The 57,671-nt window shown below is 50.8% G+C and carries 52 protein-coding genes; 37 read left to right on the top strand and 15 right to left on the bottom strand.

The features are described 5' to 3' along the window. The first annotated feature begins 423 nt into the window (after positions 1 to 423). From mraZ to lpxC, 16 genes are all read left to right on the top strand, one after another. Positions 424 to 882 (top strand): division/cell wall cluster transcriptional repressor MraZ, encoded by a 459-nt coding sequence (gene mraZ, locus IEV89_RS11210; protein ID WP_188473580.1) that lies wholly within the window; start codon positions 424 to 426, stop codon positions 880 to 882. Positions 883 to 884: 2 nt separating this feature from the next. Further along, positions 885 to 1,826, top strand: a complete 942-nt coding sequence (gene rsmH / locus IEV89_RS11205) for a 16S rRNA (cytosine(1402)-N(4))-methyltransferase RsmH (protein ID WP_188473577.1) — start codon at positions 885 to 887, stop codon at positions 1,824 to 1,826. Then, positions 1,823 to 2,143, top strand: coding sequence for a cell division protein FtsL (ftsL, locus tag IEV89_RS11200; protein WP_188473575.1), 321 nt, complete (start codon positions 1,823 to 1,825; stop codon positions 2,141 to 2,143). The genes rsmH and ftsL overlap by 4 nt, the downstream gene beginning before the upstream one ends. 27 nt (positions 2,144 to 2,170) lie before the next feature. Beyond that, complete coding sequence (gene ftsI, locus IEV89_RS11195) at positions 2,171 to 3,934, top strand: peptidoglycan DD-transpeptidase PBP3 (protein ID WP_188473573.1); 1,764 nt, start codon at positions 2,171 to 2,173, stop codon at positions 3,932 to 3,934. Further along, positions 3,921 to 5,408 (top strand): UDP-N-acetylmuramoyl-L-alanyl-D-glutamate--2,6-diaminopimelate ligase, encoded by a 1,488-nt coding sequence (murE, locus tag IEV89_RS11190; protein ID WP_188473571.1) that lies wholly within the window; start codon positions 3,921 to 3,923, stop codon positions 5,406 to 5,408. The genes ftsI and murE overlap by 14 nt, the downstream gene beginning before the upstream one ends. After that, positions 5,405 to 6,766: a UDP-N-acetylmuramoyl-tripeptide--D-alanyl-D-alanine ligase gene (gene murF, locus IEV89_RS11185; protein ID WP_188473569.1), complete on the top strand. Its 1,362-nt coding sequence runs from the start codon at positions 5,405 to 5,407 to the stop codon at positions 6,764 to 6,766. Before murE ends, murF begins: the two co-directional genes overlap by 4 nt. Beyond that, complete coding sequence (gene mraY / locus IEV89_RS11180) at positions 6,760 to 7,842, top strand: phospho-N-acetylmuramoyl-pentapeptide-transferase (protein WP_188473567.1); 1,083 nt, start codon at positions 6,760 to 6,762, stop codon at positions 7,840 to 7,842. Before murF ends, mraY begins: the two co-directional genes overlap by 7 nt. 2 nt (positions 7,843 to 7,844) lie before the next feature. Beyond that, entirely contained in the window at positions 7,845 to 9,161 is a 1,317-nt protein-coding gene (gene murD / locus IEV89_RS11175) for a UDP-N-acetylmuramoyl-L-alanine--D-glutamate ligase (RefSeq protein ID WP_188473565.1), read from the top strand. After that, positions 9,161 to 10,363: a cell division protein FtsW gene (ftsW, locus tag IEV89_RS11170; protein WP_188473563.1), complete on the top strand. Its 1,203-nt coding sequence runs from the start codon at positions 9,161 to 9,163 to the stop codon at positions 10,361 to 10,363. The genes murD and ftsW overlap by 1 nt, the downstream gene beginning before the upstream one ends. After that, entirely contained in the window at positions 10,360 to 11,427 is a 1,068-nt protein-coding gene (gene murG, locus IEV89_RS11165; protein ID WP_188473561.1) for an undecaprenyldiphospho-muramoylpentapeptide beta-N-acetylglucosaminyltransferase, read from the top strand. Before ftsW ends, murG begins: the two co-directional genes overlap by 4 nt. A 79-nt stretch (positions 11,428 to 11,506) precedes the next feature. Continuing rightward, positions 11,507 to 12,982 carry a UDP-N-acetylmuramate--L-alanine ligase gene (gene murC, locus IEV89_RS11160; protein ID WP_188473560.1) on the top strand — a complete coding sequence of 492 codons (1,476 nt, stop codon included), beginning with the start codon at positions 11,507 to 11,509 and terminating at the stop codon, positions 12,980 to 12,982. Then, positions 12,975 to 13,895 (top strand): D-alanine--D-alanine ligase, encoded by a 921-nt coding sequence (locus tag IEV89_RS11155; protein WP_188473559.1) that lies wholly within the window; start codon positions 12,975 to 12,977, stop codon positions 13,893 to 13,895. The genes murC and IEV89_RS11155 overlap by 8 nt, the downstream gene beginning before the upstream one ends. Continuing rightward, positions 13,895 to 14,731 carry a cell division protein FtsQ gene (ftsQ, locus tag IEV89_RS11150; protein WP_188473558.1) on the top strand — a complete coding sequence of 279 codons (837 nt, stop codon included), beginning with the start codon at positions 13,895 to 13,897 and terminating at the stop codon, positions 14,729 to 14,731. The genes IEV89_RS11155 and ftsQ overlap by 1 nt, the downstream gene beginning before the upstream one ends. After that, positions 14,728 to 15,984, top strand: coding sequence for a cell division protein FtsA (ftsA, locus tag IEV89_RS11145; protein ID WP_188473557.1), 1,257 nt, complete (start codon positions 14,728 to 14,730; stop codon positions 15,982 to 15,984). Before ftsQ ends, ftsA begins: the two co-directional genes overlap by 4 nt. Before the next feature lie 71 nt (positions 15,985 to 16,055). Next, entirely contained in the window at positions 16,056 to 17,207 is a 1,152-nt protein-coding gene (gene ftsZ / locus IEV89_RS11140) for a cell division protein FtsZ (RefSeq protein WP_188473556.1), read from the top strand. Between the two features lie 105 nt (positions 17,208 to 17,312). Further along, a complete protein-coding gene (gene lpxC / locus IEV89_RS11135) occupies positions 17,313 to 18,230 on the top strand; it encodes a UDP-3-O-acyl-N-acetylglucosamine deacetylase (protein ID WP_188473555.1) in 918 nt (305 codons plus the stop codon). Between the two features lie 15 nt (positions 18,231 to 18,245). Here lpxC and IEV89_RS11130 read toward each other — a convergent pair whose 3' ends face one another. After that, a complete protein-coding gene (locus tag IEV89_RS11130) occupies positions 18,246 to 18,770 on the bottom strand; it encodes a DUF721 domain-containing protein (protein ID WP_188473553.1) in 525 nt (174 codons plus the stop codon). Positions 18,771 to 18,796: 26 nt separating this feature from the next. Between IEV89_RS11130 and secM the strand changes: the two genes are divergently transcribed. The 3 genes from secM to mutT all read left to right on the top strand — a co-directional run bounded on the left by secM (position 18,797) and on the right by mutT (position 22,634). Continuing rightward, a complete protein-coding gene (gene secM, locus IEV89_RS11125) occupies positions 18,797 to 19,321 on the top strand; it encodes a secA translation cis-regulator SecM (RefSeq protein WP_188473551.1) in 525 nt (174 codons plus the stop codon). A gap of 96 nt (positions 19,322 to 19,417) precedes the next feature. Beyond that, complete coding sequence (gene secA, locus IEV89_RS11120; protein WP_188473549.1) at positions 19,418 to 22,141, top strand: preprotein translocase subunit SecA; 2,724 nt, start codon at positions 19,418 to 19,420, stop codon at positions 22,139 to 22,141. A gap of 91 nt (positions 22,142 to 22,232) precedes the next feature. After that, on the top strand, positions 22,233 to 22,634 hold the full coding sequence (mutT, locus tag IEV89_RS11115) for an 8-oxo-dGTP diphosphatase MutT (RefSeq protein WP_188473546.1): 402 nt from the start codon (positions 22,233 to 22,235) through the stop codon (positions 22,632 to 22,634). Between the two features lie 65 nt (positions 22,635 to 22,699). Here mutT and yacG read toward each other — a convergent pair whose 3' ends face one another. The 3 genes from yacG to coaE are packed head-to-tail and all read right to left on the bottom strand — an operon-like array spanning position 22,700 to position 24,283. Then, entirely contained in the window at positions 22,700 to 22,900 is a 201-nt protein-coding gene (gene yacG / locus IEV89_RS11110) for a DNA gyrase inhibitor YacG (protein ID WP_140472796.1), read from the bottom strand. 8 nt (positions 22,901 to 22,908) lie between these two features. After that, positions 22,909 to 23,661, bottom strand: coding sequence for a cell division protein ZapD (gene zapD / locus IEV89_RS11105; RefSeq protein ID WP_188473544.1), 753 nt, complete (start codon positions 23,659 to 23,661; stop codon positions 22,909 to 22,911). Then, positions 23,654 to 24,283, bottom strand: a complete 630-nt coding sequence (gene coaE, locus IEV89_RS11100) for a dephospho-CoA kinase (protein WP_188473542.1) — start codon at positions 24,281 to 24,283, stop codon at positions 23,654 to 23,656. The genes zapD and coaE overlap by 8 nt, the downstream gene beginning before the upstream one ends. A gap of 253 nt (positions 24,284 to 24,536) precedes the next feature. Here coaE and IEV89_RS11095 point away from each other — a divergent pair, with 253 nt between their 5' ends. Continuing rightward, entirely contained in the window at positions 24,537 to 25,580 is a 1,044-nt protein-coding gene (locus IEV89_RS11095; RefSeq protein WP_188473540.1) for a GMP reductase, read from the top strand. A 68-nt stretch (positions 25,581 to 25,648) separates the two neighbouring features. On the opposite strand, the gene hofC is transcribed toward IEV89_RS11095, so the two are convergent. From hofC to nadC, 4 genes are all read right to left on the bottom strand, one after another. Continuing rightward, positions 25,649 to 26,872, bottom strand: a complete 1,224-nt coding sequence (gene hofC / locus IEV89_RS11090) for a protein transport protein HofC (protein ID WP_188473538.1) — start codon at positions 26,870 to 26,872, stop codon at positions 25,649 to 25,651. Then, positions 26,869 to 28,341, bottom strand: coding sequence for a type II secretion system protein GspE (gspE, locus tag IEV89_RS11085; protein WP_188473536.1), 1,473 nt, complete (start codon positions 28,339 to 28,341; stop codon positions 26,869 to 26,871). The genes hofC and gspE overlap by 4 nt, the downstream gene beginning before the upstream one ends. Continuing rightward, entirely contained in the window at positions 28,338 to 28,811 is a 474-nt protein-coding gene (ppdD, locus tag IEV89_RS11080) for a prepilin peptidase-dependent pilin (RefSeq protein WP_188473534.1), read from the bottom strand. The genes gspE and ppdD overlap by 4 nt, the downstream gene beginning before the upstream one ends. A 291-nt stretch (positions 28,812 to 29,102) precedes the next feature. Next, positions 29,103 to 29,996 (bottom strand): carboxylating nicotinate-nucleotide diphosphorylase, encoded by an 894-nt coding sequence (gene nadC, locus IEV89_RS11075; RefSeq protein ID WP_188473531.1) that lies wholly within the window; start codon positions 29,994 to 29,996, stop codon positions 29,103 to 29,105. Between the two features lie 94 nt (positions 29,997 to 30,090). On the opposite strand from nadC, the gene ampD reads away from it, so the two are divergent. Both ampD and ampE read left to right on the top strand, forming a co-directional pair. Further along, positions 30,091 to 30,660, top strand: coding sequence for a 1,6-anhydro-N-acetylmuramyl-L-alanine amidase AmpD (gene ampD, locus IEV89_RS11070; RefSeq protein ID WP_188473529.1), 570 nt, complete (start codon positions 30,091 to 30,093; stop codon positions 30,658 to 30,660). Between the two features lie 68 nt (positions 30,661 to 30,728). Further along, positions 30,729 to 31,583 (top strand): beta-lactamase regulator AmpE, encoded by an 855-nt coding sequence (gene ampE / locus IEV89_RS11065; protein ID WP_188473526.1) that lies wholly within the window; start codon positions 30,729 to 30,731, stop codon positions 31,581 to 31,583. A gap of 56 nt (positions 31,584 to 31,639) precedes the next feature. Here ampE and IEV89_RS11060 read toward each other — a convergent pair whose 3' ends face one another. The 3 genes from IEV89_RS11060 to aroP form a co-directional block, all read right to left on the bottom strand. Beyond that, positions 31,640 to 32,614 carry a glycoside hydrolase family 43 protein gene (locus tag IEV89_RS11060; protein WP_188473524.1) on the bottom strand — a complete coding sequence of 325 codons (975 nt, stop codon included), beginning with the start codon at positions 32,612 to 32,614 and terminating at the stop codon, positions 31,640 to 31,642. Then, complete coding sequence (locus tag IEV89_RS11055) at positions 32,607 to 34,043, bottom strand: glycoside-pentoside-hexuronide (GPH):cation symporter (RefSeq protein WP_188473521.1); 1,437 nt, start codon at positions 34,041 to 34,043, stop codon at positions 32,607 to 32,609. Before IEV89_RS11055 ends, IEV89_RS11060 begins: the two co-directional genes overlap by 8 nt. A 225-nt stretch (positions 34,044 to 34,268) precedes the next feature. Next, on the bottom strand, positions 34,269 to 35,639 hold the full coding sequence (gene aroP, locus IEV89_RS11050; protein WP_188473519.1) for an aromatic amino acid transporter AroP: 1,371 nt from the start codon (positions 35,637 to 35,639) through the stop codon (positions 34,269 to 34,271). Between the two features lie 424 nt (positions 35,640 to 36,063). On the opposite strand from aroP, the gene pdhR reads away from it, so the two are divergent. From pdhR to yacL, 6 genes are all read left to right on the top strand, one after another. Further along, complete coding sequence (pdhR, locus tag IEV89_RS11045) at positions 36,064 to 36,834, top strand: pyruvate dehydrogenase complex transcriptional repressor PdhR (protein ID WP_188473516.1); 771 nt, start codon at positions 36,064 to 36,066, stop codon at positions 36,832 to 36,834. A gap of 161 nt (positions 36,835 to 36,995) precedes the next feature. After that, positions 36,996 to 39,659 (top strand): pyruvate dehydrogenase (acetyl-transferring), homodimeric type, encoded by a 2,664-nt coding sequence (gene aceE, locus IEV89_RS11040; protein WP_188473515.1) that lies wholly within the window; start codon positions 36,996 to 36,998, stop codon positions 39,657 to 39,659. A gap of 14 nt (positions 39,660 to 39,673) precedes the next feature. Beyond that, the gene (aceF, locus tag IEV89_RS11035; RefSeq protein ID WP_188473513.1) at positions 39,674 to 41,566 is read left to right on the top strand and encodes a pyruvate dehydrogenase complex dihydrolipoyllysine-residue acetyltransferase; all 1,893 of its coding nucleotides are present in this window, start codon (positions 39,674 to 39,676) and stop codon (positions 41,564 to 41,566) included. A gap of 212 nt (positions 41,567 to 41,778) precedes the next feature. Then, on the top strand, positions 41,779 to 43,203 hold the full coding sequence (gene lpdA / locus IEV89_RS11030) for a dihydrolipoyl dehydrogenase (RefSeq protein WP_188473510.1): 1,425 nt from the start codon (positions 41,779 to 41,781) through the stop codon (positions 43,201 to 43,203). 419 nt (positions 43,204 to 43,622) lie between these two features. Further along, positions 43,623 to 46,220, top strand: a complete 2,598-nt coding sequence (gene acnB / locus IEV89_RS11025; protein ID WP_188473508.1) for a bifunctional aconitate hydratase 2/2-methylisocitrate dehydratase — start codon at positions 43,623 to 43,625, stop codon at positions 46,218 to 46,220. Positions 46,221 to 46,306: 86 nt separating this feature from the next. Continuing rightward, positions 46,307 to 46,672: a protein YacL gene (gene yacL / locus IEV89_RS11020; RefSeq protein ID WP_188473506.1), complete on the top strand. Its 366-nt coding sequence runs from the start codon at positions 46,307 to 46,309 to the stop codon at positions 46,670 to 46,672. 3 nt (positions 46,673 to 46,675) lie between these two features. Here yacL and yddG read toward each other — a convergent pair whose 3' ends face one another. The 4 genes from yddG to IEV89_RS11000 form a co-directional block, all read right to left on the bottom strand. Next, on the bottom strand, positions 46,676 to 47,554 hold the full coding sequence (yddG, locus tag IEV89_RS11015; RefSeq protein ID WP_188473504.1) for an aromatic amino acid DMT transporter YddG: 879 nt from the start codon (positions 47,552 to 47,554) through the stop codon (positions 46,676 to 46,678). Positions 47,555 to 47,713: 159 nt separating this feature from the next. Next, positions 47,714 to 48,508 (bottom strand): adenosylmethionine decarboxylase, encoded by a 795-nt coding sequence (gene speD, locus IEV89_RS11010; protein ID WP_188473498.1) that lies wholly within the window; start codon positions 48,506 to 48,508, stop codon positions 47,714 to 47,716. A gap of 28 nt (positions 48,509 to 48,536) precedes the next feature. Beyond that, the gene (speE, locus tag IEV89_RS11005; protein ID WP_188473496.1) at positions 48,537 to 49,412 is read right to left on the bottom strand and encodes a polyamine aminopropyltransferase; all 876 of its coding nucleotides are present in this window, start codon (positions 49,410 to 49,412) and stop codon (positions 48,537 to 48,539) included. Between the two features lie 197 nt (positions 49,413 to 49,609). Further along, positions 49,610 to 49,957, bottom strand: a complete 348-nt coding sequence (locus IEV89_RS11000) for a YacC family pilotin-like protein (protein WP_188473493.1) — start codon at positions 49,955 to 49,957, stop codon at positions 49,610 to 49,612. A 174-nt stretch (positions 49,958 to 50,131) separates the two neighbouring features. Here IEV89_RS11000 and cueO point away from each other — a divergent pair, with 174 nt between their 5' ends. The 9 genes from cueO to hpt all read left to right on the top strand — a co-directional run bounded on the left by cueO (position 50,132) and on the right by hpt (position 57,598). Next, positions 50,132 to 51,739: a multicopper oxidase CueO gene (cueO, locus tag IEV89_RS10995; protein WP_188473491.1), complete on the top strand. Its 1,608-nt coding sequence runs from the start codon at positions 50,132 to 50,134 to the stop codon at positions 51,737 to 51,739. Between the two features lie 258 nt (positions 51,740 to 51,997). Continuing rightward, on the top strand, positions 51,998 to 52,546 hold the full coding sequence (srlA, locus tag IEV89_RS10990) for a PTS glucitol/sorbitol transporter subunit IIC (RefSeq protein ID WP_188473488.1): 549 nt from the start codon (positions 51,998 to 52,000) through the stop codon (positions 52,544 to 52,546). 14 nt (positions 52,547 to 52,560) lie between these two features. After that, positions 52,561 to 53,550: a PTS glucitol/sorbitol transporter subunit IIB gene (gene srlE / locus IEV89_RS10985; protein ID WP_188473486.1), complete on the top strand. Its 990-nt coding sequence runs from the start codon at positions 52,561 to 52,563 to the stop codon at positions 53,548 to 53,550. 9 nt (positions 53,551 to 53,559) lie between these two features. Then, positions 53,560 to 53,922, top strand: a complete 363-nt coding sequence (gene srlB, locus IEV89_RS10980) for a PTS glucitol/sorbitol transporter subunit IIA (protein WP_188473484.1) — start codon at positions 53,560 to 53,562, stop codon at positions 53,920 to 53,922. A 21-nt stretch (positions 53,923 to 53,943) separates the two neighbouring features. Beyond that, on the top strand, positions 53,944 to 54,723 hold the full coding sequence (gene srlD / locus IEV89_RS10975; RefSeq protein ID WP_188473483.1) for a sorbitol-6-phosphate dehydrogenase: 780 nt from the start codon (positions 53,944 to 53,946) through the stop codon (positions 54,721 to 54,723). Positions 54,724 to 54,773: 50 nt separating this feature from the next. Continuing rightward, on the top strand, positions 54,774 to 55,136 hold the full coding sequence (gutM, locus tag IEV89_RS10970) for a transcriptional regulator GutM (RefSeq protein ID WP_188473481.1): 363 nt from the start codon (positions 54,774 to 54,776) through the stop codon (positions 55,134 to 55,136). An 81-nt stretch (positions 55,137 to 55,217) separates the two neighbouring features. Further along, positions 55,218 to 55,991: a glucitol operon DNA-binding transcriptional repressor SrlR gene (gene srlR, locus IEV89_RS10965; RefSeq protein WP_188473478.1), complete on the top strand. Its 774-nt coding sequence runs from the start codon at positions 55,218 to 55,220 to the stop codon at positions 55,989 to 55,991. Further along, the gene (gene gutQ, locus IEV89_RS10960; RefSeq protein ID WP_188473476.1) at positions 55,984 to 56,949 is read left to right on the top strand and encodes an arabinose-5-phosphate isomerase GutQ; all 966 of its coding nucleotides are present in this window, start codon (positions 55,984 to 55,986) and stop codon (positions 56,947 to 56,949) included. Before srlR ends, gutQ begins: the two co-directional genes overlap by 8 nt. Before the next feature lie 112 nt (positions 56,950 to 57,061). Further along, entirely contained in the window at positions 57,062 to 57,598 is a 537-nt protein-coding gene (gene hpt / locus IEV89_RS10955) for a hypoxanthine phosphoribosyltransferase (RefSeq protein WP_188473473.1), read from the top strand. Positions 57,599 to 57,671: the final 73 nt, after the last annotated feature.

Here is a 57,671-nt window from a genome sequence, read left to right as displayed (position 1 = left end):
TAACGTTTTTTGGTCCTATTAAAACCTGGTTAAAGGCTTGCAGCATACGGCCTGGCAACGTGAGTCATGTCGTTTTAGCAGTCAGCATCGAAATGAGGCCAAAATTTCATTTCGACGAGAAACAGGTTAAGAAATGAAAGATCGATGGCAGAAGAATATAAATAGCTAAATAATGTTCAATTTGATTTTTTTTTAATCATCATTATTTTTCCTACAAAATTTCCTCAACTAATCATGATGTTATTTTCTATTCCGCAGCTAAAAACTCCTACCTCATTGAGAAGCATCTTAGTGATGCTTGGTAAATATTACCAAACCGCCTCCGCTCTGGCTTGACAAGGTTTTAAAACCATCCGTAAACTCTTTCAAGTGGGAATTTGTGGAGGAAAGTGGTGATTATGGTCATAGAGGGGTAGATCGGTCATGTTTCGTGGCGCGACGATGGTTAACCTCGACAGCAAAGGGCGACTTGCAGTACCCACCCGATATAGGGATTTGCTGAGCGAAGAATCTCAAGGTCAAATGGTTTGTACCATAGACCTCCATCACCCGTGCCTCCTCCTGTACACCTTGCCTGAATGGGAAGTTATCGAACAAAAATTATCCCGTCTGTCGAGTATGAACCCTATTGAGCGCCGTATTCAGCGACTACTTTTGGGCCATGCAAGTGAATGTCAGATGGATAACGCCGGGCGATTGCTAATCGCAACCACATTGCGTCAACACGCCGGGCTTGCCAAAGAAGTGATGCTGGTTGGGCAGTTCAACAAGTTTGAACTGTGGGATGAACAGACATGGTATCAACAAGTTAAAGAAGATATTGACGCTGAACAGTCGTCTCAGGAACCACTTTCTACACGATTACAGGACTTGTCACTATAAGCATGGTTGAAAATTATAAGCACACATCCGTATTGCTGGATGAGGCCGTGAATGGCCTGAACATTCAGCAGGATGGAATTTACATCGATGGAACTTTTGGCCGTGGTGGTCATTCCCGTCTGATTCTGTCCCAACTTGGGCCGGACGGACGCTTGCTTGCGATCGATCGCGACCCTCAAGCCATTAAAGCCGCCGAAGCGATAGACGATCCTCGTTTTTCCATTATTCATGGCCCTTTCTCTGATTTGGCGCAATACGTCAAAGATCGTGGCCTTGAAGGCAAGATTGACGGTGTATTACTGGATCTTGGTGTCTCTTCGCCGCAATTAGACGACGCCGAACGTGGTTTCTCGTTTATGCGCGACGGGCCACTGGATATGCGCATGGACCCCACGCGAGGTTACTCTGCCGCCGAATGGTTAATGAAAGCAGAGGAAGAAGATATTGCCTGGGTGCTGAAAACTTTTGGTGAAGAACGGTTTGCCAAACGTATTGCACGGGCCATCGTTGAGCGTAATCGCGAGCAACCGATGACTCGAACCAAAGAACTGGCAGCTCTGATCGCTGATGCATCGCCGTTTCGCGAAAAGCATAAGCACCCGGCGACACGTAGTTTTCAGGCGATCCGTATTTACATCAACAGTGAATTGGAAGAGATCGAACGCGCGCTGGATGGCGCACTGGAGATCCTGGCGACTGATGGACGTCTTTCAGTGATCAGCTTCCATTCCCTGGAAGATCGCATCGTGAAACGTTTCATTCGTCAGCATAGCCGCGGCGCACAAGTGCCGGCAGGGATCCCAATGACTGAAGCGCAGATTGCTGAACTGGGTGGTCGTTCACTTAAGCCCGTTGGGAAAATGAAGCCTTCGGATGCCGAAGTCTCTGAAAACCCACGTGCACGTAGCTCAGTCTTACGGTTTGCCGAGAGAACGGCATCGTGATGGGTAACGAGAGGCATGGATTAGTGGGTGTCATCACCAGTGACATTCTACGTAATGGCAAAATCCCAATGATTTTGATGATTGCGGTTCTGGTGAGTGCCATTTTAGTAGTGACCACCTCTCACCGAACCCGTTTGCTGACGGCGCAAAGAGAACAGTTAGTGCTGGAAAGGGATGCGCTGGATATTGAGTGGCGCAACCTTATCCTTGAAGAGAATGCCCTCGGCGATCACAGCCGGGTAGAACGTATCGCAACGGAGAAATTGCAGATGCAACATGTTGATCCATCGAAAGAAAACATCGTGGTTCAACCCTAGAATACTCATGGAGAAGATAAGCAACAGATGAAAGCAGCGCACAAAACGAAGTTAAAACGTCCTGAAGATCAAACCAGCTTTATTAGCTGGCGTTTTGCGTTGCTGTGCGGTTGTATTCTTCTCGCGCTGGTGGGGTTGATGCTGCGGGTGGCTTATCTGCAAGTTATCAATCCGGAACGTCTGGTTAAAGAGGGTGATCTGCGCTCGCTACGGGTGCAAACCATTGAAACATCAAGAGGTATGATCACTGACCGTGCTGGACGACCTTTGGCGGTGAGTGTGCCGGTAAATGCTATCTGGGCCGATCCGAAAGAGATTCATGATCGCGGGGGGATCACGGTAGACGCCCGCTGGAAAGCGCTATCCGATGCGTTAAACATTCCTCTCGATCAACTTTCCGCCCGTATTAATGCCAACCCGAAAGGACGCTTTGTTTATCTGGCGCGTCAGGTCAATCCATCGATCGGTGAATACATCCATAAGCTGAAACTTCCCGGCATATCGTTGCGCCAGGAATCTCGCCGTTATTATCCTGCGGGGCAGGTTACTGCACATGTCATCGGTGTGACCAACATCGATAGTCAGGGTATCGAAGGTGTAGAGAAGAGCTTTGATCGTTGGCTAACCGGAAAACCGGGTGAACGTACCATTCGTAAAGACCGTTTTGGACGTGTTATCGAAGATATCTCTTCAGTAGATAGCCAGGCTGCGCACAATCTGGCACTCAGTATCGACGAACGCTTACAAGCACTGGTCTATCGCGAATTGAGCAATGCTGTGGCGTTCAATAAAGCTGAATCAGGGACTGCCGTGCTGGTGGATGTGCAGACCGGTGAAGTGCTGGCTATGGCAAACAGCCCTTCTTACAATCCAAATAATTTGCCGGATACGCCTAAAGAAGCCATGCGCAACCGTGCTATTACAGACATTTTCGAGCCGGGTTCTACCGTCAAACCGATGGTGGTTATGACTGCGCTTAGAAACGGTGTGGTGAAAGAGAACAGCGTTCTCAACACGTTGCCGTACTACATTAATGGTCACGAAATCAAAGACGTGGCCCGATATCCGGAGCTTTCAGTGACGGGTGTCTTGCAGAAGTCGAGTAACGTCGGTGTATCAAAAATGGCGTTAGCGATGCCGTCCGCAGAGCTGGTAGATACTTATTCGCGATTCGGATTGGGAAAACCGACCAATTTGGGGCTGGTTGGAGAAAGCAGTGGCTTATACCCTAAAAAACAACGGTGGTCTGACATAGAGAGGGCCACCTTCTCTTTCGGTTACGGGCTAATGGTGACGCCTCTCCAGTTAGCACGTGTCTATGCAACGATCGGCAGTATGGGTATTTATCGCCCATTGTCGATCACCAAGGTTGATCCTCCTGTTTCTGGTGAACGTATCTTCCCTGAACCGCTGGTACGCACTGTGCTTCATATGATGGAAAGTGTGGCGTTACCAGGCGGAGGTGGGGTTAAAGCGGCCATTAAGGGCTACCGGATTGCGATTAAAACCGGTACGGCTAAGAAAGTTGGTCCGGATGGTAAATACGTTAATCGTTACATCGCTTACACCGCTGGCGTTGCCCCAGCCAGTAATCCACGGTTTGCGCTCGTGGTGGTCATCAATGATCCCCAGGGCGGTAAATATTACGGTGGTGCTATTTCAGCGCCAGTCTTCGGCGCGATCATGGGCGGCGTTCTACGCACAATGAACATTGAACCTGATGCACTGACCGCCGCTGAAAATGATTCAATAGTTAACAATCAAAAAGAGGCTTCAGGTGGCAGATCGTAATTTGCGCGACCTACTGGCGCCCTGGGTGAGTGATGCCCCGGATGTAGCGCTGAGAGAGTTGATTTTAGACAGCCGTGTTGCGGCTGCCGGAGATCTTTTCGTCGCGATTTCAGGCCATAGCAACGACGGACGTCGTTTTATTCCACAGGCTATTGCACAAGGTGTGGCTGCTGTGGTGGCCGAAGCTAAGGGTGAAAAAGAACATGGATCGGTATGCCAGATGCATGGTGTACCGGTTATCTATCTCGATAATCTTAACGTGTTGCTATCGGCACTGGCTGGGCGTTTCTACGCTGAGCCAGGCAAAGTATTACGCTTGGTGGGTGTGACGGGGACCAATGGGAAAACCACCACCACTCAGCTATTAGCACAATGGGCGCAGTTATTGGGCGAGACCGGTGCGGTGATGGGGACGGTGGGAAATGGTTTACTTGACCAGGTTATCCCTGCTGAAAATACCACCGGTTCTGCTGTGCAGGTTCAACATGTGTTAGCTGATCTGGCGCAGCAGGGCGCAACCTTTGCAGCGATGGAAGTCTCATCCCATGGGTTGGTCCAGCATCGCGTTGCGGCATTGCCATTCGCCGCCGCGGCGTTTACCAACCTGAGCCGCGATCACCTCGATTATCACGGTGACATGCAAAATTATGAAGCGGCCAAATGGCAGCTCTTCGCCACGCATCAGGTGGGGCAAAAAATCATTAATGCTGATGACGAAGTCGGGCTGCGTTGGCTGGCAACATTGCCAGATGCGGTGGCGGTCAGCATGGAAGATAAAATCCCGGCAAGTTGGAAAGGACGCTGGCTGGTGGCGCGTAGTGTGGATTATCACGATAACGGTGCCAGCGTAATCATCGACTCCAGTTGGGGTGAGGGTAAACTTGAAAGCCGTCTTATGGGCGCATTCAACGTGAGTAATCTGCTGGTAGGACTGGCGACATTGCTGTCACTGGATTATCCATTGGCGCAATTGCTGTCAACCTCTTCCCAATTACAACCCGTTTGCGGTCGTATGGAAGTGTTCAACGCGCCAGGTAAACCCACTGTTGTCGTCGATTACGCCCACACGCCGGATGCGTTGGAAAAAGCGCTGGTAGCTGCCCGACTACATTGCAAAGGGCAGTTGTGGTGCGTCTTTGGTTGCGGCGGTGATCGCGACAAAGGTAAGCGCCCACTTATGGGGGGGATTGCTGAGCAGTTTGCTGACCGAGTCATCGTCACCGATGACAACCCGCGTAGTGAAGAGCCACGTGCCATTGTGGCCGATATCCTCTCAGGCCTGCTTGATGCTGGCCGTGCGCTGGAAATTCATGGGCGTGCCGAAGCCGTGACAAACGCCATTATGCAGGCGACTGAAGACGATGTCGTTTTGATCGCTGGTAAAGGGCATGAGGATTATCAACTGGTTGGTAATCAACGTCTTGACTACTCAGATCGCGTTACCGCCGCCCGCTTGCTGGGGGTGATCGCATGATCCGCGTTTCTCTACAGACACTTGCCCGCGAACTAAAAGCTGAGTTAATCGGTGCTGATGCGCAGATCGATGTCGTCGTAACGGATACCCGTAAGGTCGAAGCAGGTTGCCTGTTCGTTGCTCTCAAAGGTGAAAAATTTGACGCCCATGACTTCGCCGTTGATGCCATCACTTTAGGAGCAGTAGCATTGCTGGTAAGTAAGCGCTTACCTGTTGAGGTTCCACAATTAGTGGTTGCTGATACCCGTATCGCATTAGGTCAATTAGGCGCTTGGGTCCGTCAGCAAGTTCCTGCCCGCATTGTCGGTCTTACCGGATCGTCAGGAAAAACCTCAGTAAAAGAGATGACTGCCGCGATTTTGCGCGAGTGCGGCAACGTGCTGTACACCGCAGGCAATTTCAATAATGACATCGGCGTGCCGTTAACGCTGTTGCGGCTGACGGCCGAGCATGACTTTGCTGTGATCGAAATGGGCGCCAACCATCTGGGTGAAATCGCCTACACCACCGATCTGACCAGGCCGGAAACCGCGCTGGTGAATAACCTTTCCGCTGCCCACCTCGAAGGTTTTGGCTCTCTGGCCGGTGTTGCACAGGCCAAAGGCGAAATTTTCGAAGGCTTGCCAGCGCAAGGCGTTGCTATTCTCAATGCTGACAGCAATGACTGGCCGCACTGGCAGCGCCATCTGAACAATAAAACCGTCTGGCGTTTCTCGCCGGATGCGGCTGATGGCGTTGATTTCTACGCAACAGATATTCATCTCAGCCCGCTAAATACCGTATTTACTCTGCACTCGCCACAAGGCTCTATGGATATTTCCTTACCATTGCCAGGGCGTCACAACATTGCTAATGCACTTGCCTCCGCAGCACTGGCGTTATCCGTGGGTGCCAGTCTGGACAACGTACGTGAAGGTTTAGCTACCCTGCAAGCCGTTCCGGGGCGTTTGTTCCCTGTCGCATTAAGTGAAGGTAAAACCCTGCTTGATGACAGCTATAACGCTAACGTGGGTTCAATGACCGCCGCCGCACAAACCCTTGCCGAGATGCCAGGCTATCGCGTGATGGCGGTGGGCGACATGGCTGAACTGGGAGATGCAACTGAAAACTGCCATCGGCAGGTAGGTGAGTCTATTCGCGAGGCCGGGATCGACAAAGTCTTCAGTATTGGCCATGCCAGCCGCCTCATTAGTGACATGAGTGGCTGTGGGGAACATCTTCAAGATAAGGCAGCCCTGACAGCCCGTTTAACACGCTTACTGTCAGAACATGCGGTTATTACCATTTTAATTAAAGGTTCACGTAGTGCCGCTATGGAGCAGGTAGTACGGGCGTTACAGGAGAATGCAACATGTTAGTTTGGCTGGCCGAACATTTGGTCAAATATTATTCCGGCTTCAACGTCTTTTCCTATTTGACGTTTCGCGCCATCGTCAGCCTGCTGACCGCTCTGTTCATCTCGTTGTGGATGGGGCCGCGCATGATTGCGCGTCTGCAGAAAATGTCTTTTGGTCAGGTTGTGCGTAGCGACGGTCCTGAATCGCATTTCAGCAAACGCGGTACGCCAACCATGGGGGGATTGATGATTCTTACCTCAATCACCATTTCGGTATTGATGTGGGCATATCCCTGGAACCCTTATGTATGGTGCGTTCTGTTCGTACTGATTGGGTATGGCATCGTCGGCTTTGTGGATGATTATCGCAAAGTGGTGCGTAAAGACACTAAAGGTCTGATCGCCCGTTGGAAATATTTCTGGCAGTCGGTGATTGCGCTGGCAGCAGCTTTCGTTATGTACGCCATTGGCAAGGATACTCCCGCCACTGAGTTGGTGGTGCCGTTTTTCAAGGACATCATGCCGCAGTTGGGGTTGCTTTATATCTTACTGAGCTATTTCGTGATTGTGGGCACCAGTAATGCCGTCAACCTGACTGATGGTCTGGATGGGCTGGCGATTATGCCGACTGTATTCGTGGCGGGGGGTTTTGCACTGGTGGCTTGGGCTACCGGTAACATGAACTTCGCTAACTATCTGCATATTCCTTACTTGCGACATGCCGGTGAGCTAGTGATTGTCTGTACGGCGATAGTGGGTGCGGGGCTGGGCTTCCTTTGGTTCAATACCTACCCGGCTCAGGTATTCATGGGTGATGTTGGGTCACTGGCATTAGGTGGCGCACTCGGTACCATCGCAGTTTTACTGCGACAGGAGTTCTTACTGTTGATCATGGGCGGTGTATTTGTGGTTGAAACGCTCTCGGTCATTTTACAAGTTGGGTCCTTTAAGTTACGTGGCCAGCGCATTTTCCGTATGGCGCCGATTCACCACCACTATGAACTTAAAGGCTGGCCGGAACCGCGTGTCATTGTACGTTTCTGGATCATTTCGCTGATGCTGGTACTGATTGGCCTTGCGACGCTGAAGGTGCGGTAATTATGGCTGACTATCTGGGTAAAAAAGTTGTCATTATCGGGTTGGGCCTGACTGGCCTCTCTTGTGTTGATTTCTTTGTGGCGCGTGGCGTAACGCCGCGCGTTATTGATACCCGTGTCAGCCCTCCGGGTCTGGACAAACTGGCAGACAACGTTGAGCGTCATCTTGGATCCCTGAACGAAGACTGGTTGCTGGATGCTGATCTGATCGTTGCGAGCCCGGGAATGGCGCTGGCGACACCGGCGCTGAACGCGGCGGCTGAAGCGGGTGTAGAAGTGGTAGGCGATATCGAACTGTTTTGCCGGGAAGTGCAGATACCTATCGTGGCGATCACTGGCTCAAACGGTAAAAGCACGGTCACTATGCTGGTGGGCGAGATGGCAAAAGCCGCGGGTTGGAAGGTTGGCGTCGGTGGCAATATCGGCTTGCCTGTCCTCAGTATGCTTGATCAAGAGTACGAGTTGTATGTGCTTGAACTTTCAAGCTTCCAGCTTGAAACGACCCACAGTCTGCACGCCGCCGCAGCGACGGTGCTGAATGTGACTGAAGATCATATGGACCGTTATCCGTTTGGATTGCAGCAGTACCGCGCTGCCAAATTAAACGTTTATGAGCATGCCAAGCTGTGCGTCGTTAATGCCGATGATGCATTGACTATGCCGGTGCGAGGTGCCGACAAGCGCTGTGTCAGCTTCGGTGTCGACGTGGGGGATTACCATCTGACCCGTCAGTTGAATGATATCTGGTTACGCGTGCGTGGCGAGAAAGTTTTGAATACGAAAGAGATGCCGCTAACAGGTCGTCACAACTACACCAACGCGCTGGCCGCGCTCGCGTTAGCCGATGCTGTGGGCATTCCTCAGTCCTCAAGTTTGCAAGCGCTCACTCATTTTACCGGTTTAGCACACCGCTATCAGACGGCATGGCAACATAACGGTGTGCAATGGATTAACGATTCCAAAGCAACCAACGTCGGTAGCACAGAAGCTGCGCTCAACGGGATTCAGGTTGAGGGAATGCTACATTTGCTGCTGGGTGGGGATGGAAAATCTGCTGATTTTTCTCCGCTGGCGCCTTATCTGCAAGGCGATAATATTCGGATTTACTGTTTTGGCCGTGATGGTGGGGAATTGGCCCAACTGCGCCCTGAAGTTTCATCGACCTTTGAAACGATGGAGCAAGCGATGCGCGATATCAGCAAGCACGTCACTGCTGGCGATCTGGTGCTGTTGTCTCCGGCCTGTGCCAGTCTTGACCAGTTCCGCAATTTTGAACATCGTGGCGATGTGTTTAGCGCTCTGGCTAAGGAACTTGGCTGATGCGTATTCCCGGATTTGGCCTGATAGGCAAATTTAACGATTGGGCGATGGGCGTAAAAGATAACGATGCCCCAACGCTGGTGCTATATGACCGTACATTGCTCTGGCTGACATTTGGTCTGGCCATCGTCGGTTTTGTCATGGTCACTTCGGCATCAATGCCAATTGGGCAACGTTTGGCTAATGATCCTTTCCTGTTTGCCAAGCGTGATGCGATTTACCTCGGGCTGGCATTTGGTTTGTCACTGATAACGTTACGTGTGCCAATGAGTATTTGGCAACGTTACAGCAACGTATTGCTGCTGATCTCCATCGTGATGCTGCTGGTGGTGCTGGTCGTCGGTAGCTCAGTGAATGGAGCATCCCGTTGGATCTCCTTCGGACCTTTGCGCATTCAGCCGGCTGAGTTTTCTAAGCTGTCTCTGTTTTGCTATCTGGCCAGTTATTTGGTGCGCAAGGTTGAAGAGGTTCGCAGCAATTTCTGGGGCTTCTGTAAGCCGATGGGAGTGATGGTCATTCTGGCCGTTTTGCTGCTGGCTCAACCTGACTTGGGTACGGTGGTGGTGCTGTTTATTACTACGCTTGCCATGCTGTTTTTAGCCGGTGCGAAAATGTGGCAGTTTTTGGCGATTATCGGCTCCGGTGGTTTCGCGGTTGCTCTGCTTATTGTGGCTGAGCCCTATCGTATGCGCCGCGTTACATCATTCTGGAATCCATGGGCGGATCCATTCGGCAGTGGTTATCAATTAACCCAGTCATTGATGGCGTTTGGCCGCGGTGAATTCTGGGGCCAAGGCTTAGGTAACTCGGTGCAAAAGCTCGAATATCTGCCCGAAGCACACACGGACTTTATCTTCTCTATTTTAGCTGAAGAATTGGGCTATTTCGGTGTGGTATTAACGTTGTTAATGGTATTCTTCGTCGCTTTTCGTGCTATGTCCATTGGCCGACGTGCTCTGGAAATTGATCAACGTTTTTCCGGCTTTTTGGCCTGTTCGATTGGCGTGTGGTTTAGCTTCCAGGCACTGGTTAATGTCGGCGCTGCCGCTGGCATATTACCGACCAAAGGCCTGACACTGCCGTTGATCAGTTACGGTGGTTCGAGCCTGATTATTATGTCGACAGCCATCGTGCTGTTGCTGCGAGTTGATTTCGAAACGCGTCTGGCGAAAGCCCAGGCGTTTGTAAGGAGTGCCCGATGAGCGACAAGACCAAGCGTTTAATGGTGATGGCTGGCGGCACCGGCGGGCATGTGTTCCCCGGCCTGGCTGTGGCTCATCATCTAATGGCGCAAGGCTGGGAAGTACGCTGGTTAGGCACAGCCGACAGAATGGAAGCGGATCTAGTGCCTAAAAATGGCATTGAGATTGATTTTATTCAGATCTCCGGTTTGCGTGGGAAAGGTCTGAAAGCGCAACTCACCGCCCCTATTCGCATATATCATGCGTGGCGCCAGGCGAAAGCCATTATGCGCCGTTTCAAGCCCGATGTGGTGCTGGGTATGGGGGGGTATGTTTCTGGTCCGGGCGGGCTTGCAGCATGGTCATGCCGTATCCCGGTGGTGTTACATGAACAAAACGGTATTGCAGGGCTGACTAATCGCTGGTTGTCGCGTATTGCCAAAACTGTTTTACAGGCTTTCCCCGGTGCATTTCCGAAAGCGGCAGTCGTGGGAAATCCGGTACGTACTGACGTTTTGGCCTTGCCAAAGCCTGAAGTCCGTTTTGCCGATCGTCAGGGTGCGATTCGTGTCTTGGTGATTGGTGGTAGTCAAGGTGCCAGGGTGTTGAACCAAGCTATGCCTGAACTGGCTTCTCTGATGGGCGACAAGATCACTCTGTGGCATCAGGTCGGTAAAGGTGCGCTGGAGTCAGTGAATCAGGCTTATCAGAAAGCGGGTCAAACTCAGCACAATGTCACCGAATTTATTGACGACATGGCGCAGGCCTATGCATGGGCTGATGTTGTTGTGTGTCGCTCCGGGGCATTGACGGTCAGCGAAATCGCTGCTGCGGGATTACCTGCGATCTTTGTGCCTTTCCAGCATAAAGACAGACAACAATATTGGAACGCGTTGCCACTGGAAAAAGCCGGTGCAGCGAAAATTATTGAACAGGTGAATTTCAGTGCCGCTGCCGTGGCTGATGTGATGGCAGGATGGGACAGAACTCATCTGCTGGAGATGGCTATTGCAGCACGTGCAGTGGCCATTCCTGATGCGACTGAGCGAGTGGCTGCTGAAGTGGTTACCGCCAGTAAAAAATGAAATATGAACGGATCGCCATCATTGCGCTCCGAGACGTAATGATCGAATTAATCAGTAACTGAAAATAGTGAAGAAAAACGTGAATACACAACAATTGGCGAAACTACGTACCTTCGTGCCCGAGATGCATCGCGTCCGGCACATACACTTTGTTGGCATCGGTGGTGCCGGCATGGGGGGTATCGCCGAAGTGTTGGCAAATGAAGGCTATCAGATCAGCGGTTCAGATCTTGCACCCAACGCCGTAACGCAGCAACTGACCGCACTGGGTGCTCAGATTTATTTTAATCACCGTCCTGAGAATGTGCAGGATGCGAGCGTGGTGGTGGTGTCGACGGCTATTTCCGCCGATAACCCAGAGATCGTTGCGGCACGTGAAGCGCGTATTCCCGTTATCCGCCGTGCTGAGATGCTGGCCGAACTGATGCGCTTTCGTCACGGTATTGCTGTTGCCGGAACGCACGGTAAAACCACGACCACGGCTATGGTCACCAGCATTTATGCTGAAGCCGGTCTGGATCCTACTTTTGTGAACGGTGGGTTGGTTAAAGCTGCGGGTACGCATGCACGGTTGGGCTCAAGCCGGTTTTTGATTGCTGAAGCTGATGAAAGCGATGCGTCCTTCCTGCATCTGCAACCGATGGTAGCGATTGTGACTAACATTGAAGCGGATCATATGGATACGTATCAGGGTGACTTCGAGATTCTGAAGCAGACCTTCATCAACTTCCTGCACAACCTCCCCTTTTATGGCCGTGCGGTGATGTGTATCGATGATCCGGTTATTCGCGAATTGCTGCCACGAGTTGGTCGCCATATCACCACTTATGGCTTCAGTGAAGATGCTGATGTGTTTATAGAAAGCTATCGTCAGGATGGCGCTCAGGGTCACTTCACCATTCGCCGTCAGGACAAACCGCTGATCACTGTCACGTTGAACGCTCCAGGGCGCCACAACGCCCTGAATGCGGCGGCAGCTGTTGCGGTCGCGACGGATGCTGGCATTGAAGATGACGCGATTTTACATGCTTTGGCAGGTTTCCAGGGGACCGGGCGCCGGTTTGATTTCCTCGGTGAATATTCGCTTGAGAACGTTAATGCTAAAAGCGGTAGCGCCATGCTGGTGGATGATTACGGCCACCATCCGACAGAAGTTGACGCCACCATTAAAGCGGCGCGCGCAGGTTGGCCAGACCGACGTCTGGTGATGATTTTCCAGCCTCACCGTTACACGCGTACCCGTGATTTATACGATGATTTTGCCAACGTACTGTCGCAGGTAGATGTTTTGATCATGTTAGATGTTTATCCGGCGGGTGAAGCACCGATTCCTGGGGCTGATAGCCGTTCTCTTTGCCGCACCATTCGTGCCCGCGGTAAGTTGGATCCGATTTTAGTTTCAGATATTGATGCCGTGCCGGAAAGTCTGGCGCAGATCCTTGAAGGTGGCGATCTGGTGATGGTGCAGGGCGCAGGGAACATCGGCAAAGTGGCCCGTAAATTGGCTGATCAGAAATTACAGCCAGTGAGAAAAGGTGAAGAACATCATGTCTGAGAAAGTCGCAGTGTTATTTGGCGGTACTTCCGCAGAGCGTGATGTGTCTTTGAACTCTGGCGCTGCCGTATTGGCAGGCCTGAGAGAATCAGGTATTGACGCCCATGCCGTTGATACCAAAACCTTCGCTGTCACCCGCCTGAAAGAAGAAGGTTTCGAAAAAGTCTTTATTGCGTTGCATGGTCGTGGCGGTGAAGACGGTACTTTACAGGGCACGCTGGAACATCTGGGTCTGCCTTATACCGGCAGCGGCGTGATGGCTTCTGCGCTGGCTATGGACAAATTCCGCACCAAACTGGTGTGGCAAGCGCTGGGCTTACCGATTGCGCCTTTCGTCCTGGTAAATAAAAAGCAGCTTGGCGAAGTATTGCAAGGCGCTTTAGCCGAGAAAATATCCGCTCTTGGTCTGCCATTGATTGTTAAGCCAAGCCGCGAAGGTTCCAGCGTCGGTATGAGTAAAGTGACCGCGCAAGAAGCGTTGATTCCTGCGCTGCAGGAAGGCTTTCTTCATGACGAGAACGTACTGATTGAACAGTGGTTGAGTGGACCGGAGTATGCCGTGGCTGTGGTAGGTGATCAGGTATTACCTTCAATTCGCATTCAGCCAACAGGGACCTTTTACGACTATGAGGCAAAATATCTCTCTGATGAAACACAATATTTTTGTCCGAGTGGTTTAAGTATCGAACAAGAACAAACGCTTTCAGAACTGGTAATGCAGGCTTATCGCGCACTGGATTGCAGCGGCTGGGGTCGGATTGATGTGATGCAAGACAGTAAAGGCGGCTTCAATTTACTTGAGGCGAATACGTCCCCAGGTATGACCAGCCACAGCCTGGTACCGATGGGGGCAAAACAGTTTGGGTTAAGTTTCCCTCAACTGGTCGCCCGCATACTGGAATTGGCTGACTGATGTCTCAAGCGGCCCTGAATGCACGAGAGCGCGAGACGGCGGAGAAGACCGCTCGTCGCAGTAACGGCAGCCAATTGGCAGGTATCATTTTCCTGCTGATGGTGTTGGGAACTATTTTATGGAGTGTGTGGGCCGTGATTGGCTGGATGCAGGATGCGAACCGGTTGCCATTGTCCCAACTGGTTGTGACAGGTGAACGTCACTACACCACGAACGATGATATTCGTCAGGCTATTCTGGCTTTAGGTGCGCCGGGTACGTTCATGACGCAGGATGTAAACGTCATTCAGCAGCAGATTGAGCGTTTACCTTGGATAAAACAGGTCAGTGTACGTAAGCAATGGCCGAACGAGTTGAAGATCCATCTGGTGGAGTATGTGCCAGTCGCACATTGGAATGATTTGCACATGGTCGATGCTGACGGCAAATCATTCAGCATACCTGCCGAGCGAGTAGTCAAACAGAAGATGCCGTTGCTTTATGGTCCGGAAGGCAGCGAACAAGATGTTTTGCAAGGTTTTCAAACGATGAGCCAGACGCTTTCTGCCGCTAAGTTCACGTTGAAAGCGGTGGCAATGAGTGCACGTCACTCTTGGCAAGTCACTCTGGATAACGATATCCGTCTGGAGCTGGGAAGAGACGATCGAATGAAACGCTTACAACGTTTTATAGACCTTTATCCGAAATTCCAGCAGCAGGCCGAAGCTGATAAAACACGCATCAGTTATGTCGATTTACGTTACGACACCGGTGCGTCAGTCGGCTGGGCACCAGAGTTTATCGATCAGCAAAACAGTAATCAGCAACAGAATCAGGCACAGGCTAAACAACAATGATCAAGTCGACGGACAGAAAACTGGTAGTGGGGCTGGAGATCGGCACGGCGAAGGTCGCCGCATTGGTAGGGGAAGTTCTGCCCGATGGCATGGTCAATATTATTGGCGTGGGAAGTTGCCCATCGCGTGGGATGGATAAAGGTGGCGTGAATGACCTTGAATCAGTGGTGAAATGCGTACAGCGCGCCATTGATCAGGCAGAATTGATGGCAGATTGCCAAATTTCCTCTGTTTACCTTGCTTTGTCTGGTAAACATATCAGTTGTCAGAATGAAATAGGGATGGTTCCTATTTCAGAAGAGGAAGTAACACAGGAAGATGTAGAGAACGTAGTGCATACCGCTAAATCGGTTCGTGTTCGCGATGAACACCGCGTCCTGCACGTCATTCCACAGGAATATGCTATCGATTATCAGGAAGGGATCAAAAATCCTGTCGGACTTTCGGGCGTGCGTATGCAGGCCAAGGTTCATTTGATTACCTGCCATAACGATATGGCGAAGAACATCGTTAAAGCCGTTGAACGTTGCGGATTGAAAGTCGACCAGCTTATTTTTGCTGGCCTGGCAGCCAGCTACGCGGTTTTGACTGAAGATGAACGTGAATTAGGCGTATGTGTCGTCGATATTGGTGGCGGCACCATGGATATTGCGGTTTATACCGGCGGAGCGCTGCGACATACTAAAGTTATTCCTTATGCGGGTAACGTTGTGACCAGTGATATCGCCTATGCATTTGGTACTCCACCTACAGATGCCGAAGCGATTAAAGTACGCCACGGTTGTGCGTTGGGTGCAATGGTTGGGAAAGACGAAAACGTCGAAGTGCCAAGCGTGGGAGGGCGTCCTCCGCGCAGTCTGCAGCGCCAGACTTTGGCTGAAGTCATTGAGCCACGCTACACCGAACTGCTGAATTTAGTTAATGATGAGATTTTGCAATTGCAGGAGCAGTTACGTCAGCAAGGCGTAAAACATCATCTGGCTGCCGGAATAGTATTGACTGGCGGTGCAGCACAAATTGATGGTCTGGCAGCTTGTGCGCAGCGGGTATTTCATACCCAGGTGCGTATCGGACAACCGCTGAACATCACCGGGCTGACAGATTATGCGCAGGAACCTTACTACTCAACTGCTGTAGGGCTGCTGCACTATGGAAAAGAGTCTCACCTGAGTGGTGAGGCAGAAGTGGAAAAACGCGCCTCAGTGGGCAACTGGTTCAAACGAATCAGCAGCTGGTTGAGAAAAGAGTTTTAATGTTTTAATAACGGGATCATGCTGTCATTTATTGTGATCCCGAAGCGACAGGCACAAAACGGAGAGAAACTATGTTTGAACCTATGGAACTGACCAACGACGCGGTGATTAAAGTCATCGGCGTCGGCGGTGGCGGTGGCAACGCCGTAGAGCACATGGTGCGCGAACGCATCGAAGGTGTTGAATTCTTTGCCGTTAATACCGACGCGCAGGCGTTACGTAAAACGGCTGTAGGCCAGACTATCCAGATTGGTAGCGGTATTACCAAAGGTCTGGGTGCTGGTGCAAACCCAGAAGTAGGCCGCAATTCAGCTGAAGAAGACCGTGAAGCTCTACGTGCAGCACTCGAAGGCGCAGATATGGTCTTTATTGCAGCGGGTATGGGTGGCGGTACAGGTACTGGTGCCGCGCCAGTAGTTGCTGAAGTTGCAAAAGATTTGGGTATTCTTACCGTCGCTGTCGTGACTAAGCCTTTCAACTTTGAAGGTAAGAAGCGAATGGCCTTTGCGGAACAGGGGATCGCTGAGTTGTCCAAACACGTTGACTCCTTGATCACTATTCCTAATGACAAGTTGTTGAAAGTATTAGGTCGCGGCATTTCTTTGCTAGACGCCTTCGGTGCGGCCAACGACGTCCTTAAAGGCGCAGTGCAAGGGATTGCAGAACTGATCACCCGCCCGGGTCTGATGAACGTCGACTTTGCTGACGTGCGTACCGTGATGTCTGAAATGGGTTATGCCATGATGGGCTCCGGTGTGGCATGTGGTGAAGACCGTGCGGAAGAAGCCGCCGAAATGGCTATTTCCAGCCCACTGTTGGAAGACATCGATTTGTCCGGCGCCCGCGGCGTTCTTGTCAACATCACGGCCGGTTTCGATTTGCGTCTGGACGAGTTTGAAACAGTAGGTAACACCATTCGTGCTTTCGCTTCTGACAATGCGACTGTTGTTATCGGGACTTCCCTTGACCCAGAAATGAATGACGAACTGCGTGTCACTGTGGTGGCAACCGGTATTGGCATGGACAAGCGTCCAGAGATCACTCTGGTGACTAACAAAGCCAGCCAGCCAGTGATGGATCATCGTTATCAGCAGCACGGGTTGTCGCCTTTGCCGCAGGAAACCAAACCCGCAGCGAAGGTGGTTAATGATCCGAATACGCAATCAAACAAAGAGCCCGACTATCTGGACATCCCAGCCTTCCTGCGTAAGCAGGCAGACTAGTCCGAATTGTAGGGTCTCCGCTCTTTGTGCTAAACTGTCCCACCAACCTTCATGTAGTATTGTGAGGTTGGTAGGATAGATGGATAACATTGCGAGATAAAAACGATGATCAAACAACGCACATTAAAACGTATCGTTCAGGCGACGGGTGTCGGTTTACATACCGGCAAGAAAGTCTCCCTTACTCTGCGTCCTGCACCGGCCAATACCGGGGTCATCTATCGTCGCACTGACTTGAATCCACCGGTCGATTTCCCGGCAGATGCCAAATCCGTGCGTGATACTATGCTCTGTACTTGCCTGGTCAATGAGCATGACGTACGTATTTCTACGGTAGAGCACCTTAATGCGGCCCTGGCGGGTTTAGGCATTGATAACATCGTTATCGAAGTTGATGCGCCAGAAGTGCCTATTATGGACGGTAGCGCAGCACCTTTCGTCTATCTGTTGATGGATGCAGGGATTGAAGAATTGAATTGCGCCAAGAAATTCTTGCGCATCAAGCAGACGGTTCGTGTTGAAGACGGTGACAAGTGGGCCGAGTTTACGCCATTCAATGGCTTCTCTCTGGATTTCACCATCGACTTTAATCACCCGGCGATTGATTCTAGTTCTCAGCGTTACAAGATGAATTTCTCCGCAGAAGCATTTGTTCGCCAAATCAGCCGCGCACGCACCTTCGGTTTTATGCGTGATATTGAGTATCTGCAGTCACGCGGTTTGTGTCTGGGTGGCAGCTTTGATTGCGCTATTGTTGTGGATGATTACCGTGTGCTTAACGAAGATGGCTTGCGTTTTGAAGATGAATTCGTTCGTCACAAAATGCTTGATGCTATCGGTGATTTGTTTATGTGTGGGCATAACATTATTGGTGCGTTTACCGCATTCAAATCTGGCCATGCGCTGAACAACAAGTTATTGCAAGCGGTACTGGCTAAGCAGGAAGCCTGGGAACTCGTTACCTTCCAGGATGAAGCTGAAATGCCTCTGGCATTCAAAGCCCCTTCTACAGTATTGGCATAATTGGTACTGATATCATTATTTATTACGACTGGTTGGTTTGGTACTCTCTCCGGCCAATCCTGCCAGTCGTTCTAATGCCTTTCTAAGTTTCTCAGGGCTTCGGCTCGCGAGTATCATTAGTTCCTGTGCACTTTCTGCACTCAGATGTCTGAACGGTTTCCCGCCGGACGTTGATGCGCTTGTCTGATCCTTAAACTGCGATACATTTTCCACTTTCACCATCAGTGAGGGATTAATCCTGATGTCGATTGATGACAATGATGGTAGAATTTGCGCTCGAAGTGCAGAGAGGAGTGCGGGTTGTTCATAGCGTAGTCGCATCATCCAACTGGCGTTTGCTATTTCCAGCACTAAAACACCTTGTCGATAATTACCAACACGACACCATGGTTTCATGGGTTTAGGTAACAAGCCTTTCACGGCGCGGTTAAGTTTTAATAATGCCGCAGCACGTTGCTGAACGAGTCGCAGCGGGCTTTTGTCCGCTGAAGAGGCATCATCGAACAGGACATCTAATAATTGTGGGCGACTATCGCGCATGACCGGCTCCGGCGGATTGTAAACTTGTGATTGGTATTCTAAATCGTTGGCGACAATTTGGCAGAAGGTATTTTTGGCCACATCTCCTTTTGGGGATGGTCGCGGCTAGCTTCGGCGTGTCCACAAACCTGACGCAAACAGAACTGGCCGCGGTACCTAATACGTCCTCAAGCTTAAACCGGTTAAGCATCGGGAGTACAGGGCTGACGAATCTCGCTCTGCTTCAGGCACATCGACGGCCTGCATTTGGGGTCGATTACTGGCAACAGCATGCACTTCGCACCGTAATTCGCCACCTTTCTTTTGCTCTGGCCCCGCAGGTATCCTATACCACTGCGCCTGAAATCATCATTCAGGAAGCCGAACCGCTTCATATTCAGCAACTGGCATTACTGGTAACCCTCAACGCATTATTGACGCATGAGCCAAAACCACCGGTTATCATCCGCCAGACTCGCCAACCGCAGATTCTTTCTACCCATCAGCATCAACCCGGTCTATGGCTGGCTCAGGTGCAAGGCATTCGTGCCGGCCCATTGTCTTTGAGTTAACCTCCTTCGATTTCAAAGATTTTTAATTTTTGGTTCTATCAATAAATCAACAAAACAGTGGCCACTTTACGTGGCCTCAAAGAGACATTAAGCATTATGTTAACTAAATTATTGACCAAAGTTTTTGGTAGCCGTAACGATCGTACCCTGCGTCGAATGCGTAAAGTTGTCGATCTCGTGAGCCGTTTGGAACCTGAAATGCAGCAACTGACGGATGAACAGTTAAGAGCGAAGACGGATGAATTCCGCGCGCGTCTGGCACAAGGTGAGATCCTTGAGAATCTTATCCCGGAAGCGTTTGCTGTGGTTCGTGAGTCGAGTAAGCGCGTGTTTGGTATGCGCCACTTTGACGTGCAGTTGCTCGGCGGCATGGTGCTCAACGAGCGTTGCATCGCAGAAATGCGTACAGGTGAAGGTAAAACGTTGACCGCGACGTTGCCAGCATACCTTAACGCGCTAAGCGGAAAGGGTGTACACGTCGTGACTGTGAACGACTATCTGGCCCAGCGTGATGCCGAAAACAACCGAGATCTGTTTGAATTCCTTGGGTTGACCATTGGTATCAACTTGCCAAACATGCCAGCCCCCGCCAAACGTGCCGCGTATGCTGCGGACATCACTTATGGTACTAACAACGAATACGGTTTTGACTACTTGCGTGACAACATGGCGTTCAGCCCTGAAGAACGCGTACAGCGTAAACTGCACTATGCACTGGTCGATGAAGTTGACTCCATTCTGATCGATGAAGCCCGTACACCACTGATCATCTCTGGTCCTGCTGAAGACAGCTCCGAGATGTATGTTCGCGTTGACAAACTGATCCCGAAACTGATTCGCCAGGAAAAAGAAGATACGGAAACCTTCCAGGGTGAAGGCCACTTCTCTGTGGATGAAAAATCGCGTCAGGTTCACCTTACTGAACGTGGTCTGGTACTGATTGAAGAGCTCCTGATGGAAGCCGGCATCATGGACGATGGTGAATCACTATATTCCCCATCAAACATTATGCTTATGCACCATGTTACTGCAGCATTGCGCGCCCACGTCCTGTTTACTCGTGATGTTGACTACATCGTAAAAGATGGCGAAGTCATTATTGTCGATGAACATACCGGCCGTACTATGCAAGGGCGTCGTTGGTCAGACGGTTTACATCAGGCTGTTGAAGCGAAAGAAGGCGTTGATATACAAAACGAAAACCAAACGCTGGCTTCTATTACTTTCCAGAACTATTTCCGTTTGTACGAAAAACTTGCCGGTATGACCGGTACCGCAGACACGGAAGCGTTCGAATTTAGCTCTATCTATAAACTCGATACCATCGTTGTTCCAACTAACCGCCCAATGGTGCGTAAAGATTTACCTGATCTGGTCTACATGACTGAAATGGAAAAAATCGGCGCTATCATTGAAGATATCCGTGAGCGGACAGCCAACGGTCAGCCAGTGCTGGTAGGGACTATTTCGATTGAAAAATCTGAAGTCGTTTCGCGTGAACTCGATAAAGCCGGTATTAAACACAGCGTACTGAACGCCAAGTTCCATGCTAAAGAAGCTGAAATCGTTTCTCAGGCGGGTCAGCCAAGTGCGGTGACTATTGCTACCAACATGGCGGGTCGTGGTACAGATATCGTGTTGGGTGGCAGTTGGCAGGTTGAGATTGAAAACCTGGGCGAAGAGGTGACTGACGAACAAAAAGCTGAGATTAAAGCCGCCTGGCAGATCCGCCATGATGCCGTTCTTGCATCGGGTGGTTTGCACATCATCGGTACTGAGCGTCATGAATCTCGCCGTATCGATAATCAACTTCGTGGCCGTGCGGGTCGTCAGGGTGATGCCGGTTCCTCACGCTTCTACCTGTCTATGGAAGATGCCCTGATGCGTATCTTCGCATCAGACCGCGTTTCCAGCATGATGCGTAAATTAGGTATGAAACCTGGAGAAGCGATCGAGCATCCTTGGGTGACCAAAGCCATTGCCAATGCGCAGCGTAAAGTTGAAGGCCGTAACTTTGATATTCGTAAGCAGTTGCTTGAATATGATGATGTTGCGAGCGATCAGCGCCGTGCTATATACAGTCAACGTAACGAATTACTCGACGTATCTGACGTTAGCGAAACGATTCGCAGTATCCGCGAGGATGTGTTCAAAACGACCATCGACAGCTATATTCCACCACAGTCCCTGGAAGAAATGTGGGATGTAGAAGGGTTGGAGCAGCGTCTGAAAAATGACTTTGAACTGGAGATGCCGATTGCCGAGTGGCTTGATAAAGAGCCTGAACTGCATGAAGAAACGCTGCGCGAGCGTATCATGCAAAATGCGATGGAATCCTACGCCAGTAAAGAAGAAGTGGTCGGTATTGAAATGATGCGTAACTTTGAAAAAGGCGTGATGTTGCAAACGCTAGATTCATTGTGGAAAGAGCATCTCGCGGCCATGGATTACTTACGTCAGGGCATTCATTTACGTGGTTATGCGCAGAAAGATCCAAAGCAAGAATACAAACGGGAATCCTTCGCCATGTTTGCTGCCATGCTTGAGTCACTGAAATATGAAGTGGTCAGCGTGCTGAGCAAAGTTCAGGTGCGTATGCCTGAAGAAGTTGAAGCGATGGAGCTTCAACGTCGCGAAGAAGCTGAACGTCTGGCTCGCCAGCAACATCTTAGCCATCAGGATCAGCTTTCCCTGGAAGTCGATGAAGCTGAACGTTTGGCCTCCGGTTCACAAGGCGATCGCAAAGTAGGGCGCAATGATCCCTGCCCATGTGGATCAGGTAAGAAATACAAACAGTGTCACGGCCGCTTGCAAAAGTAAGCTGTGACTTAGTGAGTGTATAAAAAAGAAGGGCGGCTAATCACCGCCTTTCTTTTTATCTAAAACAAGTCATGTTTTAAGGATGGATATAATGACGCTGAAAAAAATAACTATTTCGGTGGGTATTATTCGTAATTCGCAGAATGAAATCTTTATCACGCAGCGTGATGCATCATCGCATATGGCTGGTTTTTGGGAGTTTCCGGGCGGTAAGGTTGAAGCGGATGAAACACCTTGCGAAGCCGTTGTTCGCGAACTGCAAGAAGAAACGGGGATTGTGGCCGAACGACCGGTGCTAATTAAAAGCCTTGAGCACATTTTCCCGGACCGTGTGATCATTCTACATTTTCATTTGGTCGAGAAATGGCAAGGAGAGCCTTATGGTAAAGAGGGACAGCCTATGCGCTGGTTACCTCAATCAGAACTAAAACCGGAAGACTTTCCGCCGGCTAATGAGTCGATAGTGAAAGCGTTAATCAGTGGCGAAATTTAACGCGATTTACTGGGTATTAATATCAAGGGCCTCAGGCCCTTAACGTTCTGATGGTTTGCTGCGAATTAACGGAGGTCTTCTTCACTCCAATCATCCAGATCGTTGATTTCTCCTTTACTCGGGATACGTTTTTCTTCATCAGCCCATTCGCCAAGATCAATCAACTGGCAGCGTTTACAGCAAAAAGGACGGTATGGGCTCTGTGCACCCCAGACCACAGATTTGCCGCAGGTCGGACACTTCACAACAATAATTTCGGGATCCATTCTTACTCCTAACAACAGGCAAGTTCAAAAGTCAGTCTGGCTGGCACCTGACCGCGCTCACTGTCCAGCGGTAAAAAGCGGATGGCGTAACGGGTTTTATGACCAGACACTTGCGGATAAATTTTATTTTCCAATGAAATGCGCATTCTTAGCAAGTCAGCACCTTCCGCATTTTCCTGGAAAAAACCATTAAGGCTGATCTGATTACGGAAGATGCCCGATTGCCTGATTAATGCCAACACCAGAGTGAGTGCATTATGCAGCGGAGACAAGGTTTCTAGCCAGCCTTGCACCTCATTATCACGTTGGCTTTGTAGCATATGCAGCCATATGTGTAGCGTAGGCAGGTCAAAACTACAGCAGCCTCCGGGGATGCTTAGCCGCTGGCGAACCAACGCAATCAGACGATCATCTCGTAAAGCCTGACCAATACGCGGCGCTTTCATTAACATTGCTGCCGCTTGTTTAAGATCGCCACGAAGTGAATCGATTCGCGAGGTATCAACCCCCGGAACGTCTTTCCATTGTGAGAGTTTCTGTTGCTGACGCTCGAGCTCTTTCAATAAATCAGTTCGCACTTCACCGCGTTCCAGTACATCGAGTAAATCAGATGCAGTACGAAAAAAAATCAGGGCGGTAGAAATTGAAGTGATCTGAGTGTTTTCATGCATTTGCTGCAATAAAAACTCAATACGCAGCCAGGTGCGCATTTTTTCATTTAAAGGATGTTCAAAGAGAACGGTAGTTACTACATCACTCATTCTTGTCAATATCCTGTTGGGCCGCTGAAAACGCTAATTCCAGATAACGGCTATGTAATGAAGCAACGCGCGGTTCGATCGTCTCGACACCACCGCTGTTATCAATAATGTCATCAGCGCAGGCGAGTCGCTGTTGTCGACTTACCTGGGCGCAGAGGATTTGTTCTGCCTGCTGGCGGTTCACGCCATCTCGCAACATGGTTCTGGCAAGTTGAGTTTGTTCATCAACATCCACCGCCAACACACGATTTGCCTGTTTTTGTAAACCATTTTCAATTAACAGTGGCACAACCCACAGTACGTAAGGCGTTGTGGCCGCGGAGATCAATTGCCTGGTTTTAGCATGTATTAACGGATGCAAAAGCTGATTCACCCACTGTTTAATCGATGGGTCGCTAAAGATGATTTCTCGCAGAACGGCACGATTTAGCGATCCATCAGGAAGAAGGATTTGCTTACCCAATCGATCCGACAAATCCTGGAGTGCAGGTTGCCCGGGTTCAACCACCTGGCGCGCAATCACATCAGCGTCAACAATGCTGACACCATGGCGTGCAAAACTTTCTGCCACAGTACTCTTGCCACTGCCGATACCACCGGTCAATGCAACGACATAACTCATTGGCTTGCTCACTAATAACAGTTGGGCTAAATGATAAAGAGATTATGAGTAAGTGCAAGCCGTGCTCATCGCGCTTTTGGTTTGAAATGCCTTAAGTCGGAGCGACAGATGGGGGATTAAAGTTATGAAAGCAGTCTTGCCGTTATGGTTTTCATGCGTATGATAAAACCACTGGAAGGGTGCTAAACAAACTCCGTCGAACATCCCAGCGATACGTCGCCACGATTTATCGAAAAACCCAGGACATGACCCCATGCGCATTGAAGAAGATTTGAAATTAGGATTCAAAGACGTTTTGATTCGACCAAAACGCTCAACCCTCAAGAGCCGTTCCGAAGTTGAGCTAGAGCGCACTTTTACCTTCAAACACTCCGGTTTTAAATGGTCAGGTACCCCCATCATTGCCGCAAACATGGATACGGTCGGAACTTTTCGCATGGCGGAAGCACTGGCTTCATTCGATGTACTGACGGCGGTTCATAAACACTACAGCGTTGAACAATGGAAGGCATTTGTTGATGCCTCCACCGATTCTGTTCTGCGCCACGTGATGGTATCGACAGGCACTTCAGAAGCTGATTTCGTCAAAATGAAGCAAATTTTGGCGCTTTCACCGCTGCTTAAATTTGTGTGTCTTGATGTTGCTAATGGCTATTCGGAACATTTTGTGTCGTTTCTAAAACGTGTCCGTGAGGCATGTCCGGATAAAGTTATTTGTGCCGGAAATGTTGTGACTGGCGAAATGGTTGAAGAACTTATCCTTTCAGGTGCAGATATCGTTAAAGTCGGCATTGGCCCGGGTTCGGTTTGTACTACACGGGTTAAAACCGGCGTGGGATATCCGCAACTTTCTGCGGTCATAGAATGTGCCGATGCCGCGCATGGATTGGGTGGGCAAATCGTGAGTGATGGCGGTTGTGCAGTACCGGGTGATGTAGCGAAAGCCTTTGGCGGGGGTGCCGATTTCGTCATGCTGGGCGGTATGCTCGCTGCGCACGATGAATGTGAAGGGACAGTTGTTGAAGAAGACGGCGAGAAATTCATGCTGTTTTACGGTATGAGTTCCGAATCCGCGATGAAGCGCCATGTTGGCGGTGTCGCTGAGTACCGGGCAGCTGAAGGTAAAACGGTCAAGCTGCCCTTACGTGGGCCGGTAGAAAATACCGTGCGTGATATTCTCGGCGGATTGCGTTCAGCTTGTACTTATGTTGGTGCGGAACGCTTGAAAGAGCTGACTAAACGTACAACATTTATTCGGGTGGCTGAACAGGAAAACCGACTTTTTGGTTCAAACTAAATACGCTATATCATTGCCCAAAACAGCGGCGGTATCATACTGCCGCATGTTACTTTTGGCTGCAGCACTTAGCCCATGACAGATCCCAGCTGGAATATGGGCAAATACATGGCAATGACCAGGCCGCCCACCACAATCCCCATTACAACCATCAATATCGGCTCGATAGATTGTGACATCGTCTCTGCTAATTGATTAGCATTTTGGTTATGCCAATGTGCCAGTTTCAATAAAATATCGTCCAGTGAGCCAGACTCTTCACCAATACGGACTAACTGCTGACAAAGTGAGGGAAACAAAGGTGAGTGACCAATCGCGGTATGCAGCGGAATACCCAGCGCCAATTGCTCTTTAATACCCATTACAGCGCGTTGGAAAAGTAAGTTCGTTGATGACGTTGCAGCAGCATCCAATCCTGTCAGCAGTGTCATTCCTGCCTGTTGCGTCATTGCGAGGGTCTGGAATATTTGTCCCAGACAACTGTCTGCAACCAGTTGTCTTACTAATGGTATGCGTAACAGTATGCTCTGTTCTCGCCAACGCCAGATTGGCTGCGGGTGGTAGATTCTTATATAAGCTATGGCTAACACTATATTTAACAGGGCAAACGCGGGACCATAACTGATCAAAGCTTTTGACGCTATCATCAACAGTTCCGTGAACCAAGGCAAAGTGGCATCAAATGAGGCGTATATTTTGGTGAACTCAGGCAGCACCATTGTTAGCATGATAACGGTGACAATGATTGCAATGGAACTGACGATCAGTGGATAGCGGAGAGCCTTCTTCACTTTTTTGCGTAGTTCATCCTGCTGCTCTTGCTGCGCGGCCAGTTGCAGGCAACACCGATCAAGCTGGCCCGTTAATTCTCCTATGGAAATAACCTGCCGGTAAATAGGCGGAAACACGTCAGGGAATGTGGTTAACATCGTCGATAAAGGCTTCCCTTCTTTCACCCCACAGGCAATGTCTTTCAACATACAACGCCAGGGCGCTTTTGAATGTTCTCCAGCCAACAACATCAGACTGTTGACCAACGGGAGTCCGGCCTGTAATAGCGTGGCTAATTGTCTTATCAGAGCAATGAGGTCTGAATTTCGCCAATATGCGGCCCGCAGCCGTATCTGTTTTTTGACTAAAATGGGTTGCAGTGAAAGGGCAAAGAGCTGGTGATGGACCTCAGAAGAGGCACTCGCCAGTCGTTCTCCAGTTTGTAACTGTCCTTGTGCATCAATGGCCTGCCAACGATACAGGACACAGATATTGCTATTGGATTGAGGGACTGTATTCATGTTTCCACACCTTCACCCGTCACTCGGTATAATTCTTCAAGTGTAGTCACTCCCTGTTCCACCAGAGCGGTCCCCGCTTCCAGCAGGCTCTTATGACCTTGCTCACGTGCAATTTTGTTAAGTTCTGACACGCTAGAACCGATCACCAATGCCTGTTGTAAACGCGCGGTAATGGTGAGGATTTCATAAATTCCGGTTCGCCCGTAGTAACCAGAGGAACAGTGACTGCAGCCTACAGCTAACCAAATGGGCACGGGTTCTGCTTTACCGGCTTCAATAAAGGTGGCATGGGGTTTACGGCAATGAGGACAGAGTTTGCGGACGAGTCGCTGTGCGATGACCAGACGTAAACTGGCTGCAATGTGGTAGCTTTCAATTCCCATTTGGACCAGGCGACTCAAGGTTTCACAGGTCGAGTTAGTGTGTAGCGTCGATAAGACCAAATGCCCAGTTTGTGCGGCTTTAATCGCAATTTCTGCGGTTTCTTTGTCGCGTATTTCACCCACCATAATGACATCAGGGTCCTGCCTTAGCAGAGCCCTTAGCACTCGGGCAAAACTCAGATCGGTTTTAGTATTAACTTGTGTTTGGTTTATCCCGATGACAGGGATCTCAACCGGGTCTTCAACGCTGCTAATATTGCGTTCTGCCGCATTCAGATGGCGTAATCCGCTATAGAGCGTCACCGTTTTCCCGCTACCGGTCGGGCCTGTGACGAGGATCAGACCCTGTGGTTTTTTTAGCGCGTTGACATAATGTCTGAGGTCCTCTCTCGTAAACCCGAGCTGGTTCATGCTTAAATCCTGTTGGGCCATATGCAGGATCCGCAGCACGATTTTTTCACCGTGTAAAACGGGCAGGGAGGCAATACGCATCGAGTAGCGCTGGTTTTGAAAAGTAATCAGTAATTGTCCATCTTGCGGTAGACGGCGTTCGGCGACGTTGAGTTGCCCCATAATTTTAAGCCGGGCACACAGACTGGCAGCCATCGAAAACTCAGGGCCAGGGATCTCCTGCAATACGCCATCAATACGCAGACGAATGCGCAGATTACGCTCTCCTGGCTCGAAGTGAATGTCTGAAGCCCTACGTAATATCGCCATCCGGAGCGTTTTATTGAGGAAGTTAACCACCGGAGCATCGCTGATATTCTCCAGCTCATCGGCATCTGTAATTTTCAGCGAGCTGGTTTGTTCTATGGCTGAATCGCGTGCTGGTTTTTCCAACGCTTGCTCAAAGCGTGCCTGAGGCCAGCGTTCAATGTGTACCTTTAGCCCGCAAGCGAACTGTAGAGCTTTGCTGAGTGCCTCAGTGTCACCTTCATCCTCATGGCAAGCGACGTTCAAATGGGATTCGTCCTTGTATAGCACGATGGCTTTATAGCGCTGGCAGAGTACATCCAGTGCAGCCTCTGAATTGTGCTTGTCAGCATCACGCAAGGATGACGTATTTAAAAGGGTGCTGTTCATTGGGATGCTCCTGCACCTTCAAAGCGGAAGACGCTTTCGCAGGCCTCTTTCATGCCGGTATCTTTCGCATTGGAACAGCTTCTGCTCCAGACAATACCGCCTGAGGTGGTATCAACCTTGGGTGTCATCACCACGCTCAACCCATTTAATGCCTGTTGCCCGGTTAGGGTAATGACCCCAGCAGCAACCTGAACCTGGCTAACATAACGGGTGGTTGCTGCGGCAGGAATCCCCTGACTGGCCGAGTTACAGGGAACCAGCGTGCCCTGATCAATGACGCAGAGCTCGACTCCTGTTTTGTAAGGCACCATGGTTTGCAGCATGTCAGTCAGTGCGGCTTTCTGGATATAGCTTTGATAAGCAGGAATGCCGATGGCACTGAGAATAGCGATGATAGCAATAACTACCATGAGTTCGATTAGGGTAAATCCGCCTTGTTTAACGTTGCAGTGAGTTGCGTTCTTATTCATTTTCCGGTCCTTGGTTGTGGCTAAAAGTGGCTTTCGGTCAGCAAACTATCTGCTGCAAAAACCTTGCGCCATCACCAGAGATGTCATCTCCAGGGCGTCTCGGGAAATAAAAATGCAAAGGTGTAATTTGGGGGAGAATTTGCGGCATATCTCGCAAGCCGCATAAATGATGTCAAAAGGATTTGGCGGGCGGAAGGAGGGCATGAGAGGTTATTAACAAAGAAGCATTGAGGGGAAAAGATAACTCAGCCCTCCGAAGACTCTGACAGAGGGCTGGAAATAGGATGAAAATCAGCTAAAACGCATCGATAGATCCATGGCGCGAACATGCTTGGTCAGTGCACCGACGGAGATGTAGTCAACGCCGGTCTCTGCAAATTCACGCAGAGTTTGTTCGGTGACATTCCCCGAAACTTCAAGTAATGCTTTGCCAGCCGTGAGTTTAACGCCATCGCTCATCATCTGAGTGGTGAAGTTGTCCAGCATCACGATATCTGCTCCCGCATCCAATGCTTGTTGCAGTTCGTGGAGGGTTTCTACTTCAACTTCTACAGGGACATCCGCATGAATTTGCTGGGCGCGTTCAACCGCCGCTTTAATCGAACCACATGAGATAATGTGATTTTCTTTAATCAGAAAGGCGTCAGCCAGCCCCAGGCGGTGGTTGCTTCCTCCACCACAGAGCACGGCATATTTCAGGGCTGTTCGCAGACCTGGCAACGTTTTGCGGGTATCAAGCAGGCGAGTTTGCGTGCCTTCCAATAATTTTACGTAGTGATTCACTTCGGTTGCGACGCCAGAGAGCGTTTGTACAAAATTAAGCGCAGTTCGCTCACCGGTCAAAAGTAGCCGCGCCGGACCTGACAATTCACAAAGTGGTTGGTTGTCGACCAATGTATCGCCGTCTTTTACCTTCCACATAATGGTGACCTTATCGCCCCCCAACTGGCGGAAAACTTCATCTAGCCATTTTTGTCCGCAGAAAATCCCTGCTTCACGGGTGATAATAGTGGCTTTGGCCTGCGTATTTTCAGGTAACAGTTGTGCGGTGAGATCGTTGTTTGCATTGGCCTCGCCACCGAGGTCTTCACCCAATGCCAGAGTCACTGATGCGGGGATATCATTTTGAATACGTTCGAGTAACTGAGTGCGGCGACTTTCAATATTGTAGCTGCGGGTCGTCATGCAAATACTCCAAAATGGTGAGTAAGGGAGAGAAAAAAACATGCTACCCTGTTGCTCTGATAAGTACCACCAAAGCACATCGTTGAGGCTTTTGATGCAGTTAGAATATGGCTGGGTTAACGAAGCCAGAAGGGTGATTTCGCCGCATTGCGATAGTCGCCCTAAAGATGAAACACCCTCGCTGTTGGTTATTCACAACATCAGCTTGCCGCCCGGTCAGTTTGGTGGTCCTTATATCGATCAACTTTTCACCGGCACACTCAACCCCGAAGAAGATCCGTACTTCGCAGGCATTCATCAACTGCGTGTGGCAGCGCATTGCCTCATCCGCCGCGATGGCGAAATCGTACAATATGTCCCCTTTGATAAACGCGCCTGGCATGCTGGTGTGTCGGTTTGGCAAGGAAGGGAACGCTGTAATGATTTCTCTATTGGTATCGAGTTGGAAGGCACGGACTTCGTTCCTTTCACGCAAGCACAGTACCAGAGTTTGGCTGCGCTCAGTCAGCTGTTAACTGAGCACTATTCTATTGGTTTTGATGCCATCACCGGACACAGTGACATCGCTCCCGGACGTAAAACCGATCCCGGACCTGAGTTTGACTGGCCGCTGTATTTGTCTTTATTAAAGCAACATCAGATTAACGGCAGTGCCGGAGATTAACGTAGACTGTCCAGTCATGGAGACGCCCTTTTATACTCTGTGTTGCGCAAAAGAGAGAGTAATTACTGATGACGTTATTTACCTTGTTGCTGGTACTGGCGTGGGAACGCTTGTTTAAGTTGGGTGAACATTGGCAGTTAGATCATCGTTTGGAAGGACTTTTCAGCCGTGTGCGCATGACTTCGCTCATCAAAACGCTGGCTATTGCTATCGTCTGGATGGCGCTGCTATGGGCCGTATTACGTGTGGTTCAGGGCCTCTTTTTTGGCGTGCCGTCATTGCTGCTGTGGGTGGTTATTTGCCTGTTCTGTATCGGTGCGGGAATAAAGCGTAAACACTACCGCGCCTATCTCAAGTCCGCCCGTCAGGGGGATGCCAATGCCTGCTTACAAATGGCCGACGAACTTGCACTGATCCACGGTCTACCGGTGGATTGTTCTGAGGCAGTCCGTCTGCGCGAACTTCAGAACGCCTTGTTGTGGATTAACTTCCGCTATTATCTGGCTCCTCTGTTCTGGTTTGTGGTGTTCGGTCCTTATGGTCCGGTTGCTGTGGGAGGCTATGCGATACTTCGCGGTTATCAAACCTGGCTGGCGCGACATATGACGTCACTTAAACGTTCGCAGTCAGGTGTCGATGCCTTGTTGCATGTGCTCGATTGGGTGCCGGTACGACTGGCGGGTGTGGCTTATGCACTATTTGGTCACGGTGAAAAAGCGCTTCCGGCCTGGTTTGCCTCTCTGGGCGATATCCACACCTCTCAATATCAGGTCTTGACCCGTCTGGCGCAGTTCTCGCTGGCACGTGATCTGCATACTGACCCGGTTCAAACTCCGCGAACTGCCGTTGCGCTGGCGCGTAAAGTCACCATGATTATTCTGGTGGTGGTCGCGGTGTTGACGATTTACGGCACGCTGATTTAACCCGTGGTGAATCAAAGAGAAAACCCTGCTCGTTTCACGGCAGGGTTTTTTTACGTTTATTGTTGCTTGATGAGAGGCTGATTATCTGCAGGCGGGATGCCAAAGACGGGCATGCCGTTTTCATCCCACTCAATGGTTTTCAGCCGTGTATGGCGGTTTGGGTCATAGAGTGGGTCACCGTCGATCTCGGTGTAGTTTCTCGCGTGATAGACCAGCACATCCTGACCGCTTTCATCGCGGGTAAAACTATTGTGGCCCGGGCCGAATTGAAGGTTATCTGCCTGCGTGGTAAACATCGGTTTTGGTAATTTATGCCATTGTGCTGAGTCGCTGATGTCGCTGTTAATATCAGCCCATAGCAAGCCGATACAGTAATTTTCATCGGTTGCACTGGCGGAATAGCTGATAAAAATCTTACCATTATGTGTAATCACTGCCGGCCCTTCATTGACCCAAAAGCCCTGAGTCTCCCATTCAAGTTCTGGTTTGCTGAGCATCACCGGCGGTGATTTCAGCGTCCATGGGTTTTCCATTTCCGCCATATACAGATTGGAGTTGCCGCGAATGGCAGGATCTTTCTGCGCCCACAGGTAATAGCTTTTCCCCTGATGTTCGAAATGCGTGGCATCGAGTGAGAAGCTGTCGATAGGCGTCTGGATCTGGCCTTTTTCCACCCATTTTCCCGTAAGCGGATCCGCATCTTCGCACACCAGTGCATACATGCGGTGTTGGAACAAGCCGTCCACAATCTCTTGCGAAGGTGCGGCGGCGTAATAGATAACCCATTTTCCGTTGATGAAATGCAACTCCGGTGCCCAGATAAGCGCGCTCATCGGGCCGGTGTCAGGTTTGTGCCAGATTACGCTTACCGGCGCGTCGGCGAGACCAATCAACGTTTTTGAGCGACGGATCTCCAGTCGATCATATTCAGGTACTGAAGCAATGAAGTAGTAGTTGCCATCGCTATGCAACCAGATATGCGGATCAGCACGTTGTTCAATCAACGGGTTTGGATAAAGGGTATTACTCATGTTTTAACTCCTTGCTGCTGAGAGGCAATGGCGCGTCGCTGTCAGCATTTTTTGCGTCATGATATTCATTCAGCTCGCGGTAATTACGGCGGCGGATCTCAAGATCGATTTGAATGGTACGCATCATTTCCCGGTCGACTTTCAGTAAACGTACCACGCCAGCCGTAATTAAATAGCCGATGCCAGGGATGACGGTAAACAGCAGCACAATGCCATTAATCGCATGATCGCTCTGGTGTGAGGCACCGCCCTCGTACCCATAACCGGCGAGCAGGAAGCCTACCATCGCACCCGCCACGGCCAGCCCACACTTGAGGAAGAATAGATTCCCTGAGAAGCTTATACCGGTAATGCGCTTGCCTGTTTTCCATTCACCGTAGTCATCCACATCTGCCATCAACGACCAGTGCAGTGGAGAAGGGAGTTGGTGCAGAATATTGAGCACAAAATATGCCACCAGAATCAGCGTGGTCATGTGCGGATTCAGGAAATAGAAGCCGACTGAGAAGATTGCCAGCACGATATTGGTCCAGAAGAAGACTTTGAGTTTGCAGTATTTATCCGTGAGCGGTTTAGCCAGCGCACTGCCAATCATCATGCCGACCACGCCAAGGCTGATAAACATACTGGCGAACGAGGTCGATTTCTCCATCACCCAGGTCACGTAGTACATGGTGGCGGCCATGCGAATGAAACCGGGGCAAACGTTGCAGAAGGTCAGCAGCAGTATGCGAACCCATTGATCATTTTTCCATACGTCTTTGAGGTCAGATTTCAATGCATGTTTGGACGGCACTGCGGGCTGAATACGTTCTTTCACAAAGCTGAAGCAGAACAAGAACATGAACAGTGCAATGATGGCCATCACGCCCATCGACATCTGATAACCCTTGGCTTTGTCCGCACCGCCAAACCAGTCGGCCATCGGTAACAACGTTGAAGAGAGAATAAGTGTAGCGATACCGACCATAAAAAATCGGTAGGACTGGCAGGCTACACGCTCGTGTGGGTCCGCTGTGATCACACCACCCAGTGAACAGTAAGGAATGTTGATCGCTGTGTAGGTCAGTGACATCAGGAAGTAGGTGGCAAACGCATAGATAACCTTGCTGTTATAGCTCCAGTCCGGCGTAGTAAACATCAGTACACTAAACAGCACGTAAGGTACGCAGATCCACAACAGGTATGGGCGGAAGCGGCCCCAGCGGGTGGTGGTGCGGTCTGCGATAGCGCCCATGATCGGGTCAGTGACGGCGTCGATCACGCGTACCGAGAGCAGTAAAACGCCGACCAGAGCCGGGGCGAGGCCGAAAACGTCGGTATAAAAGTAATTAAGAAATAGCATGATGGCGCCGCCAATCATGTTGCATCCCGCATCCCCCATGCCGTACGCCACTTTCTCTCTGAATGACAGTGCGCCTTCCTTCATGGATGTTGTCTCCGGCTATTGGTTAAAAAGAGTCATGTAACGAAACGGTTTGTTAGCTATGAGTATTGGTGCGGAAGGGGCAGAGGAGTCAGGAGGTAAGAGTCGTGAAGATGGACATTTTAGTCATGCTGGGCAAAGTGTGACCCAGATAACAAAGCGCCCCGGCCAGGAAACCCAACCGGGGCGCTTTAGATTTTCAGTGTATTAATAACGTTAAGCTTATGCTCAGGCTTTAACGGATTTTCCGCTTTGCTGATTTTTGACCCAGTAACCGAGGCCCAGAACCACCAGCCAGACCGGGATCAGCCATACGGAGATTGCCATGCCCGGCGTGATCGCCATAATCACCAAAATCCCCGCCATAAACAGCAAGCAAATATAGTTACCCAGCGGATACAGCAGTGCTTTGAACTTAGTTTCCACGCCTGCGCGACGCATCGCCTGACGGAACTTGATGTGTGCCAGGCTGATCATCGCCCAGTTGATGACCAACGCTGAAACCACCAGGGCCATCAGCAGGCCAAAGGCCTCACCTGGCATCAGGTAGTTAATCAGTACGCACAGTGCGGTGGTGGCAGCGGAAACCAGAATAGAAGCGACCGGAACGCCACGTTTGTCGACGCTCATCAGTGCTTTTGGCGCATTACCTTGCTGAGCCAGGCCGAACAGCATACGGCTGTTGCAGTATACACAGCTGTTATAGACAGACAGGGCAGCGGTCAGGATCACCACGTTGAGAGCGTTCGCCACCAGCACATCGCCCAGATCATGGAAAATCAGAACGAACGGGCTGGTGTCCGGCCCTATGCGGGTCCAAGGCATCAGAGACAGCAATACAGCCAGCGATCCCACGTAGAAAATCAGGATGCGGTAGATAACCTGGTTAGTCGCTTTAGGGATACTGATTTCTGGGTTATCCGCTTCTGCGGCAGTGATCCCGACCAGTTCAAGACCACCGAATGAGAACATGATGATTGCCATCATCATGACCAGTCCGGTCATGCCATGCGGCAGGAATCCTCCCTGTTCCCACAGGTTGCGTACCGTGGCTTGCGGGCCTGCAGTATCGCTAAAGAGCAGCCAACCACCGAACAGAATCATCGCTACAACGGCAACAACCTTGATGATTGCAAACCAGAATTCCATTTCGCCAAAGACTTTAACGTTGGTCAGATTGATGGCGTTAATCAGCACAAAGAAAACGGCTGCGGAAGCCCAGGTTGGGATTTCTGGATACCAGAATTGAATATATTTACCCACTGCAGTCAGTTCAGCCATTGCCACCAGAACGTACAGAACCCAGTAATTCCAGCCGGAAGCAAAACCAGCAAATCCACCCCAATACTTATATGCAAAATGGCTAAAGGAGCCTGCAACCGGCTCTGCAACAACCATCTCGCCCAACTGGCGCATAATTAAAAATGCGATAAATCCAGCGATAGCGTAGCCGAGAATAATCCCCGGTCCTGCGGACTGGATAACGGAGGCGCTGCCCAGAAACAGGCCAGTTCCAACGGCCCCGCCCAGCGCAATCAGCTGAATATGACGGTTTTTGAGTCCGCGCTTCAGCTCATCGCCATGTTGTTTATCATCCATTTAGGATCCTCTGTGTTTGGGTAAACCCCATACAAATCTGCAAGTTAAGCAAGTTGTAAGGCAATAGTTTGCGTTTTTGTATCTATTTGTTTACGGCTTCCATGCGATAAAAAAACGACATGAACTACCGCTGTCGAAAGAATAGTGATATGTCAGCAAGTTTGCACCTGCTTTATGCACTAACTGAATAACGAACAAGCAAAAGAGGCGAAAAATTGTCCGTTATCCGAAAGTTGCGATCTGAGACAGGGTGAAAATTTGGAATGATAAATATTTGTTAAAATGTGCGGAGCTTACTCAATTCCATGGGGGCTATATGGACACAAGGTGAATACTTTGTTACTTTACGGCCACGTTTTTTAAATTGGTATTACCAATTTACTCCGCGCACTCACAGGTACGCTACTCGCAGAGAACAGTTCACATGGCTTACAGCAAAATTCGACAACCTAAATTGTCAGATGTGATCGAGCAGCAACTGGAGTTCCTGATCCTTGAAGGGACCCTGCGTCCGGGCGAGAAATTACCTCCCGAGCGTGAACTGGCGAAGCAATTTGACGTTTCGCGCCCTTCTTTAAGAGAAGCAATCCAAAGTCTTGAAGGCAAAGGCCTGCTCCTTCGCCGCCAGGGTGGTGGCACATTTGTGCAGAGCAATCTCTGGCAAAGCGTGAGTGATCCGCTGGCCGAATTACTCGCTGACCATCCTGAATCGCAATTTGATCTCCTTGAAACACGTCACGCTCTTGAGGGCATTGGTGCCTATTATGCCGCGCTCAGGGGAACTGATGATGATTTACAACGTATCCGCGATTGCCACTTACTGATTCAGGTTGCGCAGGAAAGCGGGGATTTGGACGCTGAAGCCGACGCCGTTATGCAATATCAGGTGGCTGTAACAGAAGCTGCGCATAATGTGGTGCTGCTGCATCTGCTCCGTTGTATGGGACCGATGTTGGAAAAAAACGTCCGACAGAATTTTGAATTGCTTTATTCACGCCGGGAAATGCTGGCGGTAGTGAGCAAGCATCGCGCCGGGATATTTGAGGCGATTGTGGCACGCGAACCAGAAAAAGCGCGTGAAGCATCCCACCGTCACCTGGCGTTTATAGAAGAAGTTATGCTGGATGTGAGCCGTGAGCGCAGTCGTCGCGACCGGTCATTACGTCGTCTCCAGCAACGCAAGGAAGAGAACTAGTCCACCAGGACCAACGTTGAGGTTCTCATTTTGAGAACTGCGACAACGAAACTGACGGGCCTGCCTTCGTGCGCTTTTGTGGCATGAAGACCCTGCACCAGAGCGCAGGAAGACAGGCTCCAGATAAACCTACGTATTAGATACAGATAAGGAAAAGCACCATGTCAGAACGTGTAAATAATGACGTGGATCCGATCGAAACTCGCGACTGGCTACAAGCGATCGAATCGGTCATCCGTGAAGAAGGTGTTGAGCGCGCACAGTTCCTGATTGATCAGGTACTGAGTGAAGCACGTAAAGGCGGCGTAAGTGTCGCAGCTGGCGCTGCAAGCCGTAACTATATCAACACCATCGCTGTTGAAGACGAACCGGAATATCCGGGTAACCTGGAGTTGGAACGCAACATCCGGACGGCTATCCGCTGGAATGCGATCATGACCGTTCTGCGAGCCTCCAAGAAAGACTTGGATCTGGGCGGCCACATGTCATCCTTCCAGTCTTCAGCCGCTATTTACGAAGTGTGCTTCAACCACTTCTTCCGTGCGCGCAACGACAAAGATGGCGGTGATCTGGTGTACTTCCAGGGCCACATCTCTCCGGGCGTGTACGCGCGTGCTTTCCTCGAAGGCCGCCTGACCGAAGACCAGATGAACAATTTCCGTCAGGAAGTTCACGGTAAAGGTCTGTCATCTTATCCGCACCCTAAACTGATGCCTGAATTCTGGCAGTTCCCGACCGTTTCCATGGGGCTGGGTCCAATCGGTGCTATCTATCAGGCTAAGTTCCTGAAATACCTTGATCACCGAGGTCTGAAAGACACCTCAGAGCAGCGCGTTTATGCGTTCCTGGGCGACGGTGAAATGGACGAACCAGAATCCAAAGGTGCGATCACCATCGCGACCCGTGAGAAACTGGACAACCTGTGCTTCATCATCAACTGTAACTTACAGCGTCTTGATGGCCCGGTGACCGGCAACGGCAAAATCATCAACGAACTGGAAGGCATCTTTGCAGGCGCCGGCTGGAACGTGATCAAAGTGATCTGGGGCAACCGTTGGGACGAACTGCTGCGTAAAGACACCAGCGGTAAACTGATCCAACTGATGAACGAAACTGTGGACGGCGACTACCAGACCTTCAAGTCCCGCGACGGTAAATATGTCCGTGAGCACTTCTTTGGTCGCTACCCAGAAACTGCGGCACTGGTCAAAGATATGACCGACGACCAAATCTGGGCGCTGAACCGTGGTGGCCACGATCCGAAGAAAGTCTTCGCTGCACTGAATAAAGCCCAGAACACCAAAGGTCAGCCGACCGTGATCCTTGCGCATACCATTAAAGGTTATGGCATGGGCGAAACGGCTGAAGGCAAGAACATTGCCCACCAGGTGAAGAAAATGAACATGGATGGCGTGCGCTATATCCGCGATCGTTTCAGCGTGCCGATCACCGATGAAAATCTGGAAGAACTGCCGTATATCACCCTGGAAAAAGAGTCCGCAGAGTACAAATATCTGCATGAGCGTCGTGCTGCCCTGAAAGGCTACCTGCCAACCCGCCTGCCGAAATTCACCCAGAAGCTGGAAATGCCGAAGCTTGAAGATTTCTCTCAGTTGCTGGAAGAGCAGAAGAAAGAGATCTCCACTACGATCGCCTTCGTCCGTGCCCTGAACGTGATGCTGAAAAACGACTCCATCAAAGACCGTCTGGTGCCGATCATCGCTGATGAAGCGCGTACTTTTGGTATGGAAGGTCTGTTCCGTCAGATTGGTATCTACAGCCCGAACGGTCAGCAATATACTCCGCAAGACCGCGAGCAAGTTGCTTACTATAAAGAAGACGAGAAAGGCCAGATCCTGCAGGAAGGTATCAACGAACTGGGCGCTGCTTCTTCATGGCTGGCCGCAGCGACGTCCTACAGCACCAACGATCTGCCAATGATTCCGTTCTACATCTACTACTCCATGTTCGGTTTCCAGCGTATCGGTGACCTGTGCTGGGCGGCAGGTGACCAACAGGCGCGTGGCTTCCTGGTCGGTGGTACTTCCGGTCGTACAACGCTAAACGGCGAAGGTTTGCAACACGAAGATGGTCACAGCCATATTCAGTCACTGACCATCCCTAACTGTATTTCTTACGATCCGGCGTATGCTTACGAAGTGGCAGTCATCATGCATGACGGTCTGGTGCGTATGTACGGCGACGCGCAGGAAAACATCTATTACTACATCACTACGCTCAACGAAAACTACCACATGCCTGCCATGCCAGAAGGCGCAGAAGAAGGCATCCGTAAAGGTATCTACAAGCTAGAAACCCTGGAAGGTAGCAAAGGCAAAGTGCAGTTGATGAGCTCCGGTTCAATTCTGCGTCACGTACGTGATGCGGCTCAGATCCTCTCCAAAGACTACGGCGTAGGTTCTGACGTGTACAGCGTAACCTCGTTTACTGAGCTGGCCCGCGATGGTCAGGACTGTGAGCGCTGGAACATGCTGCACCCAACTGAAACCCCTCGCGTACCTTACGTGGCTCAGGTGATGAACGATGCACCGGTTGTGGCTTCAACCGACTACATGAAATTGTTCGCCGAGCAGATCCGTAACTTCGTTCCTGCCAGCGATTTCCGCGTACTGGGCACCGATGGCTTCGGTCGTTCTGACAGCCGCGAAAACCTGCGTCACCACTTCGAAATCGACGCTTCCTACGTTGTGGTTGCGGCGCTGGGCGAACTGGCCAAACGTGGCGAGATCGATGTGAAAGTTGTGGCTGAAGCCATTACCAAATTCGGCATCGATGCTGACAAAGTTAACCCGCGTCTGGCATAAGAGGTAAAAGACAGATGGCTATTGAAATTAACGTACCCGATATCGGTGCAGATGCAGTGGAAGTCACCGAAATTATGGTGAAGGTGGGCGATAAAGTTGACGTTGAACAATCGCTGATCACCGTTGAAGGCGATAAAGCTTCTATGGAAGTGCCTTCTCCACAAGCTGGCGTGGTGAAAGAGATCAAAATTGCAGTCGGCGATACCGTGGAAACCGGCAAATTGATCATGATTTTCGATGCGGCTGAGGGCGCTACTGATGCCGCGCCGGCCAAAACGGAAGAGCCGGCAGCACCGAAAGCAGAAGAAAAACCTGCGGCTTCCAGCGAAAGCAAAGAAGTTAACGTGCCGGATATCGGCGGTGACGAAGTTGAAGTCACCGAGATCATGGTTAAAGTGGGCGACAACGTTGAAGCTGAACAGTCTTTGATCACCGTTGAAGGCGACAAAGCTTCAATGGAAGTGCCTGCACCGTTCGCCGGTACTGTAAAAGAGATCAAAATCACTGCGGGCGATAAAGTCAGCACGGGTTCTCTGATCATGGTCTTTGAGGTTGCAGGCTCGGGTTCTGCCGCACCAGCAAAAGAAGAAACCCAATCAGAAGCGGCTCCGGCTGCGCCAGCGGCCTCCGGCAGCAAAGAAGTCAACGTGCCGGATATCGGTGGCGACGAAGTTGAAGTCACTGAAATCATGGTCAAAGTGGGCGACAACGTCACTGCAGATCAGTCGGTGATCACCGTTGAAGGCGACAAAGCCTCAATGGAAGTGCCTGCGCCATTTGCAGGTACCGTGAAAGAGATCAAAATCACTGTGGGTGATAAGGTCAGCACGGGCTCTCTGATCATGGTCTTCGAAGTCGAAGGCGCGGCGCCTGCTGCTCCGGCGACCAAGAAGGAAGAAGCTACTGCTCCTGCGAAACAGGAACAAAAAGCCGCTGCGCCTGCAGCTAAAGCAGAAAGCAAAGGCGACTTCGCTGAGAACGACGCGTACGTTCACGCCACGCCGGTTATCCGTCGTCTGGCCCGCGAGTTCGGCGTTAACCTGGCGAAAGTCAAAGGGACGGGCCGTAAGGGTCGTATCCTGCGCGAAGACGTTCAGACTTACGTGAAAGACGCGGTCAAACGCGCTGAAGCCGCTCCGGCTGCTGCCACTGGCGGCGGTATTCCGGGCATGCTGCCTTGGCCGAAAGTCGACTTCAGCAAGTTTGGTGAAATCGAAGAAGTGGAACTGGGTCGTATCCAGAAAATTTCTGGTGCAAACCTGAGCCGTAATTGGGTGATGATCCCACACGTTACACACTTCGACAAAACCGATATCACGGAACTGGAAGCGTTCCGTAAACAACAGAACGATGAAGCGGCTAAACGCAAGCTGGACGTGAAATTCACGCCAGTGGTGTTCATCATGAAGGCAGTTGCGGCTGCGCTTGAGCAGATGCCACGTTTAAACAGCTCTCTGTCCGAAGATGGCCAGAAACTGACCCTGAAAAAATACATCAACATCGGTGTGGCGGTTGATACGCCTAACGGTCTGGTTGTTCCGGTCTTCAAAGACGTGAACAAGAAAGGCATCGCTGAGTTGTCCCGTGAACTGATGGCGATCTCTAAGAAGGCGCGTGACGGTAAGCTGACTGCCGGCGAAATGCAGGGCGGTTGCTTCACTATCTCCAGCCTTGGCGGTATCGGCACGACCCACTTCGCGCCAATCGTTAATGCGCCGGAAGTGGCCATTCTGGGTGTCTCCAAGTCCGCAATGGAGCCTGTCTGGAATGGTAAAGAGTTCGTACCGCGCTTGATGATGCCAATGTCGCTCTCCTTCGACCACCGCGTGATTGACGGTGCAGATGGTGCGCGCTTTATCACCATCATCAACAACGTACTGTCAGACATTCGCCGTTTGGTGATGTAAGCGAAAAGCCGGCCAAACGGCCGGCTTTTTTCTGGTAATCTCATTGTGCTGTTTGAGATTGTCAGGTGCAAAAGACAAATCGTATGCCGTTTGTTGTTTCAAATTTGTTAACAATTTTGTAAACTGCGGGCGGATAGAACGACCCGGTGGATGATGGGCGTTACGACACAAAAATGACGTCAGACCCGCCGGAAATAAATTAAGAGGTCATGATGAGTACTGAAATTAAAACTCAAGTCGTGGTACTTGGGGCAGGTCCTGCGGGCTACTCTGCTGCTTTCCGTTGCGCTGATTTAGGTCTTGAGACCGTTCTGGTTGAACGTTATTCCACCCTCGGTGGCGTATGCCTGAACGTCGGCTGTATCCCTTCTAAAGCTCTGTTGCACGTGGCAAAAGTTATCTCCGAAGCGAAAGCTCTGGAAGAGCACGGTATTATTTTCGGCGAACCGAAAACCGACATCGACAAAGTCCGTGTCTGGAAAGAAAAAGTGATTAACCAACTGACCGGTGGTCTGGCTGGTATGGCAAAAGGCCGTAAAGTAAAAGTTGTCACTGGTCAGGGCAAATTTACAGGTGCGAATACTCTGGTTGTTGAAGGCGAAAATGGTGCGACTACCATTAACTTCGATAATGCCATCATTGCGGCGGGTTCCCGTCCTATTAAATTGCCATTCATTCCACATGATGACCCACGCGTTTGGGACTCAACCGATGCTCTGGAGTTGAAAAGCGTCCCTGAACGTCTGCTGGTCATGGGTGGCGGTATCATCGGTCTGGAAATGGGTACCGTTTACCATGCGCTCGGTTCTAAAATCGACGTAGTGGAAATGTTTGACCAGGTTATTCCTGCGGCTGATAAAGACGTTGTGAAAGTTTTCACCAAAAAAATCAGCAAGCAATTCAACCTGATGCTGGAAACCAAGGTCACTGCGGTTGAAGCCAAAGAAGATGGCATCTACGTGACAATGGAAGGCAAAAAAGCACCCGCTGAACCACAGCGTTACGACGCGGTGTTGGTGGCTATCGGCCGTGTTCCTAATGGTAAATTGCTGGAAGCTGGCGCTGCTGGCGTAGAAGTTGACGACCGTGGTTTTATCCACGTCGACAAACAAATGCGTACCAACGTGCCAAACATCTTTGCTATCGGCGATATCGTCGGTCAGCCAATGCTGGCACACAAAGGTGTTCACGAAGGCCATGTGGCTGCCGAAGTGATCTCCGGCAAAAAACATTACTTCGATCCGAAAGTCATTCCATCGATCGCCTACACTGAGCCAGAAGTTGCCTGGGTTGGTCTGACCGAGAAAGAAGCCAAAGAGAAAGGCATCAGCTATGAAACTGCTACTTTCCCGTGGGCAGCTTCCGGTCGTGCTATCGCTTCCGATTGTGCAGAGGGTATGACCAAACTGATCTTCGACAAAGAAACTCACCGTGTGATCGGCGGTGCGATTGTCGGTACTAACGGCGGCGAGCTGTTGGGTGAGATCGGTCTGGCGATTGAAATGGGTTGTGATGCGGAAGATATCGCGCTGACCATCCATGCTCACCCGACTCTGCATGAGTCCGTGGGTCTGGCAGCAGAAATCTACGAAGGCAGCATTACTGACCTGCCGAATCCGAAAGCGAAGAAGAAATAATTCTGCTTTAACGGTTTGTATCAGCGGCGCCGAAAGGCGCCGTTTTTTATGGATAATCCCCGTCAACTCCGCGTTTAATCCCTTGTTAAGCTATGCCTATTGTGCTGATCTAATACCCTCTATCGCCGTGCGCAGCCGATCCGTCTGTGCTCAACGATTCAGCAAAGATTTAATGTTGCTTTTATGTGAACGAATTAACATGCAGATGAAATCCTGCTATGCTGCCAAGGCCGCAAGGGCCACTGTGCTTAGGTTCAGGACGTGCCATGCTTACATTGAAAAAGCTGGCAAAGAAACAAGCATACCCGCAGTGTCCCGACTCATCAGACCGTTTGAAAACCCCTGTCCCTACAGGCGTAACGTCAGTTTGATGATGGAAGCCAGGCATAATAAATGACAATGAGAGCGAGGAGAGAGTCGTGCTAGAAGAATACCGTAAGCACGTAGCCGAGCGTGCTGCAGAGGGCATCGCCCCTAAGCCACTTGATGCTTCACAGATGGCAGCGTTGGTTGAGTCCCTGAAGAACCCGCCAAAAGGCGAAGAAGATACTCTGTTAGACCTGCTGATTAATCGTGTACCGCCAGGCGTTGATGAAGCCGCCTATGTAAAAGCCGGGTTCCTGGCTGCCGTCGTCGAAGGAAAAACAACCTCCCCGTTGGTTACCCCTGAAAAAGCTGTTGAACTGCTGGGCACCATGCAGGGCGGATACAATATTCATCCGCTGATCGATGCGCTGGAAGTTCCACATCTTGCTCCGATCGCAGCGAAAGCGCTGTCTCATACCTTGCTGATGTTCGACAACTTCTACGATGTGGAAGAGAAGGCACAAGCGGGTAACGCATACGCGAAACAAATTCTACAATCCTGGGCCGATGCCGAATGGTATTTGTCCCGTCCATCGCTGGCCGAAAAAATCACCGTGACCGTTTTCAAGGTGACTGGCGAGACGAATACCGATGATTTGTCGCCTGCTCAGGATGCCTGGTCCCGTCCAGATATTCCTCTGCATGCGCTGGCTATGTTGAAAAATGAACGCGAAGGCATTGTGCCTGACGCGCCGGGCTCTGTCGGCCCGATCAAACAAATTGATGAATTGAATAAAAAAGGCTTCCCGCTGGCTTATGTTGGCGACGTGGTCGGTACCGGTTCTTCCCGTAAATCTGCGACCAACTCGGTATTGTGGTTCATGGGTGACGACATCCCACACGTGCCGAACAAGCGCGGTGGCGGTGTGGTGCTGGGCAGCAAAATTGCGCCAATTTTCTTCAACACAATGGAAGATGCCGGTGCATTACCTATCGAAGTGGACGTTTCCGGCCTGAATATGGGCGATGTGATCGACATTTTCCCGTACCTCGGGGAAATTCGTCATCACGAGACCGGTGCTGTGATCACCACCTTCGCGCTCAAAACCGACGTGCTGCTGGACGAAGTGCGTGCGGGCGGCCGTATTCCGCTGATCATTGGTCGTGGTTTAACCACCAAAGCCCGTGAATCGCTGAAGCTGCCTCAGAGCGACGTGTTCCGCATTGCTAAGCCTGTTGCGGCGAGCAATAAAGGTTTCTCACTGGCGCAGAAAATGGTTGGCCGTGCTTGTGGCGTTGCCGGTATTCGCCCTAACGAATACTGTGAACCTAAGATGGCTTCGGTTGGCTCTCAGGACACCACCGGTCCAATGACCCGCGATGAGCTGAAAGATTTGGCTTGCCTGGGTTTCTCTGCAGATCTGGTCATGCAGTCATTCTGTCATACTGCGGCCTATCCGAAGCCGGTTGACGTGACCACTCACCATACGCTGCCGGATTTCATCATGAACCGTGGCGGTGTGTCACTGCGCCCAGGCGACGGTATCATCCACTCGTGGTTGAACCGTATGCTGCTGCCTGACACGGTCGGTACCGGCGGTGACTCCCATACCCGTTTCCCGATCGGGATTTCATTCCCTGCGGGTTCTGGTCTGGTGGCGTTTGCGGCGGCGACCGGCGTGATGCCTCTTGATATGCCGGAATCCGTGCTCGTCCGCTTCAAAGGCAAAATGCAGCCAGGCATCACTCTGCGTGATCTGGTACATGCAATCCCTTACTACGCGATCAAAGAAGGTCACCTGACCGTGGAGAAGAAGGGTAAGAAAAACCTCTTCTCTGGCCGTATTTTGGAAATCGAAGGTCTACCGGAACTGAAAGTCGAACAGGCGTTTGAACTGGCGGATGCTTCTGCTGAACGTTCAGCCGCCGGTTGTACCATCAAGCTGGATCAGGCACCAATCAAAGAGTATTTGAGCTCTAATATCGTGCTGTTGAAGTGGATGATCTCTGAAGGCTATGGCGATCGCCGTACCATCGAGCGCCGCATCAAAGGGATGGAAGAGTGGCTGGCGAATCCGAGCTTGCTCGAAGCCGATGCTGACGCAGAGTACGCAGCAGTGATCGAAATCGATCTGGCTGACATCAAAGAGCCGATCCTTTGTGCGCCAAACGATCCGGATGATGCCCGTCTGCTTTCCTCTGTGCAGAATAGTAAAATCGACGAAGTCTTTATTGGTTCATGCATGACCAATATCGGTCACTTCCGCGCTGCCGGTAAACTGCTCGACAGCCATAAAGGCGCGTTGCCAACCCGCTTGTGGGTTGCGCCACCAACCAAGATGGATGCCGCTCAGTTGACCGAAGAGGGTTACTACAGCATCTTCGGCAAGAGCGGTGCGCGGGTTGAAATTCCGGGTTGTTCTCTGTGCATGGGTAACCAGGCACGTGTGGCTGACGGTGCGACAGTGGTGTCCACCTCAACCCGTAATTTCCCGAACCGTCTGGGTAATGGCGCGAATGTTTATCTGGCTTCTGCTGAACTGGCTGCCGTGGCTTCTTTGTTGGGCCGTTTACCCACTCCGGCCGAGTATCTGAGCTATATGGAGCAGGTCGACAAGACGGCAGTGGATACCTATCGCTACCTGAACTTTGACAAGCTCAGCGAATACACCGACAAAGCGGACGGCGTGATCTTCCAAACCGCCGTCTAAATCGTTATATTTGCTCGACTGACGGAAAGGAGGCTTCGGCCTCCTTTTTTATTTCTTTTTTCCTGACCCTTTTGGAGGCGTTTACTATGGACTACGACTTTTTGCGCGACATCACCGGCGAGGTCAAAGTACGTTTTTCAATGGGGCATGAAGTGGTCGGTCATTGGATCAATGAGGAAGTGAAGGGCGATCTCAGCGTGCTGGATAAAGTCGAGGCGGCGATTGCGGATCTCAAAGGCAGCGAGCGTGAGACGCAGATAGTGGGTCATGAATACACGCTGCTGTTAGCCGATGATGAAGTGATGGTTCGTACCAATCAACTGGATTTCGACGGTGATGAGATCGAAGAAGGCATGAGCTATTACGATGAAGAGAGTCTGGCGTTTTGCGGCGTCGAGGACTTTCTGCAAGTCCTCGCGAAATACCGCACGTTCGTGACAACCTATAAATAACTCTTATTGACTCCGCGAGGCTGTCCAGCAGAGTAGCGAGCCCACAACGACCATGCCTACGCCAGGCCAGAAACTGGCGCCTGGTAAGGTATTGAGCCACAAACCGGCAATGAAAATGGCTGACAGTGGCGTGAAGTACGACAGCGCCGTCACCAGCGTGGCATTGCCTTTTTTCATCGCCATATCCCAGCACTGATATGAAATGGCTGTCACGGCACCCATTGCCAGTAATTCAGTGATGGCCGGCCAGGTCAAATTGATACGAGTCGACGAATACGTAAAGTACAGCGCCCAAAGCACGGCGCCGGTTGCCAGCAAAAACAGCGGTAATACGCCTTTGCCTTTACTGAATATTCGCACCAGATTGGAATAGAGCGCCCATGCAACCGCTGCACCAAAAGCCAACCCGTAGGCAACCGGATTGCTGTGCACATTACGCATCAACTGATGCACATCCACGCCGTGTCCACCGCTTATCGCCCACATCACGCCGGCAAACGCCAGCACTGCACCCGGCAATATCCACCAGCGTACTTTGAGCCTCAATAATGGCACCGCAAACATCAGCGTTAAACAGGGCCATAGATAGTTGATAAGCCCGAGTTCCAGTGTTTGCTGGCGGCTGTGCGCCAGACCAATTGCCAGTGAAAAGGCCACCATATAAAACACAAACAGCGAACCGCAAATAAGAAGATAGGCTGGAGACTGTCCGCGTAGCGTAGGCCTGCCGCTGGCCATCCACACCATAATGCCGCTGACCGTATAAATAGAGGCCGCTGCGCCGAATGGCCCGAGTGATTCTGCCAGACTGCGGGTGAGCGCGACGCTCATACTCCACAGTAAAATAGCGATAACGCCCAACAGCGTTGCAAAACGATCCATCGAAAAGGTAAGCCTCTAAATTAAGGAAGCTTTTAAGATAAGCGATTGTCCCGATAAATTACACCGGAACAATCGCTTTATGGCGACACACCAGCAATAGAACTCCAACGTTCAACACCAAACCCCGTGTTGAGGTGGCTGGCAAGTTCTGCCTGAAGCTTACATCGACGGCAGATTGCGACCGTAATAGATTTCCTGCATCTCTTTGTAGAGCAAGTCAGTAATTTCTTTATGCTCAGCCGGGCTTAATTCATCGGGTTTTGCATTAAAAAGGTAATGCTTCAGATCGAATTCCTTAAGCATCATTTTGGTATGGAATATATTTTCCTGATACACATTCACATCCATCATGTCGTACAGCGCTTTCATATCCTGCGACATAAAGTTCTGAATTGAATTGATGGAATGGTCGATATAATGCTTCAGGCCATTGATGTCACGTGTGAATCCGCGAACGCGATAATCAATGGTGACAATGTCTGATTCCAACTGGTGAATTAAATAGTTCAATGCTTTCAACGGTGAAATCACGCCACACGTGGAGACTTCAATATCGGCGCGGAAAGTACAAAGTCCACCTTCTGGGTGACTCTCCGGATAAGTGTGAACACAGATGTGGCTCTTATCGAGGTGGGCCACCACCGAGTTCGGTAACGGGCCAGGGTGTTCCGTGGTATCCACATCACGCGGATCCATTGGCTCTTCGCTCACTAAAATCGTGACGCTGGCACCCTGTGGTTCGTAATCCTGTCGTGCCACGTTGAGGATATTAGCACCGATGATTGAACACGTTTCGGTGAGGATTTCCGTTAAACGATTGGCGTTATATTCTTTGTCAATGTAGGCGATATAGCCGTCACGATCGTCAGCCGTCTTGGCATAACAGATATCGTAGATACAAAAACTCAGGCTTTTGGTCAGGTTATTGAAGCCATGCAGTTTCAGCTTTTGCAATTTAGTTCACCCCCTTATGGATACAGTATCAGCGGGAGGCTGACAGGGCATTGAGTAGATATTGTGGCAAGGCAAAGCTGCCGTGATGAATTGCCGGATTGTAATATCGGCAGGTGATGCCTGCGGCATCAAAGCGTGCCTGCAATGTTTTACTGTCGATCTGGCGATATTCCGGTCGGTTGGTTGCCCAGGCAAAGGTCATGATGCCACCGTAATAAGTCGGTATTGCTGCCTGATAAAAAGAAACGTCACTAAAATAGTGGCTCAGTTTTTGATGGCTGTTTACCGCTTCATCTTGTTGCAGGAAGCAGACGCCGTTTTGTGCGACGAAAATCCCGCCTGGTTTCAGGCAGCGGGCGCAACCTTCGTAAAACGTTGACGTAAACAAGCTTTCGCCTGGACCAATAGGGTCGGTACAGTCGGAGATGATCACATCATAGGTTTCAGTGGTCTGGTTGACGAAGTTCACACCGTCATCAATTACCAGATTAAAGCGGGGATCGTCATAGGCACCGGCGCTGTGGTTTGGCAGATACTGGCGGCAAAACGCCACCACGCCAGCATCGATTTCCACCATCGTGATCGCTTCCACGCCTTTGTGGCGGCACACTTCACGCAGCATTCCGCCGTCGCCGCCGCCAATGATCAACACTTTTTTGGCATCACCGTGCGACAGTAACGGCACGTGGGTCAGCATCTCGTGATAAATGAATTCATCACGCTCGGTGGTTTGCACCACGCCATCGAGCGCCATTACGCGACCGAGCGCCGCGTTTTCAAAAATCACCAGATCCTGATGCTCAGTCTTATCGCGGTATAACGTTTTTTCGACACTGAAATACTGGCCAAAATTGGCATGCAGTGTCTCAAACCATATTTCTTTTGGTGGGTGATCCTGGGACATGTTGCGGTCTTCTCCTGAGTATTCACAGCCATTGAAAAATGGGGGCAACATAATAGCCAACATTACCCGCTCATGCACGGTTGAATTTCGCTCAGACGGCGTTGTTTTAAATGAGCAGAGTTAAGTGTAGCTGAGGTAGAAAGGGGAGGAAGTTAAGCGCTGGCGGTTGATATGACTCCGCCAGTCAAAAAAGCTAATTAGTTTGAGTAAGCCAGCAGACTGAGTGAGTCACGCGCCAGCGATTTGCATTTGATTGGTGTGGCAACCGCAATACCACTGAGATCGCGGTAGCTGTCTTCGCCCATGGACTGCATATTAAAACTGTTGTAATTGGCTAAATCCCAGCGGTTCTGTTGCGCAAAAAACACGATGGCGCGTTTGATTTTCGCGTTAGGTAACTGGTCATAGCCGCAGTTATTTTTCAAATAAACAAAGACGGCGGTCAGATCCGCTAAATCTTCGGCTTCAGATTCACTTAATGCCTGGCTTGCAGAGGAGAAACCAAGGAGGGTAAGCAACAGCAAAGTCAGCGTGGTTCTTTTCATTGCATTGTTCTTTTAATAGGAAAAGGAGACTCTCATTGAATTGCAAGACGTTAACATATTTGCCATGAGTCACCCTAAATTTCTTTTGTCCGATCTGTCGCTTGACCTTACCCTTAGTAGAGGGTTTAGGCTGAGGTCATTATACTGTCGGTATACTGTCAAAAGGATCTGAATATGCATCGCCGCGACTTTATCAAATGGACCACTCTGCTGGGCGCAGCCACCACGTTGCCCGGCTGGAGTCGTCTGGTACTGGCTGCTGACCGCCCGGTGCTGCCTGTTCCCCCGATCCTCAAGGTCGATTTCAAGGGGAACTATATCCTGAATTTACAACGCGGGCAGAGTCAGTTTATACCCGGCGTGAATACCGATACCTGGGGAATTAACGGTAATTTACTGGGTCCGGCGCTACGCCTTAAACGTGGCGAACAGGTGACGGTGACTGTGAATAATCACCTTAGCGTCCCCAGCACGGTGCATTGGCACGGGCTGGAAATCCCCGGTGATATCGACGGTGGCCCGCAGGGCGTGATTGCGGCCGGTGCCAGTCGCACGGTGCAGTTCAAGCTTGATCAGCCAGCATCGACGTGCTGGTTCCATCCCCACCCGCATCAGACCAGCGGTTATCAGGTGGCAATGGGGTTGGCTGGGCTGGTACTGATTGAGGATGATGAAAGTAATAAACTGCAACTCCCATCCCGCTGGGGTGTCGATGATATTCCGCTGGTGTTTCAGGACAAGCGCCTCAACGAAGCGGGGCAAATTGACTATCAGATGGACGTGATGACTGCCGCCATCGGATGGTTTGGTCAACATATGCTGACTAACGGCGTGGTCTACCCGCAGCACGGTGTGTCACGCGGCTGGGTACGTCTACGCCTGCTGAATGGCTGTAATGCACGTTCACTTAATATCGCCACCAGTGACGGACGTCCGCTGTACGTGATCGCCAGCGACGGCGGCTTTCTGGCTGAGCCGATAAAAGTCAGCGAATTGCCGATGCTGATGGGCGAACGTTTCGAAGTGCTGGTGGAGTGTCAAGGTAATCAACCTTTTGATATCGTCACTCTGCCGGTCAAACAGATAGGTATGACGCTGGCACCGTTCGACCAGCCGCTACCTGTGCTGCGTATTCAACCGACGCTGACGTTGGGCCTGGAGTCGCTCCCTGACACCTTAGTGACGATGCCTGAGCTGGTTTCTGCCGAGGGTCTGCCGACCCGCTGGCTGCAACTGTCGATGGATCCACAACTCGATCATCAGGGCATGGCGGCATTGATGCAAAGGTATGGGCATGAGGCGATGGCCGGCATGAATATGGGCCACGGAGCAGCGGAGAGCAGCAATGATATGGCCTCCATGCCGGGGATGTCTCGCGATGCGCATGGTGGCATGGCAGGTATGGATATGCAGAAAAGCGCCAGTACGTTTGATTTCATGAATGCCAATAAAATTAACGGTAAAGCTTACGATATGAACACACCGGCGTTCGATGTCAAACGGGGCCAATACGAGAAATGGACCATTTCGGGAGAGGGCGACATGATGCTGCATCCTTTCCATATTCATGGTACGCAGTTCCGAATCCTTTCCGAAAACGGTCAGCCAGTCGCAGCACATCGTGCAGGGTGGAAAGATACTGTCCGTGTTGAAGGCGCGCGCAGCGAAGTGCTGGTGTGCTTCAATCACCTGGCCGACAGACAGCAGGCTTACATGGCGCATTGTCATCTGCTGGAACACGAAGACACCGGTATGATGCTCGGCTTCACGGTTTCTGCTTAGCTCGCTTTCTGAACGTTTTTCTCTAAATCCCTTTGTGAATATTCAGGCCAGAGACATTTCTCTGGCCGCTTTCTCTTGTTTCTACCCTCTCCCCGGTTTTCACCGCGTCATACCGTTTCGTTTTTATGTTTCATTTTGAAAGTATAAACTTTCAAAATGTGATCGGCGGCGTGTAATTATATTTTCATAATGATTATATTTCATGCGTAGTGACATAAAAATGAAAGCGTAGACCCGCGTATCCTACAGGAGAGCAAGATGATCGAAATTATCACGCACGGAGCCGAGTGGTTTATCGGCCTATTTCAGAAAGGGGGAGAGGTCTTTGTCAGTATGGTCACCGGCATTTTACCTCTCTTAATCAGTTTACTGGTGGTCATGAATGCACTGATCGTATTCGTTGGCCAGAAAAGGATAGAACGTCTGGCGCAACGTTGTGCCGGAAATCCGGTGTCGCGCTACTTGCTGTTGCCGGTGATTGGCACCTTTGTTTTCTGCAATCCGATGACACTGAGCCTCGGGCGCTTTATGCCTGAGATCTACAAGCCCAGCTATTACGCTGCCAGCTCCTACAGTTGCCACTCCATGAATGGATTATTTCCGCATATCAACCCCGGAGAACTCTTCGTCTATCTCGGTGTTGCCAGCGGTCTTACGACACTCGGATTACCTCTGGGGCCGCTAGCGGTCAGCTATTTCCTGGTCGGCATGATGACCAATTTCTTCCGTGGCTGGGTAACCGATCTCACAACACGCATCTTCGAACACAAGATGGGTATTCAGCTTGATCGTCAGGTTCAACTTTAAACGCGGAGCAGAAAATGAGCACTATTATTCGAATTAACCGCGGTGAAGGCGGTTGGGGCGGTCCTCTATTCATTCAGGCCTTGCCGGGTAAAAAAGTGGTGTATATCACGGCGGGTACCCGCCCGGCGATCGTCGACAAGCTGGCCGCGCTGACTGGCTGGGAAGCCGTGGATGGTTTCAAAGAAGGTGAGCCGCCTGCCGAAGAGATCGGCGTGATGGTCATCGACTGTGGTGGCACGTTGCGCTGCGGTATCTATCCGAAGCGCAGGATCCCCACGGTCAATATTCATTCAACCGGAAAATCCGGCCCGCTGTCGCAATACATTACTGAAGACATCTATGTTTCCGGCGTGCGTGAGCACGACATCATCATTGAAGCATCCGCCAGCGCTGAGTCGGTTCCGGCTGCTGAGAAGGCACCGTCATCAGGTACCGGGCGTGAATATGACACGACCAAAAAAATCACCGAACAAAGTGATGGCCTGTTGGCGAAAGTCGGTATGGGGATGGGGTCCGGCGTTGCAGTGCTGTTTCAGGCCGGACGCGACACCATCGATACCGTACTCAAAACCATTCTGCCGTTTATGGCGTTTGTGGCCGCGCTTATCGGCATCATTATGGCTTCCGGATTGGGTGACCTGGTGGCCCACGGTCTGACACCGCTGGCGAAAAGTCCGGTCGGGTTGGTGATGCTGGCACTGATCTGCTCTTTCCCGCTGCTCTCTCCTTTCCTTGGCCCAGGCGCGGTCATCGCACAGGTCATTGGTGTACTCGTTGGCGTGCAGATTGGGCTGGGAAATATTCCACCGCATCTGGCCTTGCCGGCGTTATTTGCCATCAATGCTCAGGCAGCGTGTGACTTTATTCCGGTTGGATTATCTCTGGCAGAAGCGAAGCAAGACACCGTGCGAGTGGGCGTGCCTTCGGTACTGGTCGGGCGCTTCCTCACCGGCGCGCCGACGGTGCTGATCGCCTGGGCCGCTTCGGCCTTCATCTACCAATAAGGAGCCACCATGCACACCATCTACCAAACCACTATCACGCGTATCGGTGATTTCGCCCGTGAAGCACTTTCCGACCAGATGCTGATCACCTTTCGCGAAGGTGCACCACAGGATATTCAGGATTATTGCTTCATCCATCAACACGGCCAGACCGAAGGTGAGCTGCATAGAGACGCATATATGGAGCTGGCAGATGTCCGCTATCCGGTGACTGCCGTCGGTGACGTGGCGATGCAGAATTTACGCGAGCTGGGCCATATCACGCTGCGTTTTGACGGCAGCGATCAGGCTGAATTTCCCGGCAGCGTGCATGTGAAAGGTATTACGCCCGACGATATCCCGCTGGGTAGCATATTGAAATTCATCGATTAATATTAGGATTAGGAGTTAATTATGGAACAAGTTGCAGTCGTGATCGGCGGTGGTCAGACGCTGGGCGCATTTCTTTGTCAGGGACTGGCTGAATCCGGTTATCGCGTTGCCGTTGCCGATCTCAATGAGAAGAATGCCGCGCGGGTAGCCGCGCAGATCAATCAACAATTCGGCGAAGGCCGTGCATTTGGGTTTGGCGTAGATGCCACCAGTGAAAGCAGCGTTGGGCAGTTGTCGAAAGCCGTTGATCAGACATTCGGTCAGGTGAGTTTACTGGTCTACAGTGCGGGAATGGCTAAGGCTTCGCCGATCACGGATTTTGCTCTCAATGATTTCGATCTCTCATTACAGGTCAATCTGGTGGGCTATTTCCTGTGTGCTCGTGAGTTTTCACGGTTGATGATCCGCGACCGGATCCCCGGGCGCATTATTCAGATCAACTCGAAATCCGGCAAAGTGGGCAGTAAACATAATGCAGGTTACAGCGCAGCAAAATTCGGTGGCGTGGGTCTGACACAATCGATGGCACTGGATCTGGCTGAATATGGTATTACGGTGCATTCGCTGATGTTGGGGAATTTACTAAAATCACCGATGTTCCAGTCATTATTGCCGCAGTACGCCAGTAAATTGGCTATTAATGCCGATCAGGTTGAACAGTATTACATCGATAAAGTGCCGCTAAAACGTGGCTGTGACTATCAGGATGTGCTGGATATGTTGCTGTTTTACGCCAGTGATAAGGCCTCTTACTGCACCGGCCAGTCGATCAATATCACCGGCGGTCAAGTCATGTTCTGATACCATCCGCTCCGCTTAGCGGGGCGGATTTTCATGTTAAGGAGAAAACCATGACGTCTGCTTCGGCATTAATCTTCTGTGCAGTGCTGGCCTGGCTGGCACAGATCGCGTTGGGCTGGTGGCAATTACAACGTTTTAACCGGGCATTTGACCGGTTATGCCAGCAGGGCACGGTCGGTGTCGGTCGCTCAGCCGGACGCTTCAAACCCCGCGTAGTGTTGGCGCTGGCATTCGATAAAGAAGAGAAAGTGTGCGCCGGTTTTTTACTGCGTGGCCTGACGATCTTCGCCCGTCCACAGCCTCTTTTCATACTCAATGGTATGAGTAGACAACAATTGATGACAGGTGTGATCTTCCCGAAAGATCCGGATGTTCAAACTGCACTATCATTAGCGATTAAACCGAAATCATGATATTTTCATTTTAAAAGCTATTTTCTTTCGAAAAGAATGATGGCGAATGGAACTTATCTGAAAATTTGAACGGAAATCGTGATGAAACCTAAACAGCGTCAGGCGGCGATACTGGAACATTTGCAACAATTTGGTAAAACGGCAGTCGATGACCTGGCGGCGCATTTTGCTACCACCGGCACCACCATTCGTAAAGATCTCACCTTGCTGGAGGAAGAGGGCGCGGTGATACGAACTTATGGCGGCGTGGTGTTGAGCCGGGAAGAGGGCGATCAGCCCATCGATCGTAAAACCCACATTAATACCGGCAAAAAATTACGTATTGCGCGCGCCGCCATTAAAGAAATTCAGGACGGTGACTCCCTGATTTTTGATGCAGGCAGTACGGTCATGCAGATGGTGCCTTTCCTCGGCCTGTTTAATAACATTACGGTGATGACCAACAGTCTGCACATCATCAATGCGCTGGTGGAGCTGGATAATGACCAGACTATCCTGATGCCCGGCGGCACTTACCGTAAAAAATCCTCCTCGTTTCACGGCAGTCTGGCCGAAGGTGCCTTCAACCAATTTAATTTCGACAAACTGTTTATTGGTGCGGATGGGGTGGATCTCAACGGCGGTGTGACAACCTTCAATGAAGCTCATGGCGTCAGCCAGGCCATGTGCAAAGCGGCAGAGCGCATCATTCTGATGGTTGATTCCTCAAAGTTTGGCCGTAAAAGCCCCAATATTGTGTGCGATCTTTCCCGTGTCGATACGCTGATCACTGACAGCGGTATCAGCGACCAGTACCGTGAAGCCATCGAAAAACACGGTATTCGCATCATTCTTGTGGGAGAAAACGATGAATAAATCGCTACTGGGCTTCGCACGCGAAACACTGGAAATCGAAATTGAAGAGGCGCAGCGGTTGCTGACGCGGCTGGATGAGCGCTTCGTCCACGCCTGCCAGTTACTGCTTGATTGCACCGGTAAAGCGGTGGTGTCCGGCATGGGTAAATCTGGGCACATCGGCAAAAAAATCGCTGCGTCGCTGGCCAGTACCGGCACGCCTGCTTTTTTTGTCCATCCCGCCGAGGCGCTGCATGGCGACTTAGGCATGATTGGCAGCCAGGATGTGCTGATTTTCATCTCTTATTCAGGCCGCGCTAAAGAGCTGGATATGTTGCTGCCGCTGCTGGCAGAAAATAACACCAAACTTATTGCTATTACCGGCGGCAAAGATTCCCCGCTGGCGCATGCAGCCGACGCTGTGATTGATGTTAGCGTTGAGCGTGAAGCCTGCCCGATGGGCCTGGCCCCAACCTCAAGTGCCGTCAATACGCTGATGATGGGCGATGCTCTTGCCATGGCGCTGATGCGCCACCGGGGTTTCGGCGCAGAAGATTTTGCTCGCTCACATCCTGGCGGTAGTCTGGGTGCACGTTTGCTTAACCGCGTGCATCATCTGATGCGTACGGGTGACCGGCTGCCAGTGATTGGTAGCGACGACAATGTCATGAATGCGATGCTGGAACTGAGCCGCACTGGCCTCGGGCTGATTGCGGTATGTGATGTGCAGCAGCACGTCGTTGGGGTTTTCACCGACGGCGACCTGCGCCGCTGGCTGGTCAAAGGGCATGGTCTGAATGAGCCGCTGCTCAACGCCATGACGCGGCCGGGTTATCGGTTACCGGTACAGTCGCGCGCTGGTGATGCACTCGAGGCGCTTCATCAGCAAAATATCAGTGCTGCACCGGTGGTGGACAGTGAGGGTGTTCTGGTCGGGGCGATTAATCTGCATGATTTACATCAGGCAGGGGTTGGCTGATGTTCTGACGTTATCCCCTCAGCGGGTTCTTTGTTATAATCCCTGTCACTTTAGGTGGTCATTTTTTGATTGATGGCGATAAATATTAAAAATTTCAGGTGGTTAGGCTTTTATGAAACACAGAGTAGACGTCATGATTTCCGAACAAGAAGTCAAAACCCGGATCGCCGAATTAGGTCGTGAAATCACCGAACACTACCGTGATAGCGGCAGCGAAATGGTGCTGGTCGGGCTGCTACGCGGTTCGTTTATGTTTATGGCTGACCTGTGTCGTACGATTGACGTATCCCATGAAGTCGATTTCATGACGGCATCCAGCTACGGCAATGGGATGTCCACCACCCGCGATGTCAAAATTCTCAAAGATCTCGACGAGGATATCCGTGGCAAGGATGTGCTGATTGTTGAGGATATTATCGACTCCGGCAATACGCTGAGCAAAGTGCGCGAACTGCTGCAATTGCGCGGACCAAAATCACTCGCTATCTGTACGCTGCTCGACAAACCTCAGCGCCGTGAAGTTGACGTGAAGGTGGAGTATGTCGGTTTCGCCATTCCCGATGAATTCGTGGTCGGTTACGGCATCGACTATGCTCAGCGTTATCGTCATTTGCCGTACGTAGGCAAAGTCGTGGTGCTTGACGAGTAAGCATTGATTAGCCAGATCTCTCGCCTTGACTATGTTGAGGTGAGTCATATCCAAAAGCCTCCCATCACGAGGC

This window comes from Hafnia psychrotolerans (assembly GCF_014639435.1).
Classification (GTDB): Bacteria; Pseudomonadota; Gammaproteobacteria; order Enterobacterales; family Enterobacteriaceae; genus Ewingella; species Ewingella psychrotolerans.
This window is presented reverse-complemented; position numbering and strand designations above follow the sequence as displayed.

Coding starts and splice junctions, on each gene's coding strand:
- mraZ (WP_188473580.1), top strand. CDS start 424: ATGTTTCGTGGCGCGACGATGGTTAACCTCGACAGCAAAGGGCGACTT.
- rsmH (WP_188473577.1), top strand. CDS start 885: ATGGTTGAAAATTATAAGCACACATCCGTATTGCTGGATGAGGCCGTG.
- ftsI (WP_188473573.1), top strand. CDS start 2,171: ATGAAAGCAGCGCACAAAACGAAGTTAAAACGTCCTGAAGATCAAACC.
- murF (WP_188473569.1), top strand. CDS start 5,405: ATGATCCGCGTTTCTCTACAGACACTTGCCCGCGAACTAAAAGCTGAG.
- mraY (WP_188473567.1), top strand. CDS start 6,760: ATGTTAGTTTGGCTGGCCGAACATTTGGTCAAATATTATTCCGGCTTC.
- murD (WP_188473565.1), top strand. CDS start 7,845: ATGGCTGACTATCTGGGTAAAAAAGTTGTCATTATCGGGTTGGGCCTG.
- ftsW (WP_188473563.1), top strand. CDS start 9,161: ATGCGTATTCCCGGATTTGGCCTGATAGGCAAATTTAACGATTGGGCG.
- murG (WP_188473561.1), top strand. CDS start 10,360: ATGAGCGACAAGACCAAGCGTTTAATGGTGATGGCTGGCGGCACCGGC.
- IEV89_RS11155 (WP_188473559.1), top strand. CDS start 12,975: ATGTCTGAGAAAGTCGCAGTGTTATTTGGCGGTACTTCCGCAGAGCGT.
- ftsQ (WP_188473558.1), top strand. CDS start 13,895: ATGTCTCAAGCGGCCCTGAATGCACGAGAGCGCGAGACGGCGGAGAAG.
- ftsA (WP_188473557.1), top strand. CDS start 14,728: ATGATCAAGTCGACGGACAGAAAACTGGTAGTGGGGCTGGAGATCGGC.
- ftsZ (WP_188473556.1), top strand. CDS start 16,056: ATGTTTGAACCTATGGAACTGACCAACGACGCGGTGATTAAAGTCATC.
- lpxC (WP_188473555.1), top strand. CDS start 17,313: ATGATCAAACAACGCACATTAAAACGTATCGTTCAGGCGACGGGTGTC.
- IEV89_RS11130 (WP_188473553.1), bottom strand. CDS start 18,770: ATGCGCGATAGTCGCCCACAATTATTAGATGTCCTGTTCGATGATGCC.
- secA (WP_188473549.1), top strand. CDS start 19,418: ATGTTAACTAAATTATTGACCAAAGTTTTTGGTAGCCGTAACGATCGT.
- mutT (WP_188473546.1), top strand. CDS start 22,233: ATGACGCTGAAAAAAATAACTATTTCGGTGGGTATTATTCGTAATTCG.
- yacG (WP_140472796.1), bottom strand. CDS start 22,900: ATGGATCCCGAAATTATTGTTGTGAAGTGTCCGACCTGCGGCAAATCT.
- zapD (WP_188473544.1), bottom strand. CDS start 23,661: ATGAGTGATGTAGTAACTACCGTTCTCTTTGAACATCCTTTAAATGAA.
- coaE (WP_188473542.1), bottom strand. CDS start 24,283: ATGAGTTATGTCGTTGCATTGACCGGTGGTATCGGCAGTGGCAAGAGT.
- IEV89_RS11095 (WP_188473540.1), top strand. CDS start 24,537: ATGCGCATTGAAGAAGATTTGAAATTAGGATTCAAAGACGTTTTGATT.
- hofC (WP_188473538.1), bottom strand. CDS start 26,872: ATGAATACAGTCCCTCAATCCAATAGCAATATCTGTGTCCTGTATCGT.
- gspE (WP_188473536.1), bottom strand. CDS start 28,341: ATGAACAGCACCCTTTTAAATACGTCATCCTTGCGTGATGCTGACAAG.
- ppdD (WP_188473534.1), bottom strand. CDS start 28,811: ATGAATAAGAACGCAACTCACTGCAACGTTAAACAAGGCGGATTTACC.
- nadC (WP_188473531.1), bottom strand. CDS start 29,996: ATGACGACCCGCAGCTACAATATTGAAAGTCGCCGCACTCAGTTACTC.
- ampD (WP_188473529.1), top strand. CDS start 30,091: ATGCAGTTAGAATATGGCTGGGTTAACGAAGCCAGAAGGGTGATTTCG.
- ampE (WP_188473526.1), top strand. CDS start 30,729: ATGACGTTATTTACCTTGTTGCTGGTACTGGCGTGGGAACGCTTGTTT.
- IEV89_RS11060 (WP_188473524.1), bottom strand. CDS start 32,614: ATGAGTAATACCCTTTATCCAAACCCGTTGATTGAACAACGTGCTGAT.
- IEV89_RS11055 (WP_188473521.1), bottom strand. CDS start 34,043: ATGAAGGAAGGCGCACTGTCATTCAGAGAGAAAGTGGCGTACGGCATG.
- aroP (WP_188473519.1), bottom strand. CDS start 35,639: ATGGATGATAAACAACATGGCGATGAGCTGAAGCGCGGACTCAAAAAC.
- pdhR (WP_188473516.1), top strand. CDS start 36,064: ATGGCTTACAGCAAAATTCGACAACCTAAATTGTCAGATGTGATCGAG.
- aceE (WP_188473515.1), top strand. CDS start 36,996: ATGTCAGAACGTGTAAATAATGACGTGGATCCGATCGAAACTCGCGAC.
- aceF (WP_188473513.1), top strand. CDS start 39,674: ATGGCTATTGAAATTAACGTACCCGATATCGGTGCAGATGCAGTGGAA.
- lpdA (WP_188473510.1), top strand. CDS start 41,779: ATGAGTACTGAAATTAAAACTCAAGTCGTGGTACTTGGGGCAGGTCCT.
- yacL (WP_188473506.1), top strand. CDS start 46,307: ATGGACTACGACTTTTTGCGCGACATCACCGGCGAGGTCAAAGTACGT.
- yddG (WP_188473504.1), bottom strand. CDS start 47,554: ATGGATCGTTTTGCAACGCTGTTGGGCGTTATCGCTATTTTACTGTGG.
- speE (WP_188473496.1), bottom strand. CDS start 49,412: ATGTCCCAGGATCACCCACCAAAAGAAATATGGTTTGAGACACTGCAT.
- IEV89_RS11000 (WP_188473493.1), bottom strand. CDS start 49,957: ATGAAAAGAACCACGCTGACTTTGCTGTTGCTTACCCTCCTTGGTTTC.
- cueO (WP_188473491.1), top strand. CDS start 50,132: ATGCATCGCCGCGACTTTATCAAATGGACCACTCTGCTGGGCGCAGCC.
- srlA (WP_188473488.1), top strand. CDS start 51,998: ATGATCGAAATTATCACGCACGGAGCCGAGTGGTTTATCGGCCTATTT.
- srlE (WP_188473486.1), top strand. CDS start 52,561: ATGAGCACTATTATTCGAATTAACCGCGGTGAAGGCGGTTGGGGCGGT.
- srlB (WP_188473484.1), top strand. CDS start 53,560: ATGCACACCATCTACCAAACCACTATCACGCGTATCGGTGATTTCGCC.
- srlD (WP_188473483.1), top strand. CDS start 53,944: ATGGAACAAGTTGCAGTCGTGATCGGCGGTGGTCAGACGCTGGGCGCA.
- gutM (WP_188473481.1), top strand. CDS start 54,774: ATGACGTCTGCTTCGGCATTAATCTTCTGTGCAGTGCTGGCCTGGCTG.
- srlR (WP_188473478.1), top strand. CDS start 55,218: ATGAAACCTAAACAGCGTCAGGCGGCGATACTGGAACATTTGCAACAA.
- gutQ (WP_188473476.1), top strand. CDS start 55,984: ATGAATAAATCGCTACTGGGCTTCGCACGCGAAACACTGGAAATCGAA.
- hpt (WP_188473473.1), top strand. CDS start 57,062: ATGAAACACAGAGTAGACGTCATGATTTCCGAACAAGAAGTCAAAACC.